The 56,892-nt window shown below is 63.7% G+C and carries 52 protein-coding genes (2 of these 52 running past the window's edge); 24 read left to right on the top strand and 28 right to left on the bottom strand.

The features are described from left to right. Positions 1-50, bottom strand: the start of a protein-coding gene (ugpQ, locus tag J2X54_RS16270; protein WP_310182050.1) for a glycerophosphodiester phosphodiesterase. The gene continues 703 nt to the left of window position 1, outside the view; only the first 50 of its 753 coding nucleotides appear in the window; its start codon is at positions 48-50; its stop codon lies beyond the left edge, outside the window. 108 nt (positions 51-158) lie between these two features. Between ugpQ and J2X54_RS16265 the strand changes: the two genes are divergently transcribed. Beyond that, positions 159-1,388, top strand: coding sequence for a CaiB/BaiF CoA-transferase family protein (locus J2X54_RS16265; protein ID WP_070250472.1), 1,230 nt, complete (start codon positions 159-161; stop codon positions 1,386-1,388). 19 nt (positions 1,389-1,407) lie between these two features. Here the strand turns inward: J2X54_RS16265 and J2X54_RS16260 are convergent, their stop codons facing one another. From J2X54_RS16260 to J2X54_RS16245, 4 genes are all read right to left on the bottom strand, one after another. Continuing rightward, a complete protein-coding gene (locus tag J2X54_RS16260; protein WP_310182049.1) occupies positions 1,408-1,701 on the bottom strand; it encodes a type II toxin-antitoxin system HicB family antitoxin in 294 nt (97 codons plus the stop codon). A gap of 32 nt (positions 1,702-1,733) precedes the next feature. Next, complete coding sequence (locus J2X54_RS16255; protein ID WP_310182048.1) at positions 1,734-1,910, bottom strand: mRNA interferase; 177 nt, start codon at positions 1,908-1,910, stop codon at positions 1,734-1,736. An 80-nt stretch (positions 1,911-1,990) separates the two neighbouring features. Beyond that, complete coding sequence (locus J2X54_RS16250; protein ID WP_070250470.1) at positions 1,991-2,341, bottom strand: hypothetical protein; 351 nt, start codon at positions 2,339-2,341, stop codon at positions 1,991-1,993. A gap of 117 nt (positions 2,342-2,458) precedes the next feature. Then, complete coding sequence (locus J2X54_RS16245) at positions 2,459-3,715, bottom strand: MFS transporter (protein ID WP_310182047.1); 1,257 nt, start codon at positions 3,713-3,715, stop codon at positions 2,459-2,461. A gap of 104 nt (positions 3,716-3,819) precedes the next feature. Between J2X54_RS16245 and J2X54_RS16240 the strand changes: the two genes are divergently transcribed. Next, positions 3,820-4,722: a LysR substrate-binding domain-containing protein gene (locus J2X54_RS16240; RefSeq protein WP_310182046.1), complete on the top strand. Its 903-nt coding sequence runs from the start codon at positions 3,820-3,822 to the stop codon at positions 4,720-4,722. A 105-nt stretch (positions 4,723-4,827) separates the two neighbouring features. Here J2X54_RS16240 and J2X54_RS16235 read toward each other — a convergent pair whose 3' ends face one another. Genes J2X54_RS16235 through J2X54_RS16220 form a run of 4 tightly spaced genes read right to left on the bottom strand, consistent with a single transcriptional unit; the run spans position 4,828 to position 7,343 of the window. Beyond that, positions 4,828-5,730, bottom strand: coding sequence for a hypothetical protein (locus tag J2X54_RS16235; RefSeq protein WP_070250460.1), 903 nt, complete (start codon positions 5,728-5,730; stop codon positions 4,828-4,830). A 14-nt stretch (positions 5,731-5,744) separates the two neighbouring features. Beyond that, complete coding sequence (locus tag J2X54_RS16230; protein WP_310182045.1) at positions 5,745-6,518, bottom strand: hypothetical protein; 774 nt, start codon at positions 6,516-6,518, stop codon at positions 5,745-5,747. Position 6,519: 1 nt separating this feature from the next. Further along, positions 6,520-7,020 (bottom strand): hypothetical protein, encoded by a 501-nt coding sequence (locus tag J2X54_RS16225; protein ID WP_070250456.1) that lies wholly within the window; start codon positions 7,018-7,020, stop codon positions 6,520-6,522. Between the two features lie 29 nt (positions 7,021-7,049). Further along, complete coding sequence (locus tag J2X54_RS16220; RefSeq protein ID WP_056137364.1) at positions 7,050-7,343, bottom strand: DnaJ domain-containing protein; 294 nt, start codon at positions 7,341-7,343, stop codon at positions 7,050-7,052. Between the two features lie 183 nt (positions 7,344-7,526). On the opposite strand from J2X54_RS16220, the gene J2X54_RS16215 reads away from it, so the two are divergent. The 4 genes from J2X54_RS16215 to J2X54_RS16200 all read left to right on the top strand — a co-directional run bounded on the left by J2X54_RS16215 (position 7,527) and on the right by J2X54_RS16200 (position 12,216). Further along, a complete protein-coding gene (locus tag J2X54_RS16215) occupies positions 7,527-9,293 on the top strand; it encodes a glutamine--tRNA ligase/YqeY domain fusion protein (protein ID WP_310182044.1) in 1,767 nt (588 codons plus the stop codon). Between the two features lie 151 nt (positions 9,294-9,444). Then, positions 9,445-11,298: a CHASE domain-containing protein gene (locus J2X54_RS16210; RefSeq protein ID WP_310182042.1), complete on the top strand. Its 1,854-nt coding sequence runs from the start codon at positions 9,445-9,447 to the stop codon at positions 11,296-11,298. A 66-nt stretch (positions 11,299-11,364) separates the two neighbouring features. After that, a complete protein-coding gene (locus J2X54_RS16205; protein ID WP_310182040.1) occupies positions 11,365-11,970 on the top strand; it encodes a glycine-rich domain-containing protein-like in 606 nt (201 codons plus the stop codon). 54 nt (positions 11,971-12,024) lie between these two features. Further along, the gene (locus tag J2X54_RS16200; protein ID WP_070250448.1) at positions 12,025-12,216 is read left to right on the top strand and encodes a hypothetical protein; all 192 of its coding nucleotides are present in this window, start codon (positions 12,025-12,027) and stop codon (positions 12,214-12,216) included. A gap of 71 nt (positions 12,217-12,287) precedes the next feature. Here the strand turns inward: J2X54_RS16200 and J2X54_RS16195 are convergent, their stop codons facing one another. Together J2X54_RS16195 and J2X54_RS16190 are read right to left on the bottom strand one after the other, a co-directional pair. Beyond that, positions 12,288-12,527: a hypothetical protein gene (locus J2X54_RS16195; RefSeq protein ID WP_019921686.1), complete on the bottom strand. Its 240-nt coding sequence runs from the start codon at positions 12,525-12,527 to the stop codon at positions 12,288-12,290. A 289-nt stretch (positions 12,528-12,816) separates the two neighbouring features. Beyond that, entirely contained in the window at positions 12,817-13,707 is an 891-nt protein-coding gene (locus J2X54_RS16190) for an SDR family oxidoreductase (RefSeq protein ID WP_310182037.1), read from the bottom strand. Positions 13,708-13,719: 12 nt separating this feature from the next. Here J2X54_RS16190 and J2X54_RS16185 point away from each other — a divergent pair, with 12 nt between their 5' ends. The 4 genes from J2X54_RS16185 (at position 13,720) to J2X54_RS16170 (ending at position 17,223) form a co-directional block, all read left to right on the top strand. Next, the gene (locus J2X54_RS16185; protein WP_310182035.1) at positions 13,720-14,760 is read left to right on the top strand and encodes a CDP-6-deoxy-delta-3,4-glucoseen reductase; all 1,041 of its coding nucleotides are present in this window, start codon (positions 13,720-13,722) and stop codon (positions 14,758-14,760) included. Between the two features lie 67 nt (positions 14,761-14,827). Continuing rightward, positions 14,828-16,078: an MFS transporter gene (locus J2X54_RS16180; protein ID WP_310182033.1), complete on the top strand. Its 1,251-nt coding sequence runs from the start codon at positions 14,828-14,830 to the stop codon at positions 16,076-16,078. Next, positions 16,075-16,734 (top strand): DUF1345 domain-containing protein, encoded by a 660-nt coding sequence (locus J2X54_RS16175; RefSeq protein ID WP_070250439.1) that lies wholly within the window; start codon positions 16,075-16,077, stop codon positions 16,732-16,734. The genes J2X54_RS16180 and J2X54_RS16175 overlap by 4 nt, the downstream gene beginning before the upstream one ends. A gap of 111 nt (positions 16,735-16,845) precedes the next feature. Then, positions 16,846-17,223: an HPF/RaiA family ribosome-associated protein gene (locus J2X54_RS16170; RefSeq protein ID WP_310182032.1), complete on the top strand. Its 378-nt coding sequence runs from the start codon at positions 16,846-16,848 to the stop codon at positions 17,221-17,223. Positions 17,224-17,258: 35 nt separating this feature from the next. Here the strand turns inward: J2X54_RS16170 and J2X54_RS16165 are convergent, their stop codons facing one another. Next, positions 17,259-18,044 (bottom strand): helical backbone metal receptor, encoded by a 786-nt coding sequence (locus tag J2X54_RS16165; RefSeq protein WP_310182031.1) that lies wholly within the window; start codon positions 18,042-18,044, stop codon positions 17,259-17,261. Positions 18,045-18,185: 141 nt separating this feature from the next. On the opposite strand from J2X54_RS16165, the gene J2X54_RS16160 reads away from it, so the two are divergent. Next, on the top strand, positions 18,186-19,175 hold the full coding sequence (locus tag J2X54_RS16160) for a GGDEF domain-containing protein (protein ID WP_070250436.1): 990 nt from the start codon (positions 18,186-18,188) through the stop codon (positions 19,173-19,175). Here the strand turns inward: J2X54_RS16160 and J2X54_RS16155 are convergent. Continuing rightward, positions 19,172-19,864 carry a DUF5610 domain-containing protein gene (locus tag J2X54_RS16155; protein WP_310182030.1) on the bottom strand — a complete coding sequence of 231 codons (693 nt, stop codon included), beginning with the start codon at positions 19,862-19,864 and terminating at the stop codon, positions 19,172-19,174. The genes J2X54_RS16160 and J2X54_RS16155 overlap by 4 nt on opposite strands. A gap of 94 nt (positions 19,865-19,958) precedes the next feature. On the opposite strand from J2X54_RS16155, the gene sbcB reads away from it, so the two are divergent. Continuing rightward, positions 19,959-21,401, top strand: a complete 1,443-nt coding sequence (sbcB, locus tag J2X54_RS16150; protein ID WP_310182029.1) for an exodeoxyribonuclease I — start codon at positions 19,959-19,961, stop codon at positions 21,399-21,401. A 225-nt stretch (positions 21,402-21,626) separates the two neighbouring features. Here sbcB and pyrF read toward each other — a convergent pair whose 3' ends face one another. Then, positions 21,627-22,445, bottom strand: coding sequence for an orotidine-5'-phosphate decarboxylase (gene pyrF, locus J2X54_RS16145; RefSeq protein WP_310182028.1), 819 nt, complete (start codon positions 22,443-22,445; stop codon positions 21,627-21,629). 94 nt (positions 22,446-22,539) lie between these two features. Here pyrF and J2X54_RS16140 point away from each other — a divergent pair, with 94 nt between their 5' ends. The 3 genes from J2X54_RS16140 (at position 22,540) to J2X54_RS16130 (ending at position 24,962) form a co-directional block, all read left to right on the top strand. After that, positions 22,540-23,301, top strand: a complete 762-nt coding sequence (locus tag J2X54_RS16140; protein ID WP_070250429.1) for an SDR family NAD(P)-dependent oxidoreductase — start codon at positions 22,540-22,542, stop codon at positions 23,299-23,301. A gap of 320 nt (positions 23,302-23,621) precedes the next feature. After that, entirely contained in the window at positions 23,622-24,014 is a 393-nt protein-coding gene (locus J2X54_RS16135) for a VanZ family protein (protein WP_070250519.1), read from the top strand. Positions 24,015-24,353: 339 nt separating this feature from the next. Next, positions 24,354-24,962 carry a hypothetical protein gene (locus J2X54_RS16130; RefSeq protein ID WP_310182026.1) on the top strand — a complete coding sequence of 203 codons (609 nt, stop codon included), beginning with the start codon at positions 24,354-24,356 and terminating at the stop codon, positions 24,960-24,962. Positions 24,963-24,971: 9 nt separating this feature from the next. Here the strand turns inward: J2X54_RS16130 and J2X54_RS16125 are convergent, their stop codons facing one another. Then, positions 24,972-25,883 carry a TraB/GumN family protein gene (locus tag J2X54_RS16125; protein ID WP_310182025.1) on the bottom strand — a complete coding sequence of 304 codons (912 nt, stop codon included), beginning with the start codon at positions 25,881-25,883 and terminating at the stop codon, positions 24,972-24,974. Between the two features lie 259 nt (positions 25,884-26,142). Between J2X54_RS16125 and J2X54_RS16120 the strand changes: the two genes are divergently transcribed. Both J2X54_RS16120 and J2X54_RS16115 read left to right on the top strand, forming a co-directional pair. Then, complete coding sequence (locus J2X54_RS16120) at positions 26,143-27,153, top strand: LLM class flavin-dependent oxidoreductase (RefSeq protein ID WP_310182023.1); 1,011 nt, start codon at positions 26,143-26,145, stop codon at positions 27,151-27,153. 111 nt (positions 27,154-27,264) lie between these two features. Then, entirely contained in the window at positions 27,265-28,413 is a 1,149-nt protein-coding gene (locus J2X54_RS16115) for an MFS transporter (RefSeq protein WP_310182088.1), read from the top strand. Here J2X54_RS16115 and J2X54_RS16110 read toward each other — a convergent pair whose 3' ends face one another. Both J2X54_RS16110 and J2X54_RS16105 read right to left on the bottom strand, forming a co-directional pair. Continuing rightward, the gene (locus J2X54_RS16110) at positions 28,414-30,231 is read right to left on the bottom strand and encodes a family 43 glycosylhydrolase (protein ID WP_310182021.1); all 1,818 of its coding nucleotides are present in this window, start codon (positions 30,229-30,231) and stop codon (positions 28,414-28,416) included. Between the two features lie 201 nt (positions 30,232-30,432). Further along, positions 30,433-32,064, bottom strand: a complete 1,632-nt coding sequence (locus J2X54_RS16105; protein WP_310182018.1) for a M28 family peptidase — start codon at positions 32,062-32,064, stop codon at positions 30,433-30,435. Positions 32,065-32,169: 105 nt separating this feature from the next. Here J2X54_RS16105 and gluQRS point away from each other — a divergent pair, with 105 nt between their 5' ends. Together gluQRS and J2X54_RS16095 are read left to right on the top strand one after the other, a co-directional pair. After that, positions 32,170-33,081 (top strand): tRNA glutamyl-Q(34) synthetase GluQRS, encoded by a 912-nt coding sequence (gluQRS, locus tag J2X54_RS16100; RefSeq protein WP_310182015.1) that lies wholly within the window; start codon positions 32,170-32,172, stop codon positions 33,079-33,081. Continuing rightward, entirely contained in the window at positions 33,039-34,619 is a 1,581-nt protein-coding gene (locus J2X54_RS16095; protein WP_310182012.1) for a CHAD domain-containing protein, read from the top strand. Before gluQRS ends, J2X54_RS16095 begins: the two co-directional genes overlap by 43 nt. Before the next feature lies 1 nt (position 34,620). On the opposite strand, the gene J2X54_RS16090 is transcribed toward J2X54_RS16095, so the two are convergent. The 3 genes from J2X54_RS16090 to J2X54_RS16080 all read right to left on the bottom strand — a co-directional run bounded on the left by J2X54_RS16090 (position 34,621) and on the right by J2X54_RS16080 (position 36,708). After that, on the bottom strand, positions 34,621-35,007 hold the full coding sequence (locus tag J2X54_RS16090; protein ID WP_310182009.1) for a hypothetical protein: 387 nt from the start codon (positions 35,005-35,007) through the stop codon (positions 34,621-34,623). 46 nt (positions 35,008-35,053) lie between these two features. Beyond that, a complete protein-coding gene (locus tag J2X54_RS16085; RefSeq protein ID WP_070250414.1) occupies positions 35,054-35,653 on the bottom strand; it encodes a LysE family translocator in 600 nt (199 codons plus the stop codon). 104 nt (positions 35,654-35,757) lie between these two features. After that, positions 35,758-36,708 carry a LysR substrate-binding domain-containing protein gene (locus J2X54_RS16080; protein WP_070250412.1) on the bottom strand — a complete coding sequence of 317 codons (951 nt, stop codon included), beginning with the start codon at positions 36,706-36,708 and terminating at the stop codon, positions 35,758-35,760. A 96-nt stretch (positions 36,709-36,804) separates the two neighbouring features. On the opposite strand from J2X54_RS16080, the gene J2X54_RS16075 reads away from it, so the two are divergent. The 4 genes from J2X54_RS16075 to J2X54_RS16060 all read left to right on the top strand — a co-directional run bounded on the left by J2X54_RS16075 (position 36,805) and on the right by J2X54_RS16060 (position 41,123). Next, positions 36,805-37,536 carry an HAD family hydrolase gene (locus tag J2X54_RS16075; RefSeq protein WP_310182002.1) on the top strand — a complete coding sequence of 244 codons (732 nt, stop codon included), beginning with the start codon at positions 36,805-36,807 and terminating at the stop codon, positions 37,534-37,536. 45 nt (positions 37,537-37,581) lie between these two features. Then, positions 37,582-39,105 carry a hypothetical protein gene (locus J2X54_RS16070; protein ID WP_310181999.1) on the top strand — a complete coding sequence of 508 codons (1,524 nt, stop codon included), beginning with the start codon at positions 37,582-37,584 and terminating at the stop codon, positions 39,103-39,105. Next, on the top strand, positions 39,092-39,634 hold the full coding sequence (locus tag J2X54_RS16065) for a DinB family protein (RefSeq protein WP_404990923.1): 543 nt from the start codon (positions 39,092-39,094) through the stop codon (positions 39,632-39,634). Before J2X54_RS16070 ends, J2X54_RS16065 begins: the two co-directional genes overlap by 14 nt. A gap of 109 nt (positions 39,635-39,743) precedes the next feature. Further along, positions 39,744-41,123 (top strand): DUF3422 domain-containing protein, encoded by a 1,380-nt coding sequence (locus J2X54_RS16060; RefSeq protein WP_310181995.1) that lies wholly within the window; start codon positions 39,744-39,746, stop codon positions 41,121-41,123. A 7-nt stretch (positions 41,124-41,130) separates the two neighbouring features. Here the strand turns inward: J2X54_RS16060 and J2X54_RS16055 are convergent, their stop codons facing one another. Beyond that, positions 41,131-41,982, bottom strand: coding sequence for an alpha/beta hydrolase (locus J2X54_RS16055; protein ID WP_070252355.1), 852 nt, complete (start codon positions 41,980-41,982; stop codon positions 41,131-41,133). A gap of 118 nt (positions 41,983-42,100) precedes the next feature. On the opposite strand from J2X54_RS16055, the gene J2X54_RS16050 reads away from it, so the two are divergent. Further along, the gene (locus J2X54_RS16050; protein ID WP_310181992.1) at positions 42,101-42,856 is read left to right on the top strand and encodes an alpha/beta hydrolase; all 756 of its coding nucleotides are present in this window, start codon (positions 42,101-42,103) and stop codon (positions 42,854-42,856) included. Between the two features lie 64 nt (positions 42,857-42,920). Here the strand turns inward: J2X54_RS16050 and J2X54_RS16045 are convergent, their stop codons facing one another. The 7 genes from J2X54_RS16045 to xylG all read right to left on the bottom strand — a co-directional run. Next, positions 42,921-44,534 (bottom strand): methyl-accepting chemotaxis protein, encoded by a 1,614-nt coding sequence (locus tag J2X54_RS16045; RefSeq protein ID WP_310181991.1) that lies wholly within the window; start codon positions 44,532-44,534, stop codon positions 42,921-42,923. Between the two features lie 107 nt (positions 44,535-44,641). After that, complete coding sequence (locus tag J2X54_RS16040; protein WP_310181988.1) at positions 44,642-47,011, bottom strand: glycoside hydrolase family 95 protein; 2,370 nt, start codon at positions 47,009-47,011, stop codon at positions 44,642-44,644. Positions 47,012-47,026: 15 nt separating this feature from the next. After that, entirely contained in the window at positions 47,027-49,915 is a 2,889-nt protein-coding gene (locus tag J2X54_RS16035; protein WP_310181985.1) for a TIM-barrel domain-containing protein, read from the bottom strand. A gap of 35 nt (positions 49,916-49,950) precedes the next feature. Further along, a complete protein-coding gene (locus J2X54_RS16030; protein ID WP_310181983.1) occupies positions 49,951-51,597 on the bottom strand; it encodes a DUF5597 domain-containing protein in 1,647 nt (548 codons plus the stop codon). Between the two features lie 12 nt (positions 51,598-51,609). After that, positions 51,610-54,606, bottom strand: coding sequence for a TonB-dependent receptor (locus J2X54_RS16025; RefSeq protein WP_310181981.1), 2,997 nt, complete (start codon positions 54,604-54,606; stop codon positions 51,610-51,612). A gap of 410 nt (positions 54,607-55,016) precedes the next feature. Further along, a complete protein-coding gene (locus J2X54_RS16020; protein ID WP_070252342.1) occupies positions 55,017-56,159 on the bottom strand; it encodes a sugar ABC transporter permease in 1,143 nt (380 codons plus the stop codon). 29 nt (positions 56,160-56,188) lie between these two features. Next, positions 56,189-56,892, bottom strand: partial view of a D-xylose ABC transporter ATP-binding protein gene (gene xylG / locus J2X54_RS16015; RefSeq protein ID WP_310181979.1) — the 3' portion only. It continues 817 nt past the right edge of the window; only the last 704 of its 1,521 coding nucleotides appear in the window; its start codon lies off the right edge, out of view — the gene reads right to left on this strand; the stop codon is at positions 56,189-56,191.

The following is a 56,892-nucleotide window of genomic DNA, read 5'->3' as shown; positions in this document are numbered from 1 at the left end:
GCCAGGGTGCCGCCGCCGCGATGCGCAACAATTTTAGGATAGGGCCACATGATGCCGAATTAGTGATGGAATTGGGAGGGACGGCACCACGACACTATCACGATCGTGCCCCAGACACTACACTGGCGGGCGAGACGACTGACCAAAGAGAGACAATAATGACTTTACCGAAAGCGCTGGGCCACCTCCGCGTGCTGGACCTGAGCCGCGTGCTGGCCGGCCCCTGGTGTTCGCAAAACCTGGCCGACCTGGGCGCCGACGTGATCAAGATCGAACGCCCCGGCAACGGCGACGACACCCGCGCCTGGGGCCCGCCCTACGCCAAAGACGCCGACGGCAACGACACCACCGAAGCCGCCTATTACCTGGCCGCCAACCGCGGCAAGCGCTCGGTGACGATCGACATCGCCAGCGTTGACGGCCAGGCCCTGCTGCGCGAACTGGTGGTGCACTGCGACGTGGTGCTGGAAAACTACAAGGTCGGCCAGCTGAAACGCTACGGCCTCGATTACGAGTCGCTCAAGGCCATCAAGCCCGATATCGTCTATTGCTCGGTGACCGGTTTCGGCCAGGATGGCCCGTACGCCCACCGCGCCGGCTATGATTTCCTGATCCAGGGCATGGGCGGCCTGATGTCGGTGACCGGCGAACGCGACGACCTGCCCGGCGGCGGCCCGCAAAAAGCCGGCGTGGCGCTGACCGACCTGATGACCGGCATGTATGCCACCATCGCCATCATGGCGGCGCTGACCCACCGCGACCGCAGCGGCGAAGGCCAGTACATCGACATGGCGCTGCTCGACGTGCAGGTGGCCATGCTGGCCAATATGGGCAGCAACTACCTCAACAGCGGCAAGCCCCCCAAGCGCTGGGGCAATGCGCATCCGAACATCGTGCCTTACCAGACCTTTGCCTGCTCCGATGGCTACATCATCGTCGCCACCGGCAACGACGGCCAGTACCAGAAATTCGTCGAGGTGGGCGGCCGCGCCGACCTGGCCTTGCACGAGCGCTACGCCACCAATCCGCTGCGCGTCAAGCACCGCGAGGAACTGGTGCCGCTGCTGGCCGAGATGGTGTTGCGCCAGTCGCGCGCGTTCTGGATCGACCAGCTCGAAGCAGTGGGCGTGCCCTGCGGCCCGATCAACAACCTCGACGACGTGTACAGCAACCCGCAAGTGCTGGCGCGCGGCATCGTCACCGAAGTGCCGCACCCCACCGCCGGCACCGTCAAGCTGGTACGCAATCCGATGCGCCTGTCGGCCTCGCCGGCGGACAATGCCGTGGCGCCGCCGCTGCTGGGCCAGCATACCGAGGACATCGTGCGCGACTTGCTGGGCCACAGCGATGCCGAGATAGCCGCGCTGCGGGCCAAGGGTGTACTTTAAGGCGCAACTGCGGTGCTACTCAGGCCTGGAACGCCCCCAACCCTTGCCGCCCCAGCACAGCATTGAACGAGCGGACCCGCTCGGCCAGCGCTGCCGGCAAAGCGACCAGCCGCTGGCCAATTTTGGGCTGCGACGGCGCCGGTACTGCGCGGTGATCCTCGAAATAGAAATCCAGCGCGGTTACCAGCGCATCCTCGGCCATGCAGATGGCTTCGGCTTCAGTATCGCCCTGGCTAATCGCCTCGGGAATATCAGGGAACGTGATCACGTACCCGCCCGAGGGATCGGGTGAAAAAACGGCGGGATATTGCATGGCAACCTCCTTTGTTGAGAGTCAACGCGGCTTCAAACCAGCCGCAGTTTTTTCTTGACCGGGTCGACCAGCGCCTGCTTGAGTTCTTTTGACGGATGGCGCGGCAGTATCGTTTGTTCGCCATTGGCGTAGAGCTTCAAGTGTTTCGCGCCTTGCTTGACCTGGACGCCGTGCTGCATGAGCCAGTGCAGGAATTCACTTTGCTTCATGGTCTCGCCTGAATATAGTCGGTTTTTCGAGTCCGCTCAAGCAAGCAGAGCGGCACCTTTTGGCGTGGGCTTCCAGCCGACTACTGCAAATCCCTTTTCAACTCCTGGATCTGGCTGACCATGTGGCTGACCGCGCCGCGGATCTGGGCCGACAGCTGCGGCAGGTTGGTGCACACGCGGCGGGCGCGTTCGGCAGAGGTGGTCATGTCGGCGAGCAATTTGCGGATGCGGGCCGGGTCACCTGTTTGCAGGATGTCGCGCGCGGTGTCGCCCAGGCGGTCCACGCGCTGGATGCTGTCGCGCAGTTCGCTGGGGAGTTGAGGTTCGGCCGAACTGGCCTCGGCGGCCTGGCCGATCGCTTGTTCGAGCAGATGGAAACGGCGTTGGATATTGTCGCTGCGGTCGTTGTTGCGCTCATTGTTGGGCTGCATGGTGTCACTCCCGAAAGAAGAGGGAACGAACAGCGCTCCCATCTTGATTCGACACCGGCTGCGGCCGACAGATTCCGTATTATTTATTGACGTGGATCAGAGCGCTTCTGCGCCATCTCATCTCTCGGCGACGCCCAGCGGCGCCAGGCTGCGCAGGCGCAGCGCCACCAGCAAGCCCAGGCCCAGCGAGGCGCCCAGCACCATCACCACGCCCGGCCAGCCGCTGCGCTCCCACATCACACCGGTGGCCGAACCCACCACGCTCGAGCCGAGATAATAGAAGAACAGGTACAACGCCGAAGCGAGCGCCTTGTTGGACAGTGCGCGCCGCCCCACCCAGCTGCTGGCCACCGAGTGCGTGGCGAAAAAGCCGTAGGTAAACAGCGCCACGCCGGCAATGATCAGCGGCAGCCAGTTCGACAGCGTGAGCAGCAACCCGGTCAGCATCAGCGCCATCACCACCCACAACACGTGGCGACGGCCGAACCGGTCGGCCAGCTTGCCGGCCCACACCGAGCTGTAAATGCCCAGCAGATACAGGAACGACACCATGCCCACCAGGCTCTGGCTCAGGCCGAACGGCGCACCGAGCAGGCGGTAAGCAATGTAGTTGTACAGGCTGACAAATGCGCCCATCAGCAGGAAGGCCAGCGCAAACATCCACGGCAGGCCGGCGTCGCTCAGGTGCAGCTTGAAGCCGGCCGGCAAGGTACGCCAGCCGCCGTTCGAGGGCGTGAAGTGGCGCGACGCCGGCAGGCTGCGCCAGAACTCCCACGCCGCCAGGATGCCGGCCACGCCGACGATACCGATCGCCAGCCGCCACGAAAAATGGTCGCTCAATACCGACGTGATCACCCGGCCCGCCATGCCGCCAAAGGCGCTGCCGCTGATGTACAAACCCATCGACAGGCCCAGCGACGTCGGCTCGATTTCCTCGCCAAGATAGGCCATGGCAATCGCCGGCATGCCGCCGAGGGCCACGCCCAGCAAGGCGCGCATGGCCAGCAGCTGGTGGTAGTTGTGGGCGAATGCGCACAGCACCGTCATCATGGCGGCGATCGCCATGGCAGCCACCATCAACGGTTTGCGGCCGAGCCGCTCGGAGATCGCGCTCGAGATCACCAGCGACACGGCCAGGGCGGCGGTCGAGATCGACAATGCGAGACTGCTTTGCGCCGCGCTCAGCGCGAATTCGCGCGAGAGCAAGGGCATCAACGGCTGCACACAGTAGAGCAGCGCAAAGCACGAAAAACCGCCGAAGAACATGGCGCGGTTGCTGCGCTTGAAGTCGGCGGTGCCAGCGGCGATGCGCGGCGCCGGCTTGGGCTGCGAAGGCAATGGCGACGTGATGGTGGCAGTGGCTGCGGTAGACATGGCAAGCAATCTGAAGCGAAGGCGTTAAGCCATCTTAGGATTGCACGATACGACTGTCCAATATATATTTAAGTCGTTAGTCATACTTTAAAAAGATAACAGCCATGGAATTGCGCCATCTCCGCTACTTCGTTGCCGTCGCCGAAGAGCTCAGTTTTACCCGCGCCGCCGAGCGCCTGCACATCGGCCAGCCGCCGCTCAGTCACCAGATCCAGATGCTGGAAGCCGAAGTGGGCGCGCAACTGCTCGAACGCAGCAAGCGCTGGGTGCGGCTGACGGAAGCGGGCAAGCTGTTTCTCGACGATGCCCGGCGCGTGCTGGCGTTGTCGGAGCAGGCGAAGCAGACGGCGCGCCGGGCCGAACGCGGTGAGGCCGGCGAACTGCGCGTCGGCTTTACCTTTTCCACGCCGTTGACGCCGTTGTTCGCCACCGTGATCAACCGCTACCGCCAGCGCTATCCTGGCGTAACGTTGACCCTGCACGAGCAGTCCACCTTCGAGCAGCTCGACGCGATTGTCGACCGCCGGCTCGACCTGGGCCTGGTGCGGCCACCCGAGCAGGCGCTGCCCGATGGCGTGGAGTTGACCGTGCTGCGGCGCGATCCGCTGGTACTGGTGTTGCCGATCGAACACCCGCTGGCGCACAAGCAGGCGATTGCGATCAGCGACCTCAAGGGGTTACCGCTGGTGATGTTCCCGAAGACGGCCGGCACCGGCATCCACCCGCAGATTTTCCGCTTATGCAAGGAGGCGGGGTTTGTGCCGAACATCGCGGTGGAGGCGGCGGAAGGCTCGACCATCATCGGCCTGGTGGCGGCCGGCAGCGGCATTTCGGTGTTACCGAGTTCGTTCGAGATTATCCGCCTGGGCGGCGTGTGTTACCGGCCACTGGCCGATCCCGAGGCCAATACGGCGCTGCTGCTGGCGCGGCGCACGGACGAGATTTCGCCGCTGGTGGCGGGGTTTGTGGCGGTGGCCGAGGAAGTGGCTGTCGAGACTGCGGGCTGAGGGGCCGAATTGGATTCCCGGCTGCGCGGCGGTCCGCCGATGCGGAATCACGATTATTGTTAGACGTAACTCCGTCATTCCCGCGCAGGCGGGAATCCAATTGCTTTACGAATAATCGGCATCGAGCTCCGAGCCCGCATAATTCTCCAGCTCCGCAAACAAGGTCTTCATCGCGGTACGGCCACGAATATGCTGCAGCACCGTGCACGTCTCGCGGTAACTGGCGATGCGGTCGAGCAGCACCGGGTGGTGTTGCACCGGCACGGCTGCCACCAGCGCAGCCCAGCCTTCTTCGAAGTCGGGCTTGTTCTTGCGCACCGATTTGACGAAGCGCTCGAACTCCTTCTGGCCGGTCCGCGCGATCACCCTGCCCCCGCCTTCCACCGCGAAAATGATCGCCAGCGCAATTACGCCCTCGGCATTCAAGTCGGTATCGGCCACCGGGCCTTCGCTGTGGTGGCGGCGCAGCCAGTTGGCCAGGCGCACGATGGCCTGCACTTCCTTGCGCTGCTTGAGCATTACCACGTAGCGGTCGCTGCCGTTCCAGTTCTGGTTCGGGTCGGTCTGGCACAGGTCGACGAACAGGTCGCGCAGCCGACGCGCCGCGTACACCGGGTCGGTATCGTATTCGCCGACCAGGGAATCCTCCGGCAAGGCCGACAGCTCCTTGATCAGGCGAAAACCGATCTGGAACGCGTGCTCGGCGCCCTCCTCGATCAACAGATCGAGGGCGTCGAGATCGGGATCGTCGCTGCCCTCGTCCGCCTCGGGCAACGCATGGTCAAGCCCCAGCGACACCGCGCCCACCGTCAGCTGCAAGGCCTTCTGGATGCCGTCGGCGGTGCGGTCGTTGGTGAACTTTTCGGCCACCATGGCGGTAATGCCGGTCAGTTCGTCGGCCAGCGTGTAGGCGGCGTCAGGGTCGAGGTCGAGATCGGACTCGGTGGCCAGTTTCTGGATCGCGCGCGTTAAGCGCGGCAGGTTTTCTTTGACGATTGCTGGCAGCATGGGTCAGCGTTCCATCACGAGAAAATGCCGCTGCCGACACTGCGGCGCGACGTCTTGACCACGCGCGTGGACGGCACTTGCTTGCGCAGGCGGTACAGCAGTTCCTTGGTCGAGCGTTGCAGGAAGTTCTGCTCTTCGTCCGGGTCGTCGTTGAACTCGGCGTCGGCCAGGTCGGCGCTGTGGCGGAACTCCGGGAACAGCTCGAACAAGGCGCGGTCCCAGCCGTCTTCCGACGCCTGCGCCAGCGCGATCGCCAGCGGTACCACGTCGTTGTCGGACGAGGTCTGGCCGGTCAGGTACGGGCCCTTGGCGATGATCTCGCCAGCGACTTCGAGGATTTCCTTGGGCGCCATCGAGAACAGGATCGCGAACATGGTGGCGCCATGGTCGGGCGCCGATGCGGCCGCCAGCAGTTCGTTGCGGCGCTCTTCGTCGTCGGTGGCAAACACCACGCCGTGGACGTGGGCGAACAGCGACTCGGCGATGCGCTCGGGATCGTCCTCGATCTGGTCGTCGGGCCAGGTGGCGGCGATAAAGGCCAGGCTGTCGGCCCAGGCCTTGGGCGGCACCAGCAACGTGGCCAGCGACATCTTGCCGCCGTCGAAACCGGCCATGTGCAAGGCAGTCACTTGCGGCGGGATGCTGGACAGCACTTCCACCACGGCCAGGTCGCCGTACTGGTCGGCGGCGTCGGCAAAGGCCTGCTCGGCATGGCCCAGCGAGCCGGCCAGCACCAGTTCGGTCACTTGCTTGCTCAGCGCGGGCAGATTGCGGGTTTGGTCGGACATATTAATCTCCATCCTTGTCGAACATTTGCGCAAAATCGTCGGTCGCGTTGTCTTCGTCTTCGATATCGTCGCCATCGTCGTTGGCCGACAGTTGCTCGAGCGACTGGTCGTCGTCGTCCCACTTGCGCGGATTTTTAAACAGGAAGGCGGTGATGATGGCCTGGCGCGCCAGGTCGGGCATATTTTCCTGCAAGGCAGCGTACATGCGGCCAGCCGCCTCGCCCTTGCACGACGCCATGGCGAACACGCGCGTGGCGTCGCCGAACTCGTAATCGCCCGCTTCGGCCAGCAGGCCTTTCGGGTCCGAGAACTCGAGCGCATCGACCAGCGCAAAAGCCAGCATGTTGACATCCTCGATGCCGCCGCCAGTGGCGTACTCGTCCACCAGGGCATCGATCATGCGCTGGTAGTTCTTGCGGTCGGGCGGGTCGCCCAGGATGCCGTCGATCTGGCCTTCGAGCTCACGCGACTGGTAGGCGAACTCCGGGTGTACTTTTCTCATGTTCTTGCTTTCGTTATGATGTGATGCGGTCAGGCGGCTGGCAACGTCGTGCCATGCAGGCTGAACAGGGAGCGCCACAGCTGGTAAGCCTCGGCCTCGGCATCGATGATGATGCGGTGATTCACGCTCTGGTTGTATTCTTCACGCTTGACCGGGTCCGACAGGATTTCATAGGCCTTGGTGATGGCCTTGAAGCGCGCCTCGGCGCCGGGCGCCTGGTTACGGTCCGGGTGAAAACGCATCGCCAGCGAACGATAAATCTTCTTGATCTCGTCCTCGGTGGCGTTCGGCGCGATTCCCAGCGTGTTGTAGTGATTTTCCATTTGGGAAACTCCGAAACAATGTGATGAACCAAAGGCGAATTATACCTGTCGCGCCCTGCCCGCTCCCGGCTTGCTCATGGCTGCACTCGCGACCGGTCGCCGCAATGCAGCATTTCCCCTCGGCGCGCCCGGGGGATACGGTAAAATGGCCTTTACACGAACTTCTTCAAGTCAATCTTCCAGATGAGCAACGATAAAAAAAGCCCGACGCCAGAACCGACCTCGAACTTCCTGCGTGCGATCATCGACCACGACCAGGCAGCCGGCACCTATGCGCGCGACGACCTGCCCACCGTGATCACCCGCTTTCCGCCGGAACCCAATGGCTACCTGCACGTGGGCCACGCCAAGTCGATTTGCCTCAATTTCGGCCTGGCGCGCGACTATCAGGGCCGCTGCCACCTGCGCTTCGACGACACCAACCCGGCCAAGGAAGAGCAGGAGTACGTCGACACCATCATCGACAGCGTGAAATGGCTGGGCTTCAATTACGATTACCCCAAGGCCGACGGCACCGTGGAACACCACCTGCACTACGCCTCGGACTACTTCGACCAGCTGTACGCGATGGCCGAGTACCTGATCGAGCAGGGTTATGCTTACGTGGACAGCCAGTCGGCAGACGATATGGCGGCCAATCGCGGCAATTTCAATACGCCCGGCAAGGATTCGCCGTTCCGCAACCGCCCGGTGGCCGAATCGCTGCAAATCTTCCGCGACATGAAAGCCGGCAAGTACGCTGACGGCGAGCACATCCTGCGCGCCAAGGTCAGCGAAGACGCCATGTCATCGCCGAACATGAACCTGCGCGACCCGGCGCTGTACCGCATCCGCCACGCCCACCACGTGCGCACCGGCGACGCCTGGTGCATCTACCCGATGTACGACTACACCCACCCGATTTCGGACGCGCTGGAAAACATCACCCATTCGCTGTGCACGCTGGAGTTCCAGGACCACCGGCCGTTCTACGACTGGGTGCTGGCTACCCTCTCGAAAGGCGGTTTCTTCAAGCTGCCGGTGCCGCACCAGTACGAATTCTCGCGCCTCAACCTCACTTACGTGGTGATGAGCAAGCGCAAGCTGCGGCAACTGGTCGAAGACGGCATTGTCAATGGCTGGGACGACCCACGCATGCCCACCATCGTCGGCCTGCGCCGCCGTGGTTACACGCCCGAAGCGATCCAGCTGTTCTGCGAACGCATCGGCGTGACCAAGGCCGACAGCTGGATCGACATGAGCACGCTCGAAGGCTGCCTGCGCGAAGACCTCGATCCGAAGGCGCCGCGCGCCACTGCCGTGCTGCGTCCGCTCAAGCTGATCATCGACAACTACCCTGAAGGCCTGAGCGAAGAATGCACGTCGCCGGTCCACCCGCACCACCCGGAAATGGGCATGCGCACCTTCCCGATCACGCGCGAGTTGTGGATCGAGGAAGAAGACTTCATGGAAGTGCCGAGCAAGGGCTATTTCCGCTACTCGCCGCCGAGCGACGACAAGCCGGGCAGCCGGGTACGCCTGCGCCACGGCTATGTGACCGAGTGCACCGGTTTTGACAAGGACGAGAACGGCAAAGTGGTGGCGGTGCACGTCAACTATTTCCCGGACTCCAAGTCGGGCACGCCCGGCTCTGACAACTACAAGGTCAAGGGCAATATTCACTGGGTATCAAGCGCCACCGCCCTGCCAGCCGAAGTGCGTTTGTTCGAGCGCCTGTTCAACGACCCGCACCCGGATGCCGGCGGCAAGGACTTCACGCAATTGCTGAACCCGAACGCGCTGGAAACGATTACCGCCTACCTGGAGCCGGGCATGAGCGCGGCCTTGCCGGACCAGCGCTACCAGTTCGAACGTCACGGTTATTTTGTTGCCGATCGCGTCGACTCGCAGCCAGGCAAGCCGGTGTTCAACCGCATCGTCACGCTCAAGGACAGTTTCGTCGCCAAGTAAATAGCGCTTGCTGCCAGGGGCCCGCGCCTCCTGCGGGGAGCGCCGGCCTTTTTTTTACTTGACTTGCATAACAGATATTTTCTATAGTCAACACTCGGTGAAAAATTAGCTATATTCTGCGGACCTGCGAGACCTCTGAAAGGCAGTGGCAATGGCGGGATTTCTCGCGCAACGGCAATGGTTTTCCCCATCGAAACCGGTGTGGTGGGCAGGCATCCTGCTCTCGCTGGCTGTGGGTGCATTGTGCTACGTGGCCGCCGACCACGCGGTCGAATACGACGGCAAAGCTCGCTTCATGCACCAAGCGCGCAATGCCCAGTACCACATCAGCGCGCATATCGATTCGTATACCAACGTGTTGCGCGCCACCGCCAGTTTTTTTGACGCCAGCGACAACATCACCCCCGCCGATTTCCACCGTTTCGTGAGCGGGCTGCAATTACCGCAGCACTACCCTGCCCTTGACGGCATCAACTATTGCCCCTACCTCACCGATGCCGGTCGCGACACCTTCGAGCAGGCCGCCCGCCACAGCGGCGACGGCAGGGCCGACGGCTATCCCGCTTTCGAGATCCGTCCGCGCGACCGTCGGCCCGATTATTCGGTGATTACGATGATCGAGCCAATCGCCAGGTTCCGCGACCGGGTCGGCCTGAATATCGCCGCCCGCCCGGCCGTGGCCGAGTCGCTGGCGCGTGCGCGCGATACCGGCGAAGTGAGCACGTCGGGCCAGTTGATTGAAATGAATAGCCTGGGCCAGGGCGGCGGCGGCATGGCGCTGCGGCTGGCCCTGTACCGGCACGGCGCGCCGCGCGAGACGGTCGAGCAGCGCCGCGCCAATTTCATTGGCTCGGTGGGCATCGGCTTCAGCGTGCCACGGCTGGTGCAACTGGCCATGGAGCAGATGCAGGTGCGCGATGTGCGGCTGCGCCTGTACGACGGCGGCAGCGCCAGCGCGCCAATGGCGCGCAACACGCTGCTGTTCGACAGCCAGCCGCTGGGCAAGAATGAGCGGCCCTCGCAACTGTACTCGGTGGTGCTGCCGCTCGACTTCCATGGCCGCCAATGGCACACCCTGTTCAGTGCGCCCAAGCGGGCCTGGTCCAGTCGCTTCGACCTGTTTTTGCCCTGGCTGGCCATGGCCACCGGCTTCATCGGCACGCTGATGTTTTACCTGCTGTTCCACACGCTGTCGTCGTCGCGCCTGCGCGCCATTGCGATGGCCAAGGAAATGACCAGCGAATTGCGCGACAGCCAGGCCAGGCTGCAGCAATCGCACCACAAGCTGCGCCGCCTGGCAGCCCACGCCGACCAGATCAAGGAGCAGGAACGCAAGCGCATCGCGCGGGAAATCCACGACGACCTCGGGCAAAACTTGCTGGTGCTGCGCATCGAGGCCGACCTGCTGGCCACCCGCACCCGCCACCGCCATCCGCGCCTGCACGCGCGCGCGGTGGCCACGCTGCACCAGATCGACAGCACCATCAAGAGCGTACGCCACATCATCAACGACTTGCGGCCCACCGTGCTGGACCTGGGACTGAACCCGGCAGTCGAATGGCAGATCGCCCAGTTCCGCACCCGTTCGGGCATGGTGTGCGAGTTCATCGAGCACCAGCAGGATATCCGCGTCGATGACCGCTGCGCCACCGCCATCTTCCGCATTTTGCAGGAATCGCTCAGCAATATCGCCCAGCATGCGCGTGCCAGCCTGGTGCGGGTAGAGCTGGCCGAAGTGGACGATATGCTGACCATGACCATCACCGACAATGGCGTTGGCCTGCGCGCCAACAGCCGCAACAAGGTCGGGTCGTTCGGCCTGGTCGGCATCGAGGAGCGAATCACCTTGCTGGGCGGCACCTGCGCCATCCAAGGCGGCCCCAACGGTGGCACCATGGTCTCCATCTCGGTTCCGCTCGGACATGGCGCGCCGGTCATGGACCCCGCCATGGAAAAATCTCACGCCGCTAGGAACTTCCTTACGAATATTGATGAAAATCAATGAGTATTACTTAGGCAAGAGCAAACTCGACGTGTTGTCCATTTTCCTCAACCTGAGCAAAGGAACGTCATGAATGCCATCGCCGCGCTGGACCTGGAACCGATCAAAGTCAAACTCATGCACAAGGAGTCCGGCGAAGGCTGGACCCTCGAACGCGCCAATGCAGTCGAGCTCGAATACCGCCGCTTCCTGACCCTGATGAAGAAATTCCCGGACGAGCAAACCTCGCCGCTGGTCGATGTCGATACCTTCTGGCACTACCACATTCTCGATACGATGAAGTATGCGGCCGACTGCCAGGCAGTGTTCGGCTATTTCCTGCACCACTTCCCCTACATCGGCATGCGCGGCGAGGAAGATGCCGCCACCCTGGTGCGCATCGGCAATCGCATGAAAGAATTGTATGAAGCGGAATTCGGCGTCGCCTACGGCAGTGCCGCCGCCGCAGCTGGCGCGGCGTATTGCGGCAGCGCGACCGTCCAGGCGAACCAGAACGCCTACTGCGGCTCGGCCACGGCGGCGTACTGCGGCTCGGCAACTGCGGCGTACTGCGGCAGCGCCACGCTCAAGGCCGGGGCCTACGCGTATTGCGGCTCCACGACGGCAGCTTATTGCGGCAGTGCAATCTCGCCACAGGTTTCGCCGCTGTACACGGAACGGCCACGCCTGAGCTGACATCTGCCAAATAAAGTGGCATACTCGGGCTTCAACCGATGTTGGGAGCCCATCATGGCCGTCAATTCTGTCGCCAGTAGCAACGTTAACATCCAGACCACGCCACCACCGCGCCAGGCGGAACCGGTAGCGCGCCAGCCCGAACCAGCGGCCCAGCCGCCGCAGCAACAGCAGCAACCGCCACCGCAGCCCATGGTCAACACCAGCGGCCAGCGCTTAGGCAGCATGATCAACACCACTGCATAAATGCTTCTTTAGTCAGCAAAACGGCGCGTCCCCGCAAGGGTGACGCGCCGTTTTACTGGAAGGCGTTCAACTTAGTTCGCCATCATTTCACGCAGTTCGCGGATGCTGAAATCGCTGATTTCGTGCATGCGGATCAGGATGGTTGCGCCAATCGGCAGCGTGTTGTGGCGGATCTTGCTGATCACCGGCGGCGCCACTTCCAGCGCGCGTGACAGGGCTGCATCATTTTTCAGTTGCAGTTTTTCAATGATCGCATCGAGGACGCGGTTCGGGTTGTAGGTCGGGGAGGAGGTGATTTCTTTAATGGACATGATATTTAGCAGGTTCGGGGTCGCCGTTGGAATAAAGCGACACATTGACTAATAAAATTATCGGTGCAGTTAGAGAAATCATGCGCTCATGATAGCCACCGATCTCGCTACGTACACATCTTTGTTATACGACGAATAAGTGAAAAAACACTATCCGTGACAATGTGTGAGATTCTAACCCGATTTCTTGTGCTAGAACAAAAAAGAATTGTAAAAAAAGGTATAGAAGCCGGTAATGTTAACCTGCGGCTCCTGTAATTGCAAAAATGCAACGCGACTTTACAAAAATTTACAACGAGGCCAGCATATCCGCCACCGTCGGGTGGCGCAGCCGCACGCCCAGCTCGTGCTTGATGCGGCCATTGTCGAGCCGACGCGATTCGGACATGAACGACAGCAGCGCCGGCGTCACCACTTCCTGCAACTGCGCGCGCGGCAGCCGTGGCGGCCGTGCCAGCCCCAGCGCATCGGCCACGGCGTCGAAGTAGTCGGCCATTTTCATGTTGCTGTCATCCACCGCATGGTAGAGGCGATTCGGCTTGCCGTGGCGCAGCGCGCGGACAATGATGGCGGCCAGGTCGTCAGCATGGATGTGGTTGGTAAATACATCGTGTGCGGGGATCAGGGCCGGGGTGCCCTGCTCCAGGCGTTTGCGTGGCAGCCGCTCGGCGCCGTAAATGCCGGGCACGCGCAAGATCGCCAGCGTGGAGTCGCTGCGCACCGCCCAGCGCCGCAATACCTGCTCGGCATCGACGCGGCGCGTGGCGCGGGGATTGCGCGGCGCCACCGGCCGGGTTTCGTCGAACAGGGCGCCGCCGCAATCGCCATACACGCCGGTAGTGCTCACATAAACGACTCGGGCGTGCTCGGGTAAAATGGCGGTCAGATTGCGCGTGCGCCGGTCCAGCGGCCCTTCGCCCTGCGGCGGCGCCAGGTGCACGATGGTCGGCGCCAGGCCAGCGAGGCGGCGCAGGCTGGCCGGCTGGTCGAGGTCGGCCACGATGGGCACGGCGCCCAGCGCCCGCAATTCGGCGCAGCGCTCGGGACTGCTGGTGGTGGCAAATACGCGATAGTGGCCGCGCAACAGCGGCAGCAGGCGTTTGCCGACGTCGCCGCAGCCCACGATGAGCAGGCGCGGCAGGTTGAGTTTCGAGCGAATAGGGTAATGAGGGTTTTTCATCTGAAGGATTGTATGACGTTTCAAATTACTGTACAGCCTAGCGGCCACCAATTCCCGTGCGACGAGGATGAAACCATCCTCGCAGCCGCCATCCGCGCCGGCGTGGGACTGCCCTACGGTTGCAAAAACGGCGCTTGCAGCTCGTGCAAGGGCAAGGTCATCGAAGGCGCCGTCACCCACAAGGCGCACCAGGAACGGGCCCTGAGCCTGGACGAGGAAGCGGCCGGCTTCGCGCTGTTCTGTTGCGCCACCACCGCCGCCGACCTGGTGATCGAGGCGCGCGAAGTGGCCGGCAGCGCCGAATACCCGATCCGCAAGATGCCGTCGCGCGTCTCCTCGCTCGAAAAAGTCGCGCCGGACGTCATCGTGATGACCTTGCAACTGCCAGCGAACGAGACGCTCAAGTTCCGCGCCGGCCAGTACGTCGAATTCCTGCTGCGCGACGGCAAACGCCGCAGCTACAGCATCGCCACCGCACCGGGGCAGGACCTGCCGCTCACGCTGCACATCCGCCACCTGCCCGGCGGCCTGTTTACCGACCAGGTATTTACCACCATGAAGGAGCGCGACATCCTGCGCTTCGAAGGCCCGATGGGCACCTTCTTCGTGCGCGACGACAGCGACAAGCCGATGGTGCTGCTGGCCTCCGGCACCGGCTTTGCACCGATCAAGGCCATCGTCGAACACCTGCGCGCCGAGAATTCTTCCCGGCCGATGACCCTGTACTGGGGCGGACGCCGCCCGCAAGACCTGTACATGGACGCGCTGTGCCGCCAGTGGGAAGCGATCCTGCCCAACTTCACCTACGTGCCGGTAGTCTCGAACGCCCTGCCCGAAGACAACTGGTCCGGGCGTACCGGCTTCGTGCACCAGGCCGTGGTCAACGACCTGCCCGACCTGTCGGGTCACCAGGTGTATGCCTGCGGCGCTCCGTTGATGGTCGAGGCGGCGCTGCGCGACTTCGTGGCCCGGTGCGGCCTGCCGGAGCAGGAGTTCTACGCCGACGCCTTCACCACCGAAGCCGATCTGCACCAACCGGGTTTGATCAAATAATCGTCATCGCATCGACCAGCAGGGCCGGGGATGCAGAGTCCCGGGGCTCTGCTCCCTGAAAGCCTTCATGTCCGCCAGTCCCACAGTCTCCAACGGTTTCAGCGTCCTGCGTCACCGCAACTTCACCTTTTACCTGTTTGCCCGCACCCTCGGCACCCTGGCCGTGCAAATGCAGAACGTCGCCATCGGCTGGCAAGTCTATTCGATGACCGGCAACCTGTTCGACCTGGGCCTGATCGGCCTGGCGCAGTTTGCGCCGTTCCTGCTCTTGATCCTGATCGCCGGCCACGCGGCCGACCGCTACAACCGCCGCAACCTGATCGCCGGCGCGCTGGCCGCGCAACTGCTGTGCGGCCTGTCGCTGCTGGCCTTTACCTACGCGGGCCTGACGCAAGTGTGGCCGGTGTTCGCGGTGCTGGTGCTGTTCGGCAGCGCGCGCGCCTTCATGGGGCCGGCCACGCAGGCCATCCTGGTCAACCTGGTGCCGCCCGAGAGCTTCGGCAAGGCGGTGGCGCTCAGTTCTTCCAGCATGCACGTGGCCGTGATCATGGGCCCTACCCTGGGTGGCCTGTTCTACCTGGCAGGTCCGAAAACGGTTTATATGGTTTCGTCGAGCATGCTGGTGGTCTCGGTGATCCTGATGTGCCTGGTCAAGTCGGTCAAGCAGCCGAGCAACCGTGAACCGGCCACCTGGCACACGGTGCTCGAAGGCCTGCGCTTCGTGCGTTCGCGCCCGGTGGTGCTGGGCGCGATTTCGCTCGACCTGTTCGCGGTGCTGTTCGGCGGCGCCACCGCGCTGCTGCCGGCGCTGGCGCACGACGTGCTGCACGTGGGGCCGCAGGGCCTGGGCATGCTGCGCTCCGCGCCCGGCATCGGCGCCGCGCTGTGTTCGATCGGGCTGGCCTTCTTCCCGATCACGCGCCGGGTGGGGGCCTGGATGTTCGGCGGCGTGGCGATCTTCGGCCTGGGCACGCTGGTGCTGGGCGCCACCTCAACCTTCATCGTCGCGCTGGTCGCGCTGTTCCTGATGGGCATGGGCGACATGGTCAGCGTGTACGTGCGCCACCTGCTGGTGCAGTACGAAACCCCGGACCACATCCGTGGCCGCGTGAGCGCGGTCAACTCGGTGTTCATCGGCGCCTCCAACGAACTCGGTGAATTCGAATCGGGCGTGACCGCCGGCTGGATGGGTCTTACGCGCGCAGTGCTGTTCGGCGGCGCCGCCACGCTGGTGGTGACCGGCCTGTGGGCTTGCCTGTTCCCGGTGCTCGCGCGCATGGACCGCTTCCCGCACGACCAGAAGAAGGTGACCCCGTGAGCTGGCGCCCGACCATACCGCGCATCATCCACAGCCGTCCGCACCTGAGCCTGTCGGTGGCGGTCGGCGCGCTGGTATGGCCGTTCCTGCCCGAGGGCTGGCACTGGCTCACGCGCCTGCTCACGGCGTGGGACGTGACGGTGTGGCTGTACCTGCTGACGATGGGGTCGATGATGGTGCGCGCCGACCACCACGACATCCGCCGCGCCGCCTGCCGCCAGGACGAAAAAGGCCCGGTGATCCTGGCCACGCTGTCGGTGGCGATCATGATTTCGCTCGCGGCCATCGTGCTGCAACTGGCGTCGCTGAAAGACCATCCCGCCGACCTGCCGCTGCAATACGCGTTCGTGGTGCTGACCGTGATCGGCTCGTGGCTGATGGTGGGCGTGATGTTCTGCTCGCACTATGCCCACCTGTACTACACCAGCAAGGACAGCGAGCCGCTGCTGGGCTTCCCGGATCGCAACCTGCAACCGCACTACTGGGACTTTTTGTATTTCTCGTTCACGATCTCGGTGGCGGTGCAGACCTCGGACGTGACCGTGCGCAGCCGGCGCATGCGCAAGGTGGTGCTGGGCCAGTCGGTGCTGTGCTTCTTCTACAACCTGGCCATCCTTGGGCTGTCGATCAACATTGCAGCCTCATTGATCAACTGACTTATCAACTGATGAGTATGGTTGTTATCGAAGGTGGGGTATTTAACGCGAACCTAAGGATAAAAGGAGTAATATGATTTCGCAGACAAACAAAAAGACAGGAGCAATCGTATGCAAATCAATGTTAATTCCGATAAGACCGTCGCCGTTCATGCAGGCCTTCATGACCATGTACGCACCGTCGTCAGCGATTCACTCCACCGTTTCGGCGAACAGATCACCAGCGTCGAAGTACACCTCAGCGACAACCTGGGCCAGAAGTCGGCCGACGGCGACAACCGCTGCCTGATGGAAGCCCGCATTACCGGCTACAAGCCGATTGCCGTCAGCGACCATAGCGCTACCCTGCACCAGGCCATCGGCGGCGCTTCTGCCAAGCTCAAGCGCGCGATCGACAGCGCCCTGGGCCGTCTGCAAGACAAGGACAAGCACCACTCCGCCAAGGATGCCGTGCCGATCGAAGACGACGTCGAAGAAGACGTCAAGTAACCCTCGCTTTACCCAGCGCAGGCAGCGGCCCGGCATCACTCCCGGGCCAGTTGCCGCAAGTACTTCAGCCCCGCCAGCGCGCGACTGCCATACCACGACAACATTTCCCCATCGACCAGCAGTACCGGCTTGCCGATCTGCTGCTCGAGCGCATGCACATGCGCCTCGGTGAACCGGTACGGTTCGCTCGACAACAACACGCCATCGATACCATTGACCAGCTCTGGCGCCCAGCGGAACTGCGGATAGCGCACGTCGCCCAGGCTTGGTACCTGCCAGCCGATTTCGGCCAGCATGCGGGCGATATAGGTGTCGGGCGAAATCGTCATCCACGGGTCTTGCCAGATCACGTACAACATTGTTTGCGGCGGGCCTTTCGGGCTGGCCTGCAGCGCCGCGTATTCGGCTTCGAACTCGGCGCACCAGTGTGCGGCTGCCTCATCGCGGCCGAACACGCCGCCGAGCAATCGCGCCAGCGCCAGGTTGTCTTGCGGCCCGAGCGGATGGGTGACGATGATATTGGGAACGAACTCGGCCAGCAGGTCGGCCGTTTCTTCCTCGTTCTCGTCGATATTGACCACCAGGTGGGTGGGCGCGAGCGCGCGGATCTTCTCGATATTGACGTCCTTGGTGCCACCGACCTTGGGGATATTGCGCACCAGTTCGGCTGGATGGATGCAAAAGCCGGTGCGGCCGACCAGTTGCGGCGCCAGGCCGAGGTCGCACAGCAGCTCGGTAATCGAGGGCACCAGCGAGACGATGCGGGCGTCGGGGTCGGCCTGGTGCTGCGTGCCGATAGCGTCGGTAAAGGTGAGTGTCATGCCCGACAGACTACATCATGCAACCGAGCGCTGTGTAAAATTTACACCAGTTTCATTACCCGGCGTGACCGCGTATAGGCGTTTGGGCTATTATGAGAAATGCCTGCCAGCACTCATCGCTGCGCCATTGAAAGAACCACCTTGAAACAGATCAGCACCTTCGGCAGCGCCGGCTACCAGCCCGGCGATTTGCAGCTCCTGCGCGACGCCAACGACGACGCCGCCGTCGCCAGGCTGCTGGCCAACTGCCCCGTCATGCGCCTGGAAGCCGGCAAGGCGGTAGTCGAATCGAACCAGGCCCAGTTGTACATCGTGCTGCGCGGCGTGCTGGCCGTGGAAACCGACAGCAACACCGGCATGGCAGATGGCAACGGCAGCGTCAGCAAGGTGCTGCCGGGCGAAAGCGTGGGCGAGCAATCGGTGCTGGACGAAGAAGCCAACCTGTCGCGCATCACTGCGCTCGAAGACAGCGACATACTGGTGATCGAAGCGGACCTGGTGTGGAAACTGATCGACCAGTCCAACGTGGTGGCGCGCAACCTGTTGCGGCTGCTGTCGTTCCGCATCCGCGCCGCCAATGCCCAGTTGCGCACGCGCCAGAAACTCGGCGAGTTCTACCGCCGGCTGTCGATGAACGACGGCCTGACCGGGCTATACAACCGCGCCTGGCTGAACGACCTGCTGCCCAGGCTGGCCGCGACTGCGCACAGCTCGGGTGCGCCGCTGGCACTGATCATGATCGACCTCGACCACTTCAAACGCTTCAACGACACGCACGGCCACCTGGCCGGCGACCAGGCGCTGCGCACCGCCGCGCAAGTGCTGAGCGGCGCGCTGCGGCCGTCCGACTTCGCGGTGCGCTATGGCGGCGAAGAAATGATGGTGCTGCTGCCGGACACCAACGGCAAGCTGGCGGTAGCCGTGGCCGAACGGCTGTGCGAACGCATGCAGCAGGCGGTGGTGTTTGCCGATATGCGCCAGCCGCTGCCACACGTCACCGCCTCGTTCGGCGTGGCCACGCTGCAACCGCAGCAAAGCGAGCAAGACCTGATCGCCAGGGCCGACGCCGCGCTCTACCGCGCCAAGGAACTGGGCCGCAACCGCGTGGTCCAGGAAGACCTTACGGGCTAGACGGCTGGTGGATCGATGGTGAAGCGGCCGGCGCCATCGTCCGGCGCCTTGGGCGTGATGGTGACGGCAGCGCTGGCGTTGCCGGTAGCGCTGGCGCTGGCAGCATTTTCTGCCGGCGGCGGCGCCTTTTGCGCGGCGATGAAATCGGCAAAGCCCTGCTGGATCAGGTCATAGGTCTTGTCGATGTTCGTGGACAGGTCGCCATCGAGCACCTTGAAGCCGTCGAGAATGCTGCGCGCTTCCTTGAACCCCTGCTCCACGCCCTTCTTGATGGTCTCCATGAAGTTGTTGAGCGAGGTCTCGTCGTCCTGGCCCGGGTTTTGCCGCTTGTACGCTTCGTAAAACCCGGTGGACAGCGATACAATGCGGTTCGCGGTGGCTTCCGGGCTATTGTCCTGCGCGGATGCATTCTGGATTGCATCCTTGCCGAAATCGGCCTCGAGCGCCTCGTTGATGCCGGTGAGCGCGGTCTTGAAGATTACCGACATCGGATCGTTGCCCGATTTGAGCGACACCGTGAGCGACGCTTCCACGATCGATGCATTAAGCTGCGCCTTGGCCTTGGCCGTCGGCGACATGTCCGCCGCTTTGTCGGTGGCGGCCGCCGTGGTGGCTTGATTGGCCTTGAGCGGGCCGCTGCTGCCGATGCTGCTGGTGGTAGTTGAAGGGATGGAGACTGGAGTAGCCATGGTAGTGCTCCTTTTTCAATGCCTGAGTACCGATTATCGGCAGTTTTACAAATAACTGTAGCCCCCCTGAATACGCCCCTTGCCCTTGCCCCTTATGACCACACAGACTTTCCTCTGGCACGACTATGAAACCTTCGGCGCCATGGCGCGCCGTGATCGCCCGGCGCAATTTGCCGCGATCCGCACCGATGCCGAGCTCAACGAGATTGGCGATCCGGTCATGCTGTATTGTCAGCCGGCCAATGATTTCTTGCCTGATCCACAATCGTGCCTGATCACCGGCATCACGCCGCAGCAGTGCCTGGAATGGGGCGTGCCCGAACACCAGTTTGCCCGCACCATCGAGCAGGCGTTTTCCGAGCCCGGCACCATCGGCGTCGGCTACAACACCATCCGCTTCGATGACGAGATCACCCGCTTCATGTTCTGGCGTAACCTGATCGATCCGTATGCGCGCGAGTGGCAAAACGGCTGCGGCCGCTGGGATTTGCTCGACGTGGTGCGCATGACCTACGCGCTGCGCCCGGAAGGCATCGAATGGCCGTTGAAGGAAGACGGCAAGCCCAGCTTTAAACTCGAGCACCTGGCCAAAGCCAACGGCTTGCTGCACGAGGCCGCGCACGATGCGCTGTCCGATGTGCGCGCCACCATCGCGCTGGCGCGCCTGATCCGCCAGCACCAGCCCAAGCTGTTCGATTTCTGCCTGGCGCTGCACAAGAAGGACCGCGTGGCCGACGAGATCGGCATGCACCTGGCGCCGCACCTGCGGTCGCCGTTCCTGCACGTGTCGGGCATGTTCCCGGCCGAGCGCGGCTGCCTGGCGCTGGTGTGGCCGCTGGCCACGCACCCGACCAACAAGAACGAAGTGATCGTCTGGGATTGCACCTACGATCCGACCGAACTGTTCTCGCTCGACGCCGACACCATCCGCACCCGCATCTTCAGCCGCACCGACGCCCTGCCCGAAGGCACCACGCGGCTGCCGGTCAAAAGCATCCACCTGAACAAGTCGCCGATGCTGGTGTCTAACCTGAAGACGCTGTCGCCAGCCATGGCGGCACGCTGGGGAATCGATCTCGACCAGAGCAAGGCCAACGCCGCGCTGGCCGCCGCCGGCCGCAACCTCGACGCCGAATGGGCGCAGGTATTCCACCGCCCACTGGGCGAGCCGCTCGACGTGGACGAGGATTTGTACAACGGCTTCATCAGCAAGGACGACCGCCGCACGCTCGACAGCCTGCGCAAGGAAAGCCCGGCGCGGCTGGCCGTGGCGTCACCGTCGTTCGGCGACGCGCGCCTGGCCGAACTGGTGTTCCGCTACCGCGCCCGCAACTATCCCGAAACCTTGTCGGAAGCTGAAATGGAACAATGGGAGCAGCACCGCGCCGGACGCTTCTACGAAGGCACCAGCGGCGCGCGGACCATCGACCAGTTCTTCGGCGAGATCGATCAGCTGCAGCAGGATGCCGACGAGCGGGCCGAGCAGATCCTGGCGGATTTGTACGAGTACGCGGAAATGGTGGCGCCGGCGCATTGAGTTGCGATGGCGACCGGGGAAATCGACCTCGACCACCGGCAGTAAAACCATCATCCCCGCGCAGGCGGGGATCGAGTGCGGTAAAACCGTCATCCCCGCGCAGGCGGGGATCCAGTTTTTGTACGCTGACGGTAACGCGTGCACATTGGATACCCGCCTGCGCGGCGGTCCGCCGATGCGGCATGACGGATCAGCGGTTAGCGGTTAGCGGTTAGCGGTTAGCGGTTAGCGATGCTGGTTGATCGCATCGCGCGTTTCCAGCGCCACGCGCCGGGCCGCGCTGGCGAAGTCTTCGCCCGCCTGCGGCGCCGCGTACAGGATTGCCCGCGACGAGTTGATCATCATGCCAGCGCCAGCAGCGGTCTTGCCCGACTGTACGGTCGCAGCGATATCGCCGCCCTGGGCGCCGATGCCCGGCACCAGCAGCGGCATGTCGCCCACGATGGCGCGCACCTGCGCCAGTTCTTCAGGGTACGTGGCGCCCACCACCAGCGCGCACTGGCCGTTGCTGTTCCACTTGTCCGCCACCAGGCGCGCCACGTGCTGGTACAGCGGCTGGCCGCCTACGTCGAGAAATTGCAGGTCCGAGCCGCCCGCATTCGAGGTGCGGCACAGGATGATCACGCCGCGGTCGGCCCACTCCATGTACGGCTCCACCGAATCGGACCCCATGTACGGATTGACGGTGACTGCGTCGGCGCCGTAGCGGTCGTAGGCTTCGCGCGCATACTGGCGCGCGGTGGCGCCGATGTCGCCGCGCTTGGCGTCGAGGATCAGCGGAATGTGCGGGTACCGTTCACGCACGTAGGCGCAAATCTGTTCGAGCTGGTCTTCTGCCGACAGCGCGGCAAAATAGGCGATCTGCGGCTTGAACGAGCAGGCCAGGTCGGCGGTGGCGTCGATGATCTCGCGGCAAAAGTGAAAAATGCCTTGCGGGTCGTTCTGGAACTGCGCCGGCAGCTTGGCCATGTCGGGATCGAGGCCCACGCACAGCAGCGAGTCGTTGCTGGTCCACGCGGCGGACAGTTTGTTGATGAAATTCACGGCGCATCCTTGTAGTCTGTTGCAAACCCTCTATTGTAACGCGGCGATCTTCGACTGTTAAAATTTGCCCGTCATCCCTCTTCGAAAGCCGCACATGAAATTATCCGGAAAAGTCGCCATCGTCACCGGCGCCACCCAGGGCATCGGCCTGGCCTGCGCCCAGCGCCTGGTCGCCGAAGGCGCCAGGGTCATGCTGGTGGATATCAAGCCCGACGGCGCACAAGCCGCCGCCGCGCTCGGCAACGCCGCGCGCTTCTTCGCTGCCGACGTCAGCCAGAAAGTGGACGTGGACGCCATGGTGGCCGATACCCTGGCCGCGTTCGGCCGCATCGACATCCTGGTCAACAACGCCGGCGTGACCCACGCCGCCGACTTCCTCGACCTCACCGAAGACGACTTCGACCGCGTACTGCGCATCAACCTGAAATCGATGTTCCTGTGCGGCCAGGCGGTGGCGCGCGAGATGGTCAAGCAGCAAAGCGGCGCCATCATCAATATGTCGAGCGTGAACGCCGAGCTGGCCATCCCGAACCAGGTTCCATACGTGGTCTCGAAAGGCGCGATCAACCAGCTGACCAAGGTGATGGCGCTTAATTTGGTCCCGTACGGCATCCGCGTCAACGCCATCGGTCCCGGCACCATCCTGACCGAGCTGGCGAAACAGGCCGTGATGTCGAGCCCGGAAGCGCGCCACACGATCCTGTCGCGCACACCGATGGGCCGCTGCGGCGAGCCGGAAGAAGTGGCGTCGATCGCGGCGTTCCTGGCCAGCGACGACGCCAGCTATATGACGGGACAAACCCTGTACGTGGACGGCGGCCGGATGGCTCTGAACTACACGGTGCCAGTGAAATAACGCTATCAAAAGGAAGTTATGCGAAAAACTGATGTCTGGTATCTGAAACATCAATTAGACACATATCTAGGCAATGCCCATAATTACACCTGTCTCCACTATTCTCCTCCAAGAAAATAGTTTTAAGCCCGCTTTCACCAGCGGGCTTTTTTTTGTCCGCGATTTGGCTTTCTTGTGCGTTGTCATAACTGCGTCACATTGACCGCTTACACTTGATACATCTTGAGTACATGCAACCGATAGGCATGACTGAAGAAAGGTGCACTGGCATCCCGGTGCACCACTCCCCAATTCCTGTTGTGCGTGGTAAGGTTTGCTTTATGATCAAGCAAATTTTTCTTTCTTCCTCGCACGCACGCCTGCGTTACTGGACTGCCATTCTCCTGTTCCTGATGATACTGGTGCTGGGCTCCCTGCCCGGCGCCCGCCAGGACATCGGCCGGGTCGCCTCCGGCGTCCTGTTGCACTCCGTCGCTTATGCCGGGCTCACCTTCCTGCTGTTTACCGGTAGCACCGGAACACTGGTGCAGCGCGCTGTCAAATCCGTACTGACCATAGCCGTCATGGGCGCCCTGGACGAAACCGTGCAAAGTTTCTTTCCGTATCGCCACGGCGCTGTCTCGGACTGGCTGGTCGATTGCAGCGCTGCTGTCGTGGCCACCCTGGTCATGTGCGCCTTGTGGTCCCGCTATCGCATCCGGTCGACAGACTGATCTCCCCACTGGGGCCACTGCCGGTGGCCCGCACCACGTCCTGCCGCATTTGAGCCCGTTGCTCGGCCTGGGCCACGCGTACCAGGCTGTGCAATGCATGCGTCATCAAGTGTTTGCAACGGGGATCTTCCCGCTCCCCACAGGTTGAAAATATTAATTCTTCGATAATAGTATCTGTCACGCGTGTCAACATATCGATGTCCTTTAAAAGTAATACCGGACAATTATTGCCTGTGGGTAGCATGATTGAATTGATGTATATCAAGCGTCGGGACGCGGGCGTGAACCAAGTATGGCCTTACGGCTCTGACCTCTTTTAAACCCTTAACGGAGGCAGAGATGAACCGTGCAACTTTCGGCAAACAGGGCAAATGGACGGCAGCAGTGAGCATGCTGGTGATCGTGGGACTGGCGGGATGCGCCTCGGGTTCGATGGACGGTCGCAGTGCCAGCAGTGGCAGCGGCAGCGGTAACAGCGGCTACACCTCGAGCGGCAGCAGCAGCTCGGGCACCGCCGCCACCGGTGCCGGGCCGGGCGGAGGCGGCGGTGTGCCGGCAGCGGGTACTGCAGGGGCCGGCACTTCTGGCAGCACTGGCAGCATGGGCAGCACTGGCGCGGGTGCAGGCACCGGGACAAGCACCAGCGGTGGGCTCGGCAGTAGCAGTGGCGGCAGCACCGCCCAGGCCTCGTATGGCGTGGTGCAGTCGATCGATCCGCTGCCACGCAACATGGCGGGCACGAGCGGTGTGGGCGTCAGTGGCGCGGCGGCGGCTGGCGGCACCACGGGAGCGGGCACCGGGTCGGGCGCCACCACCGGCGAAACACCGTACCGCATTATCGTGCGCATGGACGATGGCACCAGCCAGAGCATCGTGGTCGATACCATGCCGTCATACAAGATCGGCGACCGGGTGCGCTACAGCAGCGGGGTACTGAGCACTTACTAACCCAGAAAGCTAGTACAGCTGTTCGACCTGGTAGCCGCGACGCTTGAGCAGTTGCGGCAGGCCGTCGTCGCCGATCAGGTGCAACAGGCCCACGCCCACGAACGCCACCTGGTCCTGCTGCATGATGCGTTCGATATTGGCGGCCATCTCCGGGTTGCGTTTGCCCAGCAGAACCCGCTGCATGAATTCGGCGGCAATCGAATCGCCGCTGGTGGCGGTGCGCCAGGCGGCCTGGATGCCGGGAATGTCGGCGGCGTTCCAGGCATCAATCAGCGCCAGCGACTTTTTCATCGCCGTGCCGCTTTCCAGGTCGGCCAGGCTTTCGAGCAGGTACTGCTCTTGCTGGCACGCGTCCAGCGTGTCGAACAGGCCCAGCTGGTACTCGGCGCTTTCCAGCTGGCGCACGGCCTTGTCCTGCTCCTTGGCGGCCGCCAGCAGCGCGTACTCCACCGCCTGGGCACGCTTGAAACCGCGCGCATCGAGTTCCACGCCTACCAGAAGGTTGGCGATCAGCCACGGTTTGAATTGCTGGACCGACTGCAAGGACATGCCGGCCCTGGCCAATGCGGGCGCCAGTTTCTGCAAGGTTTGCGGCTGCACATGGTTTTGCAGCTTTTCGCCAGCCGCATAACGGCCGTGCAGCGCCATGGCTTTCTGGAACGAGGCGTTTTCGCGGATGTCGAGTTCGATCACCAGCGCCTTGGAGTCGAGCAGCGCACGCGAAGCTTGCGCATCGAGCGGGTAAAAGCCATCCTTGCCGACATGGATGGTGCCGAACAAATAGCTGGTCTTGCCGTCCAGGGTGACCTTGTACAGCTGCCCACGGCGCGGCAAACTCGCTTCGCTCAGGCCGGCTGCGTCGGCTACCTGCGCAAACAGGGTAATCATCAATACAAATAAGGCAATCATTTTGACAGGCATGCGGATTCCCGACGATGACAGGGGATGCCATCGAAATAACATTATTTAGTGGAATTTGGAGCGATGCGGCGGTCTGCCGTTCTGTTTCCCATAATAAAACAGGAGCGCGCCCTGGAAAAACTATTTGTGACTTCAGGCGAGCTAAGCGTCTGATTTCATACACTTTAATGGCAGCTCGACAAGAGAACTGCTGGCTGAATAACCATAACGAGTGTGGGGACCAGGTTGAAACTGTCGGTTACGGCCCGATATGGTTTGCATGATCCCATTTTCCATCCTCGACCTTTCGCCGATCGCCGAAGGCAGCAACGCTTCCGCATCGTTCCGTAACACCCTCGACCTCGCCCAGCATGGCGAACGCTGGGGGTTCCAGCGTTACTGGCTGGCTGAACACCACGGTATGCCCGGCATTGCCAGTGCCGCCACGGCAGTGCTGCTGGCGCACGTGGCGGGCGGCACGTCCACCATCCGCGTGGGCGCCGGCGGCATCATGCTGCCGAACCATTCTCCGCTGGTGATTGCCGAGCAGTTCGGCACACTGGAAGCGCTGTACCCGGGCCGCATCGACCTGGGCTTGGGCCGTGCGCCCGGCTCCGACCAGACCACGGCGCGCGCCCTGCGCCGCAACCTCGAGTCCGATTCCGACGCCTTCCCGCAAGATGTACTGGAACTGCAAGATTACATGAGCGACACGCCGCGCCAGCGCGTGCTGGCCGTGCCCGGAAAGGGCGCCAAGGTGCCGCTGTGGATACTCGGTTCGAGCACCTTCGGCGCGCAACTGGCTGCGCACCTGGGCTTGCCGTTTGCGTTTGCTTCGCACTTTGCACCGTCGATGATGCAGCAGGCGATTGCGCTCTACCGCAGCAATTTCCAGCCGTCAGCCCAGCTCGACAAGCCGTACGTGATGCTGGGCTTTAACGTATTTGCCGCCGATACCGACGAGGAGGCGCATTTCCGTGCGACGTCGATGCAGCAAGCGTTCGTCAACCTGCGCACCGGCAATCCCGGCAAGCTGCAGCCGCCCAAGGCCGGCTACCTCGAATCGCTGGGGGTTGCCGAGCGCACCATGCTCGACTCGGTGCTGTCGTGCACGGCCATCGGCGCGCCCGACACCGTGCGCCAGCGTTTGCAGGAATTCGTTGCCCGCACCGGCGCCGACGAGTTGATGATTACGTCGCAAATCTTCGACCACCAGCACCGGCTGCGCTCGTACGAGATCACGGCCGAGGTGCACCAGTCTATTAAAAAGGACGAAGCCGGATTCGCTTAAACGCCATCCCGCCAGCAGCAAATACTGGCTCGCTGTAGAATTGCCGCCTTTTCAAAAAAGGAGCAATTCCCCGTGAGCCAGTCCCACGCCCAGCAAGAACTTACTCCCGGCATGGTCTGGTTGTTTGCCGTCGCGACCGGCTTAATCGTCGCCAACCTGTATTACGCCCAAACCCTGATCGGCCCCATCAGCCGAGACACCGGCCTCGATCCCGGTGCCGCCGGCCTGATCGTCACCCTCACCCAGCTCGGCTATTGCCTCGGCCTGCTGTTCATCGTGCCGCTCGGCGACCTGGTGGAAAACCGCCGCCTGATTTTCATCTCGCTGGTGCTCTGTGCGCTGGCCCTGCTCGCTGCCGCCGTGGCTGCGCATCCACTGGTGTTCCTGGCGGCCGCGTTGTGCATCGGCCTCGGTGCGGTTGCCGCGCAAATCATCGTGCCGTTCGCGGCCCACCTGGCACGCCCCGAAGAACGCGGCCAGACCGTGGGCAAGGTCGTCAGCGGCCTGCTGATGGGCATCATGCTGGCGCGCCCGGTCGCCAGCCTGGTGGCCGACGCATTCAACTGGCACGCCATCTTCGTGCTGTCGGCGGTGGTCACCATCGCCCTCGCCTTTTTGCTGCGCGCGCGTCTGCCGCAGCGCCAGCCCGAAGGCGGCATGCATTACTTCACCCTGCTGGGTTCGATGTGGCACTTGCTCAAGACCACGCCCATCCTGCGCCGCCGCGCCGCCTACCAGGCGTGCATGTTCGGCGCGTTCAGCCTGTTCTGGACCTGCGTGTCGCTGGAATTGACGGGACCGAATTTCGGTATCAGCCAGAGCGGCGTGGCGATCTTCGCGCTGGCCGGGGTGGCAGGCGCCATCGCCTCGCCGATTGCCGGCCGCCGCGCAGACCAGGGCAAGAGCCGCTCCACCACCTTGATCGCCCTGCTGCTGGGCGCGCTGGCTTTTGCAGTGCCGCTGGTGGTCGATGCCGGCCGCATCGCCAACCTGGCCATCCTGGTCTGCTGCTCGATCGTGCTCGACGCCGGCGTCTCGGCCAGCCTGGTCACCGGCCAGCGCGCGATCTTCTCGCTGCCGGCCGACGTGCGCAGCCGCCTGAACGGCTTGTACATGGCGCTGTTCTTCATGGGCGGCGCGATCGGCTCGTCGCTGGGCGGCTGGATGTTCGCCCACCACGGCTGGCACGGCGTGCTGCTGACGGGCCTGGCGTTCCCGTTGATCGGGCTCTGCGTGTTTACCACCGAGCCCCGCAACTAATCAGGGCTTGAGGTTAATGTAGGTGGGCGCATCACGATCGGTGGTGAGCCAGCCATCGACCAGCTTCAATTCGGTCACCTGCAGCGAACTGCGCTTGTTGTCCGGCACGCCCGGGTGGACGAAGTAGAACAAATAGGCGCGGTCGTCGCTGATCACCACTTCCGGGTGGTGGCCGCCGTTCTGGTCGTCGGCACCCTTGCCCGGCTTGTCCAGCAGGCTGTGCGGCTGGCGGCTCCAGGTCCGGGCGTCGTCCGAGCGGTAGGCGCCCAGGCCGGCATTGCCGAGCAAATCGGTCAGCAGCCAGTACTTCCCTTTCCACGAGAATGGCAGCGGCGCCTCGCCGCGGTCGTGCGGCAGGTGTGCCGATCCCTGGTCGGTCCAGTTGTAGAGATCCTTGCTGTCGGCGTAGTACATCGACTTGCCGGTGGGCTCGTTGTTGTACCACATGCGCCAGGTGCCATCCTTCAGCCGCAGCACGCCGGCGTCGATCACGCGGTCGCTGGCAAGCTTGAGCGTGCTTTCATATTTCCATTGCTTGAGGTTGGCGCTGGTGAGGTGGACGATGGCGCGCGGATGCTTCCAGTCCTCGAACACGCCCGGCACCACGGTCAAATACATATGGTAGGTGTTCTCGTGCTTGAGCACGGCCGGCGCCCAGTAGGTGGCGGTGCCATTCGTATTCGGAATGTCCTTCGGGAAATCGACCGTACCGCGATAGGTCCACGCGCGGCCGTCGAGCGACTCGGCCACGCCGATCGGCGTGCCATGTACCCAGCTCACGCTCGACAAGCCCGGCACATTGGCGCGGCGGTTGGTATAAAACATCTTCCACTTTTTCTCGGCGTCGTCGTAGATGATGGCCGGATCGGCCGCGCCGTCGTACACGGGGTCGCGGAATAACGGTTTCGGCGCCGGGATCTGCATGCTGCCGTCAGCGCCGTATGCCAGTTCGGTCATCAGGATCGAGCGCCGGTGATCACCGCCGCCCGGCAATACCTTGTCGTGGTAGAACAGCAGCGACTTGCCGTCGCGCTCGAGTATCGCGTGGTGGTTGGTGGAGATTTGCAAAAAGTCGATCAGCACGCCGCGATACGTAAACGGCCCCAGCGGCGAGGCGCCGGTGGCATAGACGATCTGCCCGGGCCAGCCGGTCGAAAACGAAAAGTAATAGGTGCCGTTGTGCTGGTGCAGGAACGGCGCTTCGCCATAGCCGGTCTTGGCCGGGAAGTTGTTCACGACGACGTTCTTGATGCCGCCAACGGTGGTCTTCAGGTCGGCCGACAATTCGACCACTTTCGGTACGCGGGTGCCGAAGTACAGGAACACGCGGCCATCCTGGTCGCGGAACACGGCCGGGTCGATCGGCTCGTCGCCGGCGTTGGCGTCACGCGGCGTCTCCACCAGCGGCTTGCCGATCAGGTCGACGAACGGGCCGAGCGGATTGTCGGCCACGGCGATGCCGATCTGCTTGCCGCCGACCGGCGCGAAAAAGTAATACTTGCCCTGGTGCTCGAAGGCCTCGGGCGCCCAGGCCTTGGCGTCCGCGCTGGCCCACTTGAAGATATTGGCCGGCAGGATGGGGCCGTGGTCTTCCCAGCTGGTGAGGTTGCTGGACGTGAGCACGCGCCACGAGGTGGAATCCCAGTATTTGCCCGAGTTGTTCTGGTCGTCGGTGGCGTACACGATGTACTGGCCGGCGAAGTAATGAGGCGACGGGTCGGCGCTGAAGTTTTGGGTCAAGAGCGTCTGGGCGCTGACGGTGGATGCCAGCGCAGCCACGGCCACGGCCAGGAATAGGCCTGCAAATGCGCGATTCATGGGGTCTCCATTTTGGTGTTATGGAGGCTATGGTAGGGCTGGTTGTTGGTATGACGCTATGAATTTATTGGCAGCAGGTATAACAAAACCAGAGCGAGGGAATTGGATCCCCGCCTGCGCGGGGATGACGGATTTCCAGCCAGCGGCAAGAGGGACGTCATTCCGCATCGGCAGACCGCCGCGCAGGCGGGAATCTAATTTTTACTTCACGTTACGCGGCTTGGCAAACGCGTCGCCCGCATTCCACTCCGGCAGCTTCGGCTGGTTGGCGATGATGCGGCCCAGGTTGAGCGTGTATTGCGCGGTCTGCACCATGCCCGACAGGTCCCAGCTGGCATCGTATTCGTCGCTGGCCTGGTGGTAGCGCTTGCCATAAGCCCTGGCCTTCTCTTTCGAGCCGGCCGGGTCCTTGATGTACTCGCCGCCCGACTCGATCGAAAACGCCGGTACGCCATTCTTGGCAAAGCTGAAGTGGTCGCTACGGAAATAGCCGCCGGCCAGGTCCGGTTCTGCCTTGGCGATATGCATGCCCATCGCCTTGGCTGCCGTTTCTGCCATCTTGCCCAGTTCGGTGCGTTCGCTGCCCTGGGTGCCGATGTCGCGCGTGGCGCCAACAAAATTCAGGCTGTCGAGGTTGAGGTTGGCGGCGGTTTTCGCCAGCGGCCACAGGGGCGCCGACGCATACGCTGCGCTGCCCAGCAAGCCCTGCTCTTCGGCCGCTACCCACAGGAACATCTGGCTGCGTTTAGCCGGTGCACGCCTGGCCTCCTGCGCCATCGCCAGCAACGCTGCCGACCCGGAAGCATTGTCCACCGCGCCGTTGAAGATGGTGTCGCCACTCTCGCCTTGCTTGCCCAGGTGGTCGTAGTGGGCGCTGTAAATCACCACTTCGTCCTTGAGCTTGGGATCGGTCCCCGGCACCACGGCGGCGATATTGAACTGCTCGACCTTGCGCACGGCCGCCTTCATCTCGCCGTTCACCCTGGCTGCCAGCGGCACCGGCTTGAAGTCGGCGCGCTCGGCGGCAGCGCGCAACGTGTCAAGGTCCTGGCCGGCGGCCTTGAACAGGGCGCGCGCGGTGTCGTCGGTCATCCAGCCCTGCAAGGCCGTGCCCAACGTACCGGCGGCCAGCTGGAAACGTTCCACGCCGGACCAGCTGTTCTGGATCACGCTCCAGCCGTACGACGCGGTCGGCGTGGTGTGGATCAGGATCACGCCGGCCGCGCCCTGGCGCTTGGCTTCTTCGAATTTATAGGTCCAGCGGCCGTAGTAGGTCAGGCCCTTGCCATTGAAACGGTTCGGCTGCTCGGCGGTCGGTTGCGGGTCGTTGACCATCGCCACCAGGATCTTGCCCTTCAGATCGACGCCCTTGAAGTCGTCCCATTTTTCATCGTCGGCCTTGATGCCGTAGCCCACGAAGACCAGTTCGGCGCTCAGCTGGTGCACGGCAGTGGCGTCGCCGGGTGCGAATACCCAGTCCTTGCCGAAAGCAGCCGGCAGTGCCTGGCCGTTCGCTTCCAGTTTCAGGGTACTCTCTGCAGGCAGGGTCTTGATGCCGGCGATCTGCACCGACTGGCGGAAGCTGTTGCCGTTGCCGGGCGCGAGACCCAGCGCCTGCGCCTGGGTTTCCAGGTATAGCGCGGCCAGGTCGGCGCCGCGCTGGCCGGTGCCCCGGCCTTCGAGCAGATCGTTGGACAGGAAAGCGAGGTGGGCGCGCAGCGGCGCTTCCTGCACGGTGGGTGCGGTGGTGCTGCTGGCAGCATATGCAGGGAATGCCAGCGCCAGGCTCATGGCCAGGGCGGAAGCAACGAAGGAAGGTGTCATTTTGTGCATGATGTCCTGAGGTGTGGGTCGCGGTGCGGTCTGAATTTGCCGCGCGCACATTGTATGACATTTGGTCACCCTGCCAGACTGCACCGGTCGCGCTAAAATGACGGCATGAAAGACCGCAACTACATCGGCCGCTTCGCGCCCTCGCCCACCGGCCCGCTCCACATCGGCTCGCTGGTGGCCGCCATGGCCAGCTACCTCGACGCCAAGGTGCATTGCGGCCAGTGGCTGGTGCGCATCGAGGATGTCGATGGGGACCGCAACGTGGCCGGCGCCGATGAGCACATCCTCGCTTCGCTGCAACGCTGCGGCATGGCCTGGGATGGCGACGTCACCTGGCAAAGCCGGCGCACCGACTTCTACGACGCCGCGTTGCGCCAGCTGGGCGACCTGGTCTACCCGTGCGGCTGTTCACGGCGCGAGATCGCCGATGCGCAACTGGCGCTCAGCGGTCGCCAGGCGCAGGCGCTGATCTACCCTGGCACCTGCCGCCATGGCCTGGCGCCCGGCAAGAGCGCGCGCGCCCTGCGCCTGAAAGTGCCGCAGTCGCCGCCGTGCGTGATCGCCTTCGACGACCGCTGGGCCGGCCACGTCAGCCAGGACCTGACCGACGAGGTGGGCGACTTCGTGGTCAAGCGCGCCGACGGCTTCTGGGCCTACCAGCTGGCGGTGGTGGTGGACGATGGCGCGCAAGGCATCACCGACATCGTGCGCGGCGCCGACCTGCTCGACTCCACGCCGCGCCAGCTCTACCTGCAACAAGTGCTGGGCCTGCCGCAGCCGAGCTACCTGCACGTGCCGGTGGTCGTGAACGACGTGGGCGAAAAATTGTCCAAGCAAACCGGCGCCCAGGCCTTCGATACGGGCGCGGCGCCGGAAGTCTTGCTGACGCAAGCGCTGCTGCCGGCGGCGCGCTTTCTGGGCATGGAACTGACCGCCGCTTCGATCGACGATTTCTGGCGCCAGGCAGTGCCGGCATGGAAAAATGTCCTGATGGATACGTGCGCCGGCATGCGCTGAATTTCTTCTACACTGTAGCGATGGAAATCGAACTCAAACTGCTGCTTGCCGAAGAGCACAACGACACCCTGGTGGCGCTGCCCCTGCTGGCCGACCACGCCGATGGCGCCCCGCGCCGCCAGCACCTGTCCGCGCATTATTTCGACACGCCCGACCTGCACCTGCTGCGCCACGGCGCCGGCCTGCGCGTGCGCCAGGAAAATGGCCTGTGGATCCAGACCATGAAGGCGGGCGGCAGCGTCCAGGGCGGGCTGCACAGCCGCAACGAGTGGGAATGCCCGGTGGAACGGCCGTGGCCGCAACTGGGCAAGCTGCGCAAGCTGGTCGGCAAACAGGAACACACAGAAACCTGGCAGCACATGCTGGCCGCGCCCGAACTGAAGGAACGGCTCGAAGCGCTGTTCGTGGTGGAAGTGGAACGCCAAACCTGGGATCTCGACATCGAAGGCAGCCGCATCGAACTGGTGCTCGACCACGGCTACATCGAACGCCATGGCCGCCAGGTGGCCGTCAACGAAATCGAGCTCGAACTCAAGGACGGCGATCCGGCCGCGCTGTTCTCGTTCGCGCTGGCGCTGCATGAACATATTCCGCTGCGGGTCAGCAATATCAACAAGGCCCAGCGCGGCTACCAGCTGTGCCGCGAAACCGGTACCGGGCCGTACCGCGCCAAGGCGCTCACGCTCGATTCCGACGCCACCGTGGCGCAGGCGCTGCAAGCCATCCTCGGCAACTGCCTGCAACAGATCCAGAACAACGAACAAGCCATCATCGACGGCGACGACCCGGAAACGCTGCACCAGATGCGCGTCGGCCTGCGCCGCCTGCGCTCGGCACTGAAACTGTTCGACGACGTGGCGCCGTGCCCGCCCGCCCTGGCAGCCGATATTTCCTGGCTGAATGGTGAACTGGGCGCTGCGCGCGATGCCGACGTGCTGCTCACCGACACCCTGCCGCTGGTGCAAGCCAATCCCGGCGGCAAACATGGACTGATGGCGCTGCAACAACTGGCGCTGGACGCCGCGCAAACCCACCGCAAGACGGCCGCGCAAGCGCTGCTGTCGCCGCGCTACACGCAATTATTGTTGAGCATGGGCGTGTGGAAGCAACACCTGTCCACCGACGTGCCCGATGCGCCGCTGGCCGACTTTGCCCAGGCCACGTTGCAGCGGCTGCACAAGCGGCTGTTGAAACGCGCCGAGCGCATGGACGAGGCCGATCCGGCCTCGGTCCACAGCACCCGCATCGCGGCCAAGCGTGGCCGCTACGCACTGGAGTTTTTCCATGCCCTGTACCGCGAAAAACCGGCGCGCCAGTACCTGAAAGCGCTGGCGGCAATCCAGTCGGCGCTGGGCCAGCATAACGACCTGGTGGTGGCGGAGGCGCTGCTGCTGGAGATGGCCGAGCAGCATCCGGATGCGCTGGACGCGATCAGTTTCGCGCGCGGCTACCTGCAGGCGCTGCAGGGGCGTGAGCCGATCGACCTCGACGCCATCCGCACCACCTTGCAGGCCTTGCGGCTGCCGCGCCTGCACTGATTTATTTTTGCACCGGTTTGGCCACCACGGCCCAGTTCACCACCGTCTTGCAACCCGCCTGCTGCACGGCGGCCAGCGCATCGTCCGCTTCGGTCGTGGCCTGGGCGTATTCCTTGTTGCCTTCGATCTTGAAGTGCAATTGCGGCCGGGTAGAGCTGGCCATCTTCGACAGCACCGGTGCAAAGCCCCGTTCTGCCAGCAAGTGGCGGCATGGCGCCAGCGCTTTCAGATCGTCCGATTCGAGCCGGATGGTCAGGGTCCAGCGCTCGACGATGCCGTGCACGGCCAGGCCGGGATCGGGCAGCATCAGGTTCGATGGCAAGGTGGCGGCGCTGGCAGTGGCCAGGGTGCAGGCCAACAATGCGGCCAGGGACAATCGACGGTACATCGGCATTCCTAAAAATGAAATCAAGCCGCCATGGTAGCACCTTGCCCTAGCTGCGCAGGATCGGATACAGCGACGCCAGCAGCAGCAACGCCATGCAGACATTAAAGATGCGCACCGAGCGCGGGTCTTGCAAAAAGCTGCGCAACACCACGCCGAACAGCGCCCACGACCCCACGCACACGAAGCCGATCACCAGGAATACCAGCGCCAGCAAACCGACGTCGGCCAGCTGCGCGTGCGGCGGCAGGTAGGTGCTCATGGCGCTCAGGATCATCACCCAGGCCTTGGGGTTGATCCACTGGAAAGCCGCCGCGCCCCAGAACCCCAGCGGCTTCGAGAGCCGGGCCTGCTCGGCGCTCATCGGCGCGGCGTGCGCCAGCTTCCACGCCAGCCACAGCAGGTAGATCGCGCCCAGGTACTTCAGGATCAGCTGCAACATCGGCACCGCCTCGAACACGGCCTGCAAGCCGAAGCCGATCGCCATCACCATGAACGAGAAGCCGCCGCAAATGCCGAACAAATGCGGCAGCGAGCGCCTGAAGCCATAGTTCAGGCCCGAGGCCAGCATCATGGTGTTGTTGGGGCCGGGCGTGATGGAACTGGCGACGGCAAAGCCGCACAGCGGCAGCAGCAGATCGGGGGACATGGCATTTCCTGACAAGAATTTCAGTCATTGTACGCGCAGGTGTACTGCGGTGTACCAGTACAATCCTGCAATATCCACCGCATACTGTACTGTCAAAACTGCCATCACACCTTCTTGCGCCGACCCAGCAATTTATAAACACTTTCCAGCTCGCGCGCCACCAGGTCCTGTCCTTTTTCGATCACGAACTCCTGGAACGAGGCCGCCACCTTCGGGATGGGCTGATCGGTCAGGTGCATGATCTGCCAGTCCGCTTCGACCGGGTTGCCGGCCATCGGCAGGATCGCCAGCAGGCCCGCCTCGAACTCCAGGCCGCACGCGTGCACCGACAAGAAGCCCAGTCCCAGGCCGGCCGACACCATGCGCTTGATCGCCTCGTTGCTCGACACTTCGGAGCCGAATTCGAGCGGGTGGCCGGCGTCGCGCAGCAGCCGTTCGACGGCGGTGCGGGTACCCGAGCCGCGTTCGCGCACCATCAGGTTGGCCCCCTTGATGTCGGCCAGCGTGAGACGCTTCTTCTTCATCAGCGGGTGCGCCGGGCTGGCCACGAACGCCATCGGATGGCGCGCGAAGCGGGCCGCGTTGGTACGCAGCTCGCGCGGCGGCGTGCCCATGATGGCCAGGTCGATCTCGTGGCGCGCCAGCATGCTGATGATCTCGGCGCGGTTGCCCACCTGGAGCTTCAGGTGCACATCGGGGCGCTTCATCGTAAACGGCACCAGCAACGGCGGCAGCAAATGCTCGGCGGTGGTGACCGCGCCGATGCGCAGGGTGCCGCTGGTAACGCCCTGCAGCGCCGCCAGTTCTTCCTCGGCCTGCTGCCACAGGCGCAGCATGCGTTCGGAAAAATCGAGCATCACCTCGCCCGCCGCCGTCAGCTGGATATTGCGCCCCACCTTGCGCGTGAGCGCGATGCCGGCGATGTCCTCCAGCGTGCGCAGCTGCAGCGAAATGGCCGGCTGGGTGACATGCATGGCGTCCGCCGCACGCGAGACACTCTCGTGTCGCGCCACCAGGATCAGCGATTGCAACTGGCGGAAACTCGGGTATTGCATAAGCCCATCCTTATCAATAACTAAAAATCTTTAATTTTTCTTTTGTTCATACTACCGTTATATTGGCGGGATTGACACAGTTTAGCGAGGTAAGCCATGAGCATAGACGTGATCTTCCTGGGCCTGGACGGCGTGCTGTTCGACACCGAAACCGCCCACCTGGCCGCCTGCAACGCTGCCTTTGCCGGCGCCGGCCTGTCGCTATGCTGGGACGCGCGGGCCTTGCGCCACGCTGTCGCCACTCACGGCTATGCCCGCGCCATCGACGGCGCCCTGCCACCCACCATGCCCGCGCGCGACCGCAAGCGCGCCGCCGACATGGTGGCGGACAAGCACCGCGAATTCCACCACGCGATCGTCACCGCGCCACCGAAGGCACTGCCGGCAGCGCTCGCGCTGATCGACGCTGCGATTGCCGACGGCTGCAAAATTTGCATCCTGACCGACCTGCCGGCAGCCACCGCGTCCGCGCTGCTGTCGAACGCCTTCGGCACTGACGTCAACAGCCGCTTTACGGTCGTGACGGGCGGCGCCAGTTTCGACGCTCCCGCCGCCACCGGACCGTATGCCCGCGCATTGCACGCCATCGGCGTACAGGCGTCCGACGCCATCGCCATCGATGCCGGCGCACCGGCGTTGCTCGCAGCGGAGAGCGCCGGCCTGTGGACCGTCACTATCGCCCCGGCCAGGCACGGCGCCGACGTGGTGCGTCCGCGTCAGTTCATCACCTACGATGCGCTGCGCGAACTGCACGCTAGTCCGTACAGCCACCTGGCACCGTCACCGTCCCCGGCACCGGCCGCCGCACCACGCAAGCTGGCCGCCTGATCGCCCGCCGACGGTCCGGCGCAAGGACAGGCTTATAATGGTTTCATGAATACGATCAACTCCCTGAGCCGCACCGGCATTGCCGCCAGCACCACCTCCGCCACCGTCAAGCCGGCGGCCGGCGCCACGGCGGGCGGCGCGCGGGCGGCCGACTCCACCGTGGTGTCGCTCGGCGCGCAGCAGCCAGCCGGCCCCACCTTCGTGTGGGAAAACCGCACCCGCAGCACGGCGGCGGTGATGATGGCGCAAAACTTCGGCAACGAGCCGATGGCCGGCCGCCTCAAGGGACTGGGCGCAGAATTGCTGCGCCAGGTGGCATATGACGGCCAGGATTTCTCGCAATCGATACAGCGCGCGCCCGATGGCGTGCAAGCCGATACCTACGACATGCTGGTGGCGCCCACGCAGGTGTCGCAGCACGGCATGGGCGACAACCGCATCGCGCTCACCATCACCACCCGCAGCGGCGTGAAGCTGGAGCTGGCGCTCGACGCCGGCGACAACAGCGTGGCGATCAAGGCCCAGGGCGACGGCAAACTCAATGACACCGAGCGCAAAGCGCTGGGCAAGCTGGCCGACGCCTTCCAGCAAGCCGTCGATGGCATCACCGAAGATCCGCCGCGCATCGACCTGGCCGGCCTCACGCAATTTGACCAGGGCGCGCTGGCGTCGGTGGACCTGAAGGCATCGATCAAGCTCAATCCGAGGGAAACCCAGAAGCTCGACTTCCACGCCGACGGCGCGGGACGGTCGGTCAGCATCGACGGTCCATCCGGCTCGGCCAAAATTGGCGTCGATCTCACCCAGCCCGCCGCCTGGGGCAGCAAGGAGCAGCAGGCCAAGGCGCTCGACCGCTATGTCCAGCAGGTGGACCAGGCGAGCGGCCGCGGCCAGGCCCGGGGCGCCATGCCGGCCATGTTCAAGGACGCCTTCATCGGCATGAACAGCAGCTATGGCACCCCGGCCGTGCCGCCTGCGCCGGACCGGATGCTCGGCGAGCGCGACCAGGCGCTGACCACCGGCCTGGCCGACTTCAACGCGTCGTTTTCGCTGCCCGACGTCGCGTCCAATCCGGCGCGGCCGTCCGAGAAGGACAGCTTCTCGTACGAGCTGTCGCAGAAGACGCAAATCTCGGGCAAGTCGGCGTGGGACCTGTCGGTCTCGCAGCAACAGCAATCGCGCCTGAAGGCCAGCTATCACCAGCCGGTCAAGGCCGGGGCCACGCTGGCGCTGGACCTGTCGTCCAATTCGCAGAACTACAAGTACGTCACCATCGACGATACCGCCAGCAGCAACACCAGCTTCAAATACGACCGGGGCCTGCTGGCCAAAGCCAGCCACGAGATGCAGGCGGCCCGCTCGACGCGGGTACTGGAGGTTATGTTCGGCAAGGTCACGGACGATCACACCACGCCCGAGGGCAAGTCGTCCTCGCGCGACCTGATGGCGGAACTGAAAGGCGACGTGCTGCCCACCGGCGCCTGGGAACGCGCGCAGGCGCTGGACGCCATCAACGACAGGATCTTCCTGCAAGCGAACCCGGATGCCATCGCCGATGAACCAGCCTGAGTATCTCGCTATCCTGGCGGCCTATAACGCCGACATGAATCGCCAGGTGTATGACGCTGCCGCGCGCCTGCCGCCGGGAGAATTCACCGCCGAACGCGGTGCCTTTTTCGGCTCGCTGGCCGGCACCCTGAACCACCTGCTGGCCGGCGATACCATCTGGCTCGGGCGCTTTGCCGGGTTTCGCCCCGCCTTTACCGCGCTGGCAGGCGTGCGCGACCTGCCGCAGCCGGGCGGCCTGGCGCACCGCTTCAGCAACGACCTGGGTGTGCTGGGCGCCCAGCGCCAGCAGCTCGATGCGATGATCACCGCCTGGGCGCCGCAGGTGAGCGCCGACGACCTGGCGGCCACGTTCGAGTATCGCAGCACGCAGGGCGGCACCTATCGCAAGAATTTCGGCCTGGTGGTCACCCATTTCTTCAACCACCAGACCCACCATCGCGGCCAGGCCAGCACCCTGCTCTCGCAGGCCGGCGTCGACATCGGTACCACCGACCTGATCGCCTGGGTGCCGGAGCTGGTGCCCGGGTAGCCATCACAACACTGAGCATTTGATTTCCATCGCGAAAGTATGGTTGTGCCAGCCTTGCGCGCGTCATATACTGCACTGCAACATATTCACTACATTCCCAAGGAAGGTCATGTCCCTCGCATACCGCGCCACCGCCGATTTCGCCAAGCTCAATCACCCGATGCGGGTGCCGCTGTCGGCCGAAATCCATTCCCGCCCGTTCCTGCAATTGCAGGCGCCGGAAAGCCTGACCCATTTCGCGCTGTACGTGCAGCAGGACCATCCTTCGCAAAAACTGCACCGCAGCACCCAGCACGAGATTTTGCAGCAGCTGTGCGCGCACTACGGCGTGGCCGCGCCGGGTCCGCAGGCGCGCTACTTCTTCCACGACTTCGGCCGCTTCCGCATGAAGTGGGAGTGCCATACCGAGTTTGCCACCTTTACCTTCGTCGAGCGGGCCGATACCGATCCCGACTTCCGCCAGTCGTTCCAGAAGGTGCCGCTGCAGCACGTGCCGCAGGAGTGGCTGGCCGGCCTGCACGGCAAGATCATCGTCGCCGCCCACGTGCTGTTATGTTCGGGCGTGGAAGGCAGCGACAAGACCGAGGCGATTGCCGCCCTGTTCCAGGGCAAGTCGCTGGTCGGCAGCAACGTCGCCGGCGCCGCCGAGGTGTGGACCGACTTCCTGATCCAGCCCGACGGCTTTAGCCGCTTCGTGGTGCGCGACATGGGGCTGCGCGAGTTCCAGTCAGGCCGCCTGGTGGGCCGCCTGCTGGAAATCGAAACCTACCGCATGATGGCGTTACTGGGGCTGCCCAATGCCGAGGCGTCGCAGCCGCTGTTGAACGGTATCGAGGGCGAATTGGCCGACCTCACGGCCACGCTGGTGCAGGCCGACCTGCCGGCCGAGGTACGCATCGACGCGCGCGAGGAAGGCCACCTGCTGCACCACATCACCAGCCTGGCGGCGCGGCTGGAAAAAATCTCGGTCAACAACAGCTATCGCTTCGCCGCGTCGCAGGCGTATTTCAGCCTGGTGCAGGCGCGCATCCACGAGCTGCGCGAAGTGCGCATCTCCGGCATCCAGACGCTGGCCGAATTCATGGGCCGCCGCCTGGCGCCGGCCATGCACACGTGTACTTCGGTAGCGCTGCGCCAGGAAGCGCTGGCCAAGCGTATCGGCCGCAGCAACGACCTGCTGCGCACCCGCGTGGGCATCGAGCAGGAAGGCCAGAACCGCAAGATCCTGCAATCGCTCGACGCCCGCGCGGCCCAGCAGCTGCGGCTGCAACAGGCGGTGGAGGGCTTGTCGGCGGTGGCCATTTCGTACTACACGCTGGGACTGATCGGCTACGCCGGCAAGGCCATGAAGGCGGGCGGCCTGGCGGTGAACCCGGACATCCTGCAAGGCGTGGCGGTGCCGGTGGTGATCGCGGCCGTATGGCTGGGACTGCGCCGCGTGCACCATCACATCGCCGAGCGCAGCGCCGCCGGCGCGCGCACGGCGTGAGCAGCTGCTATACCGGGATGACGGGCTGCGGGTAGAAGCGGTCCGTTAAAAAATACGCAATGCGCTGCTGCGTCTCTTCCAGGTAGGGGATGTTGATGTGGTTGGAGCCGGGCACCGTTTCATCGGCCTGCAAGGTGCCCAGTTTTTGCACCAGGAGGTCGGTGTGCGCATGCGGCACGATGTCGTCGTGCTCGGAACGCAGCACGTACACGGGCGCGTTGATCTTCTCGGCGTATTTCACCGACTCGAACTTGTGGCGCAGTACATACTCCACCGGCAGCGTGCGGAACTTGCGCTTGGCGATCGCCAGGATCGAATCGTAGGGCGTGATCAGGACCATGGCGCACGGCTCCCGCTCCATGGCCACCTGCACCGCCACGCCGGAACCGAGACTGCGCCCCACCACCGCCATGCGCCTGGGATCGATGTCGCGGCGGTTGGCCAGCCAGTCGTAGAGCATGCGGCCGTCTTCGACGAAGTGGGTTTCGGCCGGATCGCCGTGCGAGTTGCCGTAGCCGCGGTAGTTCACCGCCAGCACCGACATGCCGGGGAACAGCTTGCCGGCGTCGCGCGCCACCCACGAGACTTCCTCCGAACGACCACCGAAATACACCACGCCAGGATGGGGACCGGCCAGGCGCGGCGTCATCAGCCAGCCGGACAGGCGGGTGCCATCTTTGGCGCGGATGACTACCGCGCGCGTACGGTGCCCGGCGCTGTAGGGCTTGAGCACTTCGCGCCGGCTGCCCAGCGGGTTGAACAAAAGGCGGTTCTGGCTCGCTGCCACCGCAGCCGTCAAGCCCAACCACAACACGCTCAGAATGCCGGCCACGCCGGCGACTTTTTTAGAATGCTTCATACCGATACTTTACACTTTTTGCCGGGACCATGAGCGTACCTGGACACTGCACGGGTCTTGCTGATGGGAGAGGCCGGTATCGGTATAATCGGCGCTTCCTCGTTCTCGCGTGCGCACCATGAAACCGGCCATCGTCCTGCTCCACAGTTCCATGAGTTCCAAGGCCCAGTGGGCCGCCCTCTCGGCGCAGCTGGCCGACAGTTACCGCTGCATCCCGCTCGACCTGCTCGGCTACGGCGCCGCGCCCTTCCCTGCCGGCGCCGGGCCGGATTATGTCCACACGCTGGCGCACGAAGCGGCAGCGGTCAACGCCGCGCTGGCCGCCGCGCTGGCGCCCGACGAACCATTCCACCTGGTGGGCCACTCGTACGGCGGCGTCACGGCGCTGCACCTGGCGCGCCACATGCCTGAACGCTTGCTGTCGCTGGCGCTGCACGAGCCGGTGGCGTTCCACCTGCTGGCCGCCGACGATCCGTCCAAGGTGGAAATCACCGGTGTCGTCGGCACCATTCTTGGCGCGCCGAGCGACCGCGACGCCACCCGCATCTTCATCGATTACTGGAACCGCCCCGGGTCGTTCGACGCCGCGCCGCCAGCCGCGCAGGACAAGATGATCGCGATGATCGCCAAGGTGAAGCTGGACTTCCAGGCGCTGCTGGGCGAGCCGGTGGGGTTTGCCGACCTGGCGGACCTGCAGGTGCGCACGCTGGTGATGGCCGGCCAGCACAGCCCGATTTCCACGCGCGGCCTGGCGCCGCAACTGGCGGCGGCGCTGCCGAACGCCACGGTGCTGGAGACGCGCGGCGCGCACATGGGGCCGATCACGCACGGTGATGCCATTAACCCGGTGATCGCCGCGTTCATCGCCGCCTGATCGTTGCCCGATCGCCGCCTGATGGGAGCTTGACTGGTGACGGCCGGCGTCTTGGCCGGACCGGTCAGGACAGCCGCAACGGCGCCCCGCGCTTAGCCATCTTGCCCTGCTGGTCACCCCGGCTGCTGTCGGCTACCGTGAACTGTCCCACCTGCGCCAGCAGCGCCTGCGCCTGCTCGCGCATGCTGGCGGCGGCAGCGGCGGCCTGCTCGACCAACGCCGCATTCTGCTGGGTCATTTCGTCCATCTGGTTGATGGCCTGGTTGATCTGCTCGATGCCATCGCTTTGCTGTTCGCTGGCCAGCGTGATCTCGCCCATGATGTCGGCCACCTTGCGCACGCTATCGACCACTTCGCCCATGGTCTGGCCGGCCTGGTCCACCAGCTTGCCGCCCGCGTCCACCTGGCCCATCGAGTCGTCGATCAGCGTCTTGATTTCGCGCGCGGCCGAGGCCGACCGCTGCGCCAGGTTGCGTACTTCCGAGGCCACCACGGCAAAACCCCGCCCCTGTTCGCCCGCGCGCGCCGCCTCCACCGCAGCGTTGAGCGCAAGGATATTGGTCTGGAACGCGATACCGTCGATCACGCCGATGATGTCGGCCATCTTGCCGGAACTGGCCTTGATCGAACCCATGGTCGCCACCACCTGGCCGACCACGGCGCCACCACGGGCAGCGACGTCGCTGGCCGACAGCACCAGCGCGTTGGCCTGGCGTGCATTGTCGGCATTCTGGCGCACGGTGCCGGTCATCTCTTCCATCGAACTGGCGGTTTCCTCGAGCGCCCCTGCTTGCGCCTCGGTGCGCGCCGACAGGTCGGCGTTGCCGGCTGCGATTTCCTGCGCGGCCACGGTGATGGTGTCGGTAGACAGCCGCACCTCGCCGACCAGTTGCGACAGGTTGCCGTTCATCTGGCCCAGCGCGTCGAGCAACTGGCCGGTTTCGTCGCGAGCCTGGTTGTCGATTTGGGAGGTCAGGTCGCCGGCTGCCACGCGGCGCGCCACCGCCACCGCGCGTTCCAGGGGCGCCACCACCGAACGTCCCAGCAGCACCGCCAGCGTACCGCCCAGCAGCACGATGGCAGCAGCGAGCAGCAGCATCAGGTTGCGGCTCGCGTCGTTGATCTGTTCGATCTCGCTGGCGGCGGTTTCGATCTGGCGGCGCTGCTCCTTGAGCAGCGCTTCGGCGGAAGCCAGGTAGGCCACGCTGTTGGGCACATAGACGTCGCGCATACGCTGCTGCGCCTCGTCCAGGCGCCCTTCTTTCTTCAGCGCCAGGATGCCATCGCGAGCGCCCAGAAAAGCCTTGCGCCGTGTGCCGATTTCAGCGAACAGCGTCTTCTCGACCTCGGTATCCATCATGGCCTCGACCTGCTTTTGCAGCGCGGCCGAAGAATCGGTGGAGGCCTTGATGCCTTCGGCGAAATAGCCGCCCAGGCTCATGTCGGTGCTGATGATGATGGCCGTGGTGCGTGGAATGGCCGCATACATATTGCGATACCAGTCCTGCAACAGGCGCTCGGTGACCATCGGTTCGGCCACCATCTGCTGGGTGGCAGTGGCCACCTGGTGCAGGCGGGCGATGCTCACGCCGATGGCGACCACCGCCAGGAAAAGAATGCTGGCAAAGCCGAAGGCGAGCCGGAGCTTGATGCTGAGGTTACTGAAAAAATGGCGCAAAAAAAGATAACCCTGAGAAAAGACTGAAAGTGGCACACCGAGATGTGCCTTGGGGCAATTATCATAGCGCTAAACGCGCCATTTTGGTGCATTTCAGTAATTCTCTGTTATTTTTGTCCTACTTGAGCTGACAACCCCGCATCGAACTGACGTCTTTCACCTGGCGACAGCGCCAGCGGCCGCACCTTGTCGCCATAACGCACGCGACCTGCGCCAGTGCCGGCATGGCGACGGATGGTGGCGGCAGTGAGCCGGCCATTGCGCCATGCGATATCGACCTCGTAGCCGCCGCGCGCGCGCAAGCCCTGCACCGAGCCGTTCTTCCACGCCGCCGGCAACGCCGGCAGCAAATGCAGCTCGCCGTTGTGCGACTGCAGCAGCATCTCGGTGATCGCCGCCGTGGCCCCGAAGTTGCCGTCGATCTGGAACGGCGGGTGCGCATCGAACAGGTTGGCGTAGGTGCCGCCGGCGTTGTTCACTTCCGTGCCCTGCCCCTTTTGCAGCGCGGCGCGCGCACCGGGCTTGGCCAGCTGGCCACGCAGCATGGTGTGCGCATGGTCGCCATCCCCCAGCCGCGCCCAGAAGGCGATCTTCCACGCCATCGACCAGCCGGTGCCGGCGTCGCCCCGGCTCTGCAACGACACGCGCGCGGCCGCAGCCAGTGCCGGCGTGGTGCTCGGCGAAATCTGCCGCCCCGGGAACAGGCCGAATAAATGCGACACGTGGCGATGGGTGTCGCCCGGCTGGTCGAGCACCGGGTCGCTCTTTTTCTCGTCCATCCATTCGAGCAGTTGGCCCCAGCTGCCCACGCGCGGCGCCACCAGCCGGTCGCGCAACGCCGCCACCTCGGCACCAAAGACGTTATCACCGAGCACCCCGGCCGCTTCGGCCGTATTGTTGAACAGGTCCCAGATGATGGCCTGGTCGTACGTCACGCCGTCTTCGATCGGCCCGTGCTCGGGCGACCAGCCCAGCGGCGCCACCAGCCGGCCATCGGGCAGCACCTTCAGATAGTCCTGCCAGAAGTGCACCGCTTCCTTCATGATCGGATACGCCACGTCGCGCAGGTAGGCCCGGTCCTGGGTGAACGCGTAGTGTTCCCAGAAGTGCTGGGCATACCAGGCGTTGCCGGTCTTGTTCCAGATATAGCCCATGGCGCCGAACGGGTTCGACTCGGTGCGCAGGGTCCAGCCGCGTACCGGCTTGCCGCTCGAGGTGACAAACGTCTCTTCGCGCTGCACGGCTGCGCCGCTCAGGTCCGGCGCAGCCATCAAGACCGAGTCCGGGTTGGCGATGGACTTGGCGGCGGTGTCGGCGATCAGGCGCCGGTACACGGGCGCCACACCCTGCACGAAGTTCAAAAAAGGCAGCGCGTGCTCGGACAGGTTGGCCGTCTCCGCCGGCCAGTAATTCATTTGCACGTTGATGTTGGTGTGATAGTCCGAATTCCACGGCGGCGACAGGCTGTTGTTCCACAGCCCCTGCAAATTGGCCGGCAGCGAACCGCGCGAGCTCGAGATCAAGAGGTAGCGGCCATACTGGTAGAACAGCGCTTCGAGTTCCGGATCCATGCCTTGCGCGGTATAGGTTTCCAGGCGCCGGTCGGTGGGCAGTGCGCGCCGTGCCGCAGATGCCGTGCCGAAGTCCACGCGCACGCGATCGAACTGGGCGCGGTAGTCCTGCTGGTGCGCAGCCAGCAGCGCCGGCCACGCAGGCGCCGCTGTCACTTGCGCAGCCACCCGGGCCTGCGGCGGCGCACCCTGGAATTGTTTGGCGGCGTCGAGCACGTAACTGGTGCCCGCGCCGAGTATCAGTGTCACGGCATCGCAGCCCGTGAAAGTGATCTTGTTGCCGTCGATGGCGATCTTGCCGCCCTCGTTGCGCACTTGCACCTGGCTGGCGTAGTCCATCGCGTTCGATGACGGCGCCGGGCCCTTGCCGCGCAAGGAACCGATGGCGGTAATGCGGTCGCCACTGGCCTCGATGCGCGCCTGGTGCATGTCGGCCAGCTCGATCGAACCGGTGTGCTGGCCCCGCCGATCTGCCGACAGGCGCACGGCAATCACCTGGGCCGGATAGCTGGCCAGGGCCTCGCGCTGGAAGGTGACGCCATTGTGGGTGTAGGTGACGCGGTGGACGCTGCGGCCGATGTCGAGCTGGCGCCCGTAAGCGGTGGCTTTTTCATGGCCCGGCAGGTTGATGAACACGTCGCCGAACGGCTGGTACGCGCCCATCACCTTGTCGTCGCCGGTCCACAGCGTGATGTCGTTGAACTGGATCCGTTCGCGCGCCAGCTGGCCGAACAGCATGGCGCCGATGCGGCCGTTGCCGATCGGGAGCGCTTCACGCTCCCAGCCAGCGTCGGTGCTGGGCGCCGGCTGCTGGTAGCGCAAGGTCAAATCTGCGGCAGGCGCCGTCCCGGCAAGTGCTAAGGACAGCGCCAGCCACGGCGCCGCCCTGGTCAGGAAATTGAACAAAGCGGCTCCGTATTACTAACGCTTGATGGTGACGGCTTTGCCTTCGTAAGCGACCACCTTGTCGCTGGCGTCGAAGTTGTCCGAGCTCGATACGCCGGGCTTGATGAAGCGTACGCGGAACTCGCGCTTGGCCACCATGCCTTTGTACGAACCGGCGCGCGCACCGATGGTCACGTTGCCGGTCTTGTCGTTGTAGGTCACCGGGATGCGGCTGAACTCCTTGCGCAGGTAGCCGTTCGAGACGCCGTCATCTTCGTACAGGCTGAAGGTGCCATCGGCGCCCACGTACACGTTGAAGGTGATCGGTGCATCGGGCTTCTCGTCCACGTACTGCGTGACCGGCCCGACCGGGATGATGGCGCCAGCCTTGACCAGCAACGGCATGCGGGTTTCCGGCGCCTTGATCGCCACGCGGGTGCCGCCTTTATGCAGCTCGCCGGTATAGAAGTCGTACCAGTCCGCGCCTTTTGGCATGTACACGCTGCGTTCGCGCGCGCCGTATTCGTACACCGGAGCGACCAGGAAGCTGTGGCCGAACAGGTACTGGTCGGCGATGTTCTTCACCGCGTCGTCCTCGGGGAAGTCCATCACCAGGCCGCGCATGATGGTGCCCGACTCGTGGTGCGTGGTGGCGGCGGTCGAGTAAATGTACGGCATCAGGCGGTAGCGCAGCTTGTCGTACCAGACCATCGATTCGCGCATCGGCGAGCCTTCCGGCGAGATGATGTGGATCTCGCGCTTGACCACTTCGCCGTGGGAGCGGAACAGCGGCGAGAACGCGCCGAACTGCCACCAGCGCAGGTTCAGCTCACGCCATTCCTTGAGGTCTTCCGGGGTGCCCTGGTTGGCAGCGACCACGCGGTTTTCCTGGGCCGAGCCGACGTCGCCGGTCTGGAAGCGCACTTCCTGCGCGTAGCCGCCGATATCGTGGGTCCAGTTCGGAATGCCCGACATCGAGATCTGCACGCCGGCCGAGATCTGGTCGTACAGGTTGTTCCAGCGGCCCACGGTATCGCCACTCCACAGCGCGGTGCCGTTGCGCTGGATGCCGGCAAAGCCGGAACGCGACAGGATGAACTGGCGCTTCTGCGGCTGATCCTTGATCAGGTGGTTGTAGAAGCCCTCGGTGTGCACCAGGCTGTACGGATTGAACGTCACTTCACCCGCGCCATACACGGTCGGGCCGATCAGCTTTTTGAAGTCTTCCAGGCGGGTGTTGGACAGCACGTCCGGCTCGGTATTGTCCATCCACCAGGCGTCGAAGCCGAGGTCCACCAGCTTCGGTTTCATCTGGCGGAAATACATGTCCTGCGCGCCCTTGGTGTACGGGTCGTAGTGGCTGTTCTTGTAGCCGGGTCCTACCCAGTCAAGGTCGCCATTTTCGACGTTCTTGGTCCACATGTAGCCGGCTTTATTGAGCTCCTGGTAGTTCTTGGTGTTCTCGTAGAACTTGCCCCAGATCGAAATCATCACGCGCGCATTGTTCTTGTGGACTTCGTCCACCAGGCCTTTCGGGTTCGGGAAACGCACCTTGTCGAAGTCGTGCGAGCCCCAGCCATCTTGCGGCCAGTAGAACCAGTCCTGCACCATGTTATCGACCGGCCAGCCCTGCTTGCGGTATTCCCTCAACACGCCCAGCAGCTGCTCCTGGGTCTCGTAGCGCTGGCGCGACTGCCACAGGCCGTACGACCACTTCGGCATCATCGGCGCTTCGCCGGTCAGGTGGCGATAACCGGCGATCACCTTGTCGATGCTGGTCTCGCCGTTGATGACGTAGTAGTTGATGCTCTGCGCGACTTCCGAAGAGAACGTCAGCGAGTGACGTTCCGGCGCCGGCAGCGGGTCGTTATGGGTCATGGCGATCATGCCGCCCGACGGCTTCCACTCCAGGTGCAGCTTGACCGGCTTGTTGGCCTCGAATTTCAGCTCGAAGTTGTGGTACCACGGGTTCCAGCCCTGGCGCCACACGTCCATGATCTGCTTGCCGTCGATATCGAGCTTGGCGTAGTCCGACGAATACAGCTGCATCTTGTGCACGCCCGGCTTGTCGGATGTGAGCGTACCGTCCCACACCACTTTCACGCCCACGGCTTTTTTCGGGTCGCCCAGTTCCTTCGGCCAGTTATCGGCGACGTCCTTGAGGTACTGGTAATCGATGTCCTTTTCCTGGCGCGTGAGCACCAGCTTGTCGTCGACGTAGTAGCGCGCGGTCAGGCCGCCGGCCTTGCCGTCGGCGTCCGCAAGTTTCAGGTCGCGCGAGAGGAAGCCATACGGCTTGGGATCGCCGAAGCGCGAGATCGAATTGTTGTCCCACAAAACGCCGTAGTTTTTATCGGAGACCACGAACGGCACGGCGATGACCATATTGTGCTGCATCAGCAGCACGTCTTCGCCGTTGAGGTTCATCTGGCCGTTCTGGTGCTGGCCCAGGCCGTAGTAGGCGTCCTTGGTGCCGTGGTTGAAGCCCTGCGTGACCGCCATGAACGGCTTGCCGCCCACTTCGACCGGCGTCATGTTCTCGGCCGCCTGCGTCAGGAACGCCTTGCCGGCGGCGTTGAAGAACTGCACCTGGCCGGTGGCCAGCGAGACCGCCACCGAAATCTTCTTGGCCTTGAGCGTGACTTTGTCCTTGCCCTGGGCGGTGACTTCGAATTTTTCACCTCCTTTACCGCTGACAGGAGTGGCAATTGTCATGAGCGAGGGCGTGAGTTCCTTGCCCGCCTGGTCGGTCTTGACGACGTGGATGATGTTGTCGTTCATGACTTCGAGGCGCACTTCCTTGGCGCCGCTGTCAGGCTTGACGACCACGCCGGTGGCGGTTTTCTCGAAGGTGCCGGCCATTGCATGGCCGGAGATCAGCACCGCCAGGCAGGACGCCGCGGGCACGATTGCTTTGAATTGCATGTGTTCTCCTGAGTTTTTATAGAGGCTCGATAACCTTAGTAGGTTCCGACCTTCACCTTCAGCACGACCGGATTACCGGTCAAATTAAGACCATAATCGGTCTGGTCGCCATTCCAGTTGCGTTCCATGATCCACTTGCCGGCGGCATCATACCGCCCCTCTTCCACGCGCGCCCACATGGTCGGCTTGCCGTCCGCGCTGTCGATCTTTACCCGCGCGTGCTGGCCGACGATGATGAATTCATTGTCGGCGATCTGCGCCATCGCCACGCCGCCGTTGGGTTTCTCGGTATTGGCCGGCAGGTCCTTCACGTCCTTGAAATACTGCGCCTCGCCGAACTGCCATTCGCGGAACGAGATGGTGGCGTTCCAGCCCTTGAGCGCGAGCTTTTGCGGCTGGCGGTCGTCGCCTTCGGCTACGCCGTAGGTGCGGCCTTCGAACGCCCACTTCGACCACTGGCGCTCCATCGGCCGGAAAGCCCCGAAGATTTTGCCGTACGGCGCCGTCATGGTCTTGTCGGTGGCCTTGTGACCGAGCGGGAAATTGCTGTAGTCGGCGTAGTCGATACCGAACGGCGAGAAGTTGATGGCGCCGCGGCCAAGCACCAGGTAAGCGTAACGCACGTAGTCGGCGCCGTTGCTCATCTCCGGCACGGCCAGCGCGTTGTCGGGCCGCTGGAACTTATCGAGCGTGGCGACGAACTTGCGCGAGTCCGGGCTGTAGATGTCCGGCGCGGCGAAGTCGATCGCCGGCGCAGCCGCCTTGTAGATGTCGATCACGTCGAACGTGGGTCCGCCGCTGGCAAAGTTCTTGTTCCATGGCTTGACCGGCTCTTCGAGCGAATCGCGGATCGAGTTGTTGACGTACATGGGCAGGTTGTACACGTCGCGGCCCGCCTTGGCGATCTCGCCGATGTACTTCGCCACCGAATACGCATGGAAGTACTCGTCGGCATAGTCGCCGTACACCTGCTTCCAGGTGCCGGTCGCCGCCAGCGCCACCGGCGACTTTTTATGTTTTAAAACTTCGGCCGGCACCGGAGCGTTGAACTGCGCTTCGGCCTTCGGACCGTAATCGCGCGCGTAGCCGTAGGTGCCCACCTCGTTTTGCACCTGCATCATGATCACGGTGCGCTGCACATCGTCGATCTTCTTGATGTGCGCCATCAGGGCCACGAACGCCTTCTTGTCGGCCTTGAGGGTTTCTTCGCCTTGCGGCGACAGGCAGTAAATCGGCTTGCCCTCCTGGTCCAGCATGCGCGGGAAGCGGGCGTTGTTGAACTTGACCCACTCCGGCGTGTAACTGGGACCGGTGTTTTTCCAGGTGCCGAACCACAGCAGCACCAGGCGCACCTTGTTCTTGCGCGCTTGCGCCACCAGGGTATCGACGTAGCTGAAATCGAACTTGCCTTCGGTCGGCTCGATCTGCTCCCAGGCCACCGGGATTTCCAGCGTGTTGGCGTTGGCGTCCTTGATGGCGGCCCATACCTTGTCGAGCGCCAGCGGATAATTGCTGGAGTTCTGGGCCTGGCCGCCGAACATGACGAACGGCGCACCGTCCACCATCAGCGCGTGGCGGCCATCCTTGGTCACCAGTTCCGGAATCGGCGCGGCCGCCGCGCCAGCTGCCACCACAAAAGTAAGACCAAGCGCTGTAACGAGCTGGCGGACGGTTGTTTTCATGCGTCGCATTCCTTATTCGAAGTTGTAGGTCAGACGGGCGGTATAGCGTCGGCCCGACGAGAACCAGGAACGGCCCATCAAACCGGTACTTTGCTGCATCAGGATCTTGTACTTGGAGTCGGTCAGATTCTGCGCTTCGATGCCGATCTGCATACGGTCGTTGATCTTGTACGAGAGCGAGGCATCGGCCTGGCCGTAATCGTCCGCCCAGGTAGGCAAGCCCCATGCCACGTTGTGCTGGCCGACGGTCGGGCTGGCAGGATTGGTGTCGGTGCCGTCGGTGCCGTTGGTGCCGCTGACGTTGACCGCCTGCAGGCTCTTCGAACGCCAATTGTAGGCCATACGCGCCGACCATGGGCCCTTGTCATACATCAGGGCCAGGTTGTACGACTGGCGCGACAGGTTTTCCAGCGGCAGATTGCCGAAGGTGGTGCCGTTGGTATCGCAGCCGTTCAGGTTCAGGTTCAGGTTGGCCGCGCCGGTGGTAGCGGTGCAGTACTGCGAGTACACGCCGTTGTACAGGGTGCGCTCGCTGTCGACGAAGGTGAAGTTACCCTGGATGCCCAGGCCCGACCAGGCGCCAGGCAGCTTGTCGAAGTACTGCTGGTACGCCAGCTCGAAACCGCGCGCGCGGCCCTTGGCGCCATTGACCGGCGAGGTGGTGGTGAAGTCATGCATCACGCCAGCGGTGTCGGGCAGCCGGTTGATGGTGGTCTGCTTGACGATGACGTCCTTGAGGCGCTTGTTGAACACGGCCAGCGTTATCGAGCCCACCGGCGAGAAGTACCACTCGGCGGTCAGGTCGACCTGCTTGGCGGTGATCGGACGCAGGTTGGGATTGCCCTCGGCTTCGCCGGTGTAGCTGACGACCTGCGAATTGTTGTCCACGCTTTGCGTGAGCTTGGTGTAAGCCTGCAGCTGCGATGGATCGGGACGCGACAGCGCGGAGGCAAACGCAAAGCGGAACTGCAGCGTGTCGGTCGCCTTCAGGCGCAGGTTCAGGCTGGGCAGCCAGTTGCGGTACGAGTTGTCGAAGTTCTCGGCGCGGGCATACGGCACGATGACCGGGATGCCGGGTCCTGGCGTGGCCGAAGAGCTGAACAGGGTGTAGCCGTTGGCGTGCGAATCGGTCTTGACCATGCGCAGACCGATGTTACCGTCGATCGGGTATTTCAGGTCGTCGAAGCCGAAGCGCGTCTGCGCGTACAGGGCCTTGGTTTTTTCCGACTGCTGGTTGATGCCTTTCGGGTCGCCTCCGAAGGTAGCCTGGTTCCAGGGATCGCAGGTGGTGCCGTTTTCCGCGCACAGGATGCCACGGTACGAGTGCAGCTTGGCGTAGCTGTCCGGGTAGCCCCGGGCCAGCGACACGTCCGGGAAGGCCACTGCCGGCACGTCGATTTTACCATTGAAGAAATTCTTGAACGAGTGGACGTTGGTGGAGCCTGAGAAGCGTGGATCACCCAGGTACGCCAGCTTGCCCTGCAGGCCGCCCATCCAGTCCTGGGTGATGCCTTGCCAGTTATAGCTCGGATTCGAGTTTTCGGTCGTCGAGTCGCGGTCGGTCAGGCGAGCGCCGAAGCGGATGTCGCGCAGGATCGGATTGTCGAAGTCGTACTTCAGGTCGATCTTGCCCGCCTTGGATTCGGCTTTCGCGCGATCCAGGTGCTCCATCGTGAAGGCCCAGTAGTAGTTGTTCGGGTTGGCCAGGTAGGCGCGGTCGGCGGCATCGAAGGTAATCGATGGCACGCTGCCGGTCAGGTCCAGCTGCTCCTTCGGCATTTTCAGGCCGGTAGCCACGGTCGAGTCGACGCTGCGGGTGTTGGCGCGGATTTTTTGCAGGTCGGTGACGATGGTCCAGCGGTCGTTCGGGCGCCAGCGCGCATTCCACGAAATGTCGGTGGTGTCGGACTTGCGCCAGGCGGTGCGGGTGTCGTTGTTGAAGTTGATGCCCTTGGTCGGGTCGGTATTGGTAAGCGTCCCCTTGAGCAGTGCCCCGTTGTCGCCATACTCGCCATCGGTGACCTTGATCGCATACGGATCGGCCGAGCCGAAGATCGCCTGCTCGTCCCACTGCATCTTGTACTTCGACTTGAAGAAGGTCAGGCCGGTGGTCAGGGTGCTGCTCGGCTTCCATTGCAGGGCGCCGTACGCGCCTTCGCGGGTGCGGTCGAAGTTGAGCGAGCGCCATTGCGCGCCTTTCGGAACCCACACGGTGCGACCGTTATCCTGGATCTGGTAGTACGGCTCGACCTGGACGGCGTCGGTGCGGGTGGCCGATTCCGAGTAGGCCAGGTCGACCAGGGCGCCGATTTCGCCGATCGGCGTTTTCCAGCGGTTGGAGACCATGCCCGAGTACGACGGCGAAGCCTTGCCCTTGCGCAGTTCGGAGTGGGTCGCGGAACCGGAGATGGCAGCCTTGAAGCCCTTGTAGTCGAACGGCATCGCGGTGCGCAGGTTGATCAGGCCACCGATGGCGCCCTCCACCTGTTCCGCCGACGGGTTCTTGTAGATGTCCACGCCTGCCATCAGCTCTGGCGGCACGTCTTCGAAGTTGAGCGAACGGCCGCCGTTGGCCGAGAACGAATCGCGGCCATTGAGTTCGGAGCGCACGTAGCTCAGGCCACGCACCGACACGCCGGAGCCTTCGACCGAGAAGTGATCGGGATCGCTGCGCGCCATGGCGCGGTCGATGGTCACGCCCGATACGCGCTGCAGCACCTCGGTCACCGAGCGGTCGGGCAGCTTGCCGATATCGTCGGCGGCGATCGAATCGACCACCTCGTCGGCGTTCTGCTTGATTTTTTGCGCCGACTGCAGCGCCGCGCGCTGGCCGGTCACGACCACCGACGTCATCGAGCCCGCCGGTGCAGCTGCCGTGTTGACGGTGGCATCGTTGCTGGTGCTCTGCACCGGGGCCTGCGCCTGTTCCTGTGCCTGGGCAGCGCCCAGCATCAGCGCCATCTGGGCCAGGCCCATCGCAATGGCGGTCTTTTTAAAGTTGTGTTTCATCTGTGCTCTCCAAGGTTATTTGGTTCGATCAAGGCTCTGCGGCCTGGTTGGTGCTGCTCCGCTGCTGCTCTACAACTGATTAGGTATCGCTGCGCTACGTGTGAAATCGTTTGCAAAGCGGCACGCAACGGCGCCGGCGCTGGGCAGCGCGGCAGGCTCGATCGTCGTCATTGGGTGTGTCTCGCTCGTCGTTATTTTTTATCGTCTAGTGACTCGGGCTGGGGAGGCCGCGGACCTGACGAATCTATACGAAGATTCTGCAAGTTACCGAATCGTGCGGCAATTGCGAAAATCACCAAGCGGGCGAATGATAATCAGCAAGCGTCGCTTACTTCCGACAACTGCAATGCAAACGGCCCGCTGTTGCGGGCCGTCTACTAAACACGGGGCTTATTTAGTGGACAAATGAATTATCTGCGTGCTGAACGTGTGGCCACGTCCACCCACACGGCCAGGGTCAGGATTGCACCCTTGACGATCATTTGCCAGTAGCTGTCCACGTCCAGCATCGACATGCCGTTGTCCAGGCTGGCCATCACCAGCGCCCCGATCAGGGCGCCGTACACGGTGCCGGAACCGCCGCGCATCGACGTGCCGCCGATGAAGCAGGCGGCGATCGCATCGAGTTCGCCCGAGGTGCCGGCCGACGGCGAACCAGCGGCCAGGCGCGCGGTGTTGATCAGGCCAGCGAGCGCGCACATCACGCCCATCAAGCCGAAGATCCACAGCTTGACGGCTTGTACGTTCACGCCCGACAGGCGGGTGGCCTCCATATTGCTGCCCACCGCGTAGATGCGTCGACCGAACACGGTCTGGGTGGCGACGTAGCTGAAGATGCCCAGCAGCGCCAGCAGCAGCAACACCGGCAGCGGAATGCCCTCGTAGCTGTTCAAGGTGCGCACGAACGCGAACAGCACGGCGCCAATGGCGGCCAGGCGCAGCGCGTCCTGCCACACCGGGTGCACCGGCAGGCCATGGCGCGCCAGGCTGGCGCGCTGGCGCAGCGTCAGCACAGCCGCCAGCACGAACAGCGCCACGCCCAGCACCACGCCCATCTGCGGCGACAGGTAGCCCTGGCCCAGGTTCACCAGCGGATCGGACACCGGCGCGATGGTGGAGCCGCCGGTCACGCCGAGCACGATGCCGCGATAGGCCAGCATGCCCCCCAGGCCCACGATAAACGACGGTATGCCCTTGTAGGCAGTGAGGTAGCCGTTGAAGAGGCCCAGCACCAGGCCGCACGCCAGCACCACCGCGATGGTGGCCGGCAGCGGCATGCCGTGCGTGACGTCCAGGACTGCGGCGATCCCGCCCAACAGGCCAAGCAGCGAGCCGACCGAGAGGTCGATCTCGCCGGCGATGATCACGAACGCCATGCCGCAGGCGACGATGCCGGTCACCGCCATCTGGCGCATCAGGTTCGACAGGTTGCGCGGCGACGTAAAGCCGCCCTCGGTCTTCCAGCTGAAGAAGGCCCAGATGATGGCGATCGCGATCAGGAGCGCCAGGATTTTGTACTGCGTGAACAGTTGTTTGAGATTGGTAGTTTGCATGGGTTCTTTGTACTCTGTGTTCAGTGCGTTCAGTGCGTGAGCGCGGCGGCCAGCACGGTTTCCTGGCTCAGGTTGTCGTTGACGAAGTCGCCGCGCAGCTTCCCTTCTCCCATCACCAGCACGCGGTCGGACACGCCCAGCACTTCGGCCAGTTCCGACGACACCATGATGATGGACATGCCCTGCGCCGCCAGTTCCAGCATCAGCTTGTAGATTTCGAACTTGGCGCCCACGTCCACCCCGCGCGTCGGCTCGTCGAGGATCAGCACCTTCGGTTTAGTGAGCAGCATCTTGGACAGCACCGCCTTTTGCTGGTTGCCGCCCGAGAGCGACGTGATCGACAGGAACGGGCTGGCCGTCTTCAGTCCCAGCCGGGCGATTTCCTCGCTCACCACTGCCAGTTCGGCCTCGCGGTCGATGCGGGTGAAGCGCGCAAAGCGGCCCAGCACCGACAAGGTGATATTCTGGCCCACGTCCATGTCGCGCACGATGCCGTGGTGCTTGCGGTCTTCCGGCACCAGCGCCAGCCCGCAGCGGATCGCCTTGAGCGGCGTGCGACTGTCGATGCGCTGGCCTTCCAGCCACACCTCCGCTTCGCAGCGGCCCGGGTAGGCGCCGAACAGCGCGGTTACCAGCTCGGTGCGGCCCGCGCCCACCAGGCCGGCGATGCCGAGGATCTCGCCGCGACGCAGCGAGAACGAGACGTTGTCGACCTTCTTGCGTTCGGGCCGAT

Source organism: Duganella sp. 3397 (assembly GCF_031456625.1).
GTDB lineage: Bacteria > Pseudomonadota > Gammaproteobacteria > Burkholderiales > Burkholderiaceae_D > Rugamonas > Rugamonas phyllosphaerae.
This window is presented reverse-complemented; position numbering and strand designations above follow the sequence as displayed.

Bases quoted from the DNA above. Each gene is read 5' to 3' on its own strand.
- J2X54_RS16265 (WP_070250472.1), top strand. From the start codon at position 159: ATGACTTTACCGAAAGCGCTGGGCCACCTCCGCGTGCTGGACCTGAGC.
- J2X54_RS16260 (WP_310182049.1), bottom strand. From the start codon at position 1,701: ATGCAATATCCCGCCGTTTTTTCACCCGATCCCTCGGGCGGGTACGTG.
- J2X54_RS16255 (WP_310182048.1), bottom strand. From the start codon at position 1,910: ATGAAGCAAAGTGAATTCCTGCACTGGCTCATGCAGCACGGCGTCCAG.
- J2X54_RS16250 (WP_070250470.1), bottom strand. From the start codon at position 2,341: ATGCAGCCCAACAATGAGCGCAACAACGACCGCAGCGACAATATCCAA.
- J2X54_RS16245 (WP_310182047.1), bottom strand. From the start codon at position 3,715: ATGTCTACCGCAGCCACTGCCACCATCACGTCGCCATTGCCTTCGCAG.
- J2X54_RS16240 (WP_310182046.1), top strand. From the start codon at position 3,820: ATGGAATTGCGCCATCTCCGCTACTTCGTTGCCGTCGCCGAAGAGCTC.
- J2X54_RS16235 (WP_070250460.1), bottom strand. From the start codon at position 5,730: ATGCTGCCAGCAATCGTCAAAGAAAACCTGCCGCGCTTAACGCGCGCG.
- J2X54_RS16230 (WP_310182045.1), bottom strand. From the start codon at position 6,518: ATGTCCGACCAAACCCGCAATCTGCCCGCGCTGAGCAAGCAAGTGACC.
- J2X54_RS16225 (WP_070250456.1), bottom strand. From the start codon at position 7,020: ATGAGAAAAGTACACCCGGAGTTCGCCTACCAGTCGCGTGAGCTCGAA.
- J2X54_RS16220 (WP_056137364.1), bottom strand. From the start codon at position 7,343: ATGGAAAATCACTACAACACGCTGGGAATCGCGCCGAACGCCACCGAG.
- J2X54_RS16215 (WP_310182044.1), top strand. From the start codon at position 7,527: ATGAGCAACGATAAAAAAAGCCCGACGCCAGAACCGACCTCGAACTTC.
- J2X54_RS16210 (WP_310182042.1), top strand. From the start codon at position 9,445: ATGGCGGGATTTCTCGCGCAACGGCAATGGTTTTCCCCATCGAAACCG.
- J2X54_RS16205 (WP_310182040.1), top strand. From the start codon at position 11,365: ATGAATGCCATCGCCGCGCTGGACCTGGAACCGATCAAAGTCAAACTC.
- J2X54_RS16200 (WP_070250448.1), top strand. From the start codon at position 12,025: ATGGCCGTCAATTCTGTCGCCAGTAGCAACGTTAACATCCAGACCACG.
- J2X54_RS16195 (WP_019921686.1), bottom strand. From the start codon at position 12,527: ATGTCCATTAAAGAAATCACCTCCTCCCCGACCTACAACCCGAACCGC.
- J2X54_RS16190 (WP_310182037.1), bottom strand. From the start codon at position 13,707: ATGAAAAACCCTCATTACCCTATTCGCTCGAAACTCAACCTGCCGCGC.
- J2X54_RS16185 (WP_310182035.1), top strand. From the start codon at position 13,720: ATGACGTTTCAAATTACTGTACAGCCTAGCGGCCACCAATTCCCGTGC.
- J2X54_RS16180 (WP_310182033.1), top strand. From the start codon at position 14,828: ATGTCCGCCAGTCCCACAGTCTCCAACGGTTTCAGCGTCCTGCGTCAC.
- J2X54_RS16170 (WP_310182032.1), top strand. From the start codon at position 16,846: ATGCAAATCAATGTTAATTCCGATAAGACCGTCGCCGTTCATGCAGGC.
- J2X54_RS16165 (WP_310182031.1), bottom strand. From the start codon at position 18,044: ATGACACTCACCTTTACCGACGCTATCGGCACGCAGCACCAGGCCGAC.
- J2X54_RS16155 (WP_310182030.1), bottom strand. From the start codon at position 19,864: ATGGCTACTCCAGTCTCCATCCCTTCAACTACCACCAGCAGCATCGGC.
- sbcB (WP_310182029.1), top strand. From the start codon at position 19,959: ATGACCACACAGACTTTCCTCTGGCACGACTATGAAACCTTCGGCGCC.
- J2X54_RS16140 (WP_070250429.1), top strand. From the start codon at position 22,540: ATGAAATTATCCGGAAAAGTCGCCATCGTCACCGGCGCCACCCAGGGC.
- J2X54_RS16135 (WP_070250519.1), top strand. From the start codon at position 23,622: ATGATCAAGCAAATTTTTCTTTCTTCCTCGCACGCACGCCTGCGTTAC.
- J2X54_RS16130 (WP_310182026.1), top strand. From the start codon at position 24,354: ATGAACCGTGCAACTTTCGGCAAACAGGGCAAATGGACGGCAGCAGTG.
- J2X54_RS16125 (WP_310182025.1), bottom strand. From the start codon at position 25,883: ATGCCTGTCAAAATGATTGCCTTATTTGTATTGATGATTACCCTGTTT.
- J2X54_RS16120 (WP_310182023.1), top strand. From the start codon at position 26,143: ATGATCCCATTTTCCATCCTCGACCTTTCGCCGATCGCCGAAGGCAGC.
- J2X54_RS16115 (WP_310182088.1), top strand. From the start codon at position 27,265: ATGGTCTGGTTGTTTGCCGTCGCGACCGGCTTAATCGTCGCCAACCTG.
- J2X54_RS16110 (WP_310182021.1), bottom strand. From the start codon at position 30,231: ATGAATCGCGCATTTGCAGGCCTATTCCTGGCCGTGGCCGTGGCTGCG.
- J2X54_RS16105 (WP_310182018.1), bottom strand. From the start codon at position 32,064: ATGCACAAAATGACACCTTCCTTCGTTGCTTCCGCCCTGGCCATGAGC.
- gluQRS (WP_310182015.1), top strand. From the start codon at position 32,170: ATGAAAGACCGCAACTACATCGGCCGCTTCGCGCCCTCGCCCACCGGC.
- J2X54_RS16095 (WP_310182012.1), top strand. From the start codon at position 33,039: ATGGAAAAATGTCCTGATGGATACGTGCGCCGGCATGCGCTGAATTTC.
- J2X54_RS16090 (WP_310182009.1), bottom strand. From the start codon at position 35,007: ATGTACCGTCGATTGTCCCTGGCCGCATTGTTGGCCTGCACCCTGGCC.
- J2X54_RS16085 (WP_070250414.1), bottom strand. From the start codon at position 35,653: ATGTCCCCCGATCTGCTGCTGCCGCTGTGCGGCTTTGCCGTCGCCAGT.
- J2X54_RS16080 (WP_070250412.1), bottom strand. From the start codon at position 36,708: ATGCAATACCCGAGTTTCCGCCAGTTGCAATCGCTGATCCTGGTGGCG.
- J2X54_RS16075 (WP_310182002.1), top strand. From the start codon at position 36,805: ATGAGCATAGACGTGATCTTCCTGGGCCTGGACGGCGTGCTGTTCGAC.
- J2X54_RS16070 (WP_310181999.1), top strand. From the start codon at position 37,582: ATGAATACGATCAACTCCCTGAGCCGCACCGGCATTGCCGCCAGCACC.
- J2X54_RS16065 (WP_404990923.1), top strand. From the start codon at position 39,092: ATGAACCAGCCTGAGTATCTCGCTATCCTGGCGGCCTATAACGCCGAC.
- J2X54_RS16060 (WP_310181995.1), top strand. From the start codon at position 39,744: ATGTCCCTCGCATACCGCGCCACCGCCGATTTCGCCAAGCTCAATCAC.
- J2X54_RS16055 (WP_070252355.1), bottom strand. From the start codon at position 41,982: ATGAAGCATTCTAAAAAAGTCGCCGGCGTGGCCGGCATTCTGAGCGTG.
- J2X54_RS16050 (WP_310181992.1), top strand. From the start codon at position 42,101: ATGAAACCGGCCATCGTCCTGCTCCACAGTTCCATGAGTTCCAAGGCC.
- J2X54_RS16035 (WP_310181985.1), bottom strand. From the start codon at position 49,915: ATGCAATTCAAAGCAATCGTGCCCGCGGCGTCCTGCCTGGCGGTGCTG.
- J2X54_RS16030 (WP_310181983.1), bottom strand. From the start codon at position 51,597: ATGAAAACAACCGTCCGCCAGCTCGTTACAGCGCTTGGTCTTACTTTT.
- J2X54_RS16025 (WP_310181981.1), bottom strand. From the start codon at position 54,606: ATGAAACACAACTTTAAAAAGACCGCCATTGCGATGGGCCTGGCCCAG.
- J2X54_RS16020 (WP_070252342.1), bottom strand. From the start codon at position 56,159: ATGCAAACTACCAATCTCAAACAACTGTTCACGCAGTACAAAATCCTG.